At 61.9% G+C, this 57,671-nt stretch carries 48 protein-coding genes and 2 tRNA genes; 18 read left to right on the top strand and 32 right to left on the bottom strand.

The window, feature by feature from the left end; translation table 11 throughout:
* The first annotated feature begins 468 nt into the window (after positions 1–468).
* Positions 469–744, top strand: coding sequence for a ribbon-helix-helix domain-containing protein (locus tag ACRQEC_RS06900; RefSeq protein WP_306471248.1), 276 nt, complete (start codon positions 469–471; stop codon positions 742–744).
* A 55-nt stretch (positions 745–799) separates the two neighbouring features.
* On the opposite strand, the gene ACRQEC_RS06895 is transcribed toward ACRQEC_RS06900, so the two are convergent.
* From ACRQEC_RS06895 to ACRQEC_RS06885, 3 genes are read right to left on the bottom strand one after another with little or no spacing between them, the layout of a single operon-like run.
* Positions 800–2,986 carry an FtsX-like permease family protein gene (locus tag ACRQEC_RS06895; RefSeq protein ID WP_435729861.1) on the bottom strand — a complete coding sequence of 729 codons (2,187 nt, stop codon included), beginning with the start codon at positions 2,984–2,986 and terminating at the stop codon, positions 800–802.
* Positions 2,987–2,994: 8 nt separating this feature from the next.
* Positions 2,995–3,720, bottom strand: coding sequence for an ABC transporter ATP-binding protein (locus ACRQEC_RS06890; RefSeq protein ID WP_306471254.1), 726 nt, complete (start codon positions 3,718–3,720; stop codon positions 2,995–2,997).
* A 26-nt stretch (positions 3,721–3,746) separates the two neighbouring features.
* A complete protein-coding gene (locus ACRQEC_RS06885; protein WP_284890373.1) occupies positions 3,747–4,268 on the bottom strand; it encodes a PadR family transcriptional regulator in 522 nt (173 codons plus the stop codon).
* A gap of 449 nt (positions 4,269–4,717) precedes the next feature.
* Between ACRQEC_RS06885 and ACRQEC_RS06880 the strand changes: the two genes are divergently transcribed.
* The 4 genes from ACRQEC_RS06880 to ACRQEC_RS06865 are packed head-to-tail and all read left to right on the top strand — an operon-like array spanning position 4,718 to position 8,135.
* Positions 4,718–5,869, top strand: coding sequence for a trans-sulfuration enzyme family protein (locus ACRQEC_RS06880; protein ID WP_284890372.1), 1,152 nt, complete (start codon positions 4,718–4,720; stop codon positions 5,867–5,869).
* Positions 5,870–5,927: 58 nt separating this feature from the next.
* Complete coding sequence (locus ACRQEC_RS06875) at positions 5,928–6,707, top strand: transporter substrate-binding domain-containing protein (RefSeq protein ID WP_284890371.1); 780 nt, start codon at positions 5,928–5,930, stop codon at positions 6,705–6,707.
* Positions 6,708–6,727: 20 nt separating this feature from the next.
* A complete protein-coding gene (locus ACRQEC_RS06870) occupies positions 6,728–7,396 on the top strand; it encodes an amino acid ABC transporter permease (protein ID WP_284890370.1) in 669 nt (222 codons plus the stop codon).
* Entirely contained in the window at positions 7,389–8,135 is a 747-nt protein-coding gene (locus tag ACRQEC_RS06865) for an amino acid ABC transporter ATP-binding protein (protein ID WP_284890369.1), read from the top strand. The genes ACRQEC_RS06870 and ACRQEC_RS06865 overlap by 8 nt, the downstream gene beginning before the upstream one ends.
* 94 nt (positions 8,136–8,229) lie before the next feature.
* On the opposite strand, the gene ACRQEC_RS06860 is transcribed toward ACRQEC_RS06865, so the two are convergent.
* Positions 8,230–9,138, bottom strand: a complete 909-nt coding sequence (locus ACRQEC_RS06860) for a GIY-YIG nuclease family protein (protein ID WP_284890367.1) — start codon at positions 9,136–9,138, stop codon at positions 8,230–8,232.
* 140 nt (positions 9,139–9,278) lie between these two features.
* On the bottom strand, positions 9,279–10,625 hold the full coding sequence (locus tag ACRQEC_RS06855; protein ID WP_284890366.1) for a hypothetical protein: 1,347 nt from the start codon (positions 10,623–10,625) through the stop codon (positions 9,279–9,281).
* A 667-nt stretch (positions 10,626–11,292) separates the two neighbouring features.
* On the opposite strand from ACRQEC_RS06855, the gene ACRQEC_RS06850 reads away from it, so the two are divergent.
* Positions 11,293–12,573 carry an ATP-binding protein gene (locus ACRQEC_RS06850; protein WP_284890365.1) on the top strand — a complete coding sequence of 427 codons (1,281 nt, stop codon included), beginning with the start codon at positions 11,293–11,295 and terminating at the stop codon, positions 12,571–12,573.
* 189 nt (positions 12,574–12,762) lie between these two features.
* Here ACRQEC_RS06850 and ACRQEC_RS06845 read toward each other — a convergent pair whose 3' ends face one another.
* From ACRQEC_RS06845 to ACRQEC_RS06825, 5 genes are all read right to left on the bottom strand, one after another.
* Complete coding sequence (locus ACRQEC_RS06845) at positions 12,763–13,644, bottom strand: ABC transporter permease (protein ID WP_284890364.1); 882 nt, start codon at positions 13,642–13,644, stop codon at positions 12,763–12,765.
* A 1-nt stretch (position 13,645) separates the two neighbouring features.
* Entirely contained in the window at positions 13,646–14,542 is an 897-nt protein-coding gene (locus ACRQEC_RS06840; RefSeq protein ID WP_284890363.1) for an ABC transporter ATP-binding protein, read from the bottom strand.
* 66 nt (positions 14,543–14,608) lie between these two features.
* A complete protein-coding gene (locus ACRQEC_RS06835; protein WP_284890362.1) occupies positions 14,609–15,124 on the bottom strand; it encodes a ClbS/DfsB family four-helix bundle protein in 516 nt (171 codons plus the stop codon).
* A gap of 131 nt (positions 15,125–15,255) precedes the next feature.
* Positions 15,256–15,331, bottom strand: a tRNA-Thr gene (locus ACRQEC_RS06830).
* A gap of 518 nt (positions 15,332–15,849) precedes the next feature.
* On the bottom strand, positions 15,850–17,367 hold the full coding sequence (locus ACRQEC_RS06825) for an alpha/beta hydrolase (RefSeq protein ID WP_284890361.1): 1,518 nt from the start codon (positions 17,365–17,367) through the stop codon (positions 15,850–15,852).
* A gap of 196 nt (positions 17,368–17,563) precedes the next feature.
* Here ACRQEC_RS06825 and ACRQEC_RS06820 point away from each other — a divergent pair, with 196 nt between their 5' ends.
* Positions 17,564–18,637, top strand: coding sequence for a 2,3-butanediol dehydrogenase (locus tag ACRQEC_RS06820; protein WP_284890360.1), 1,074 nt, complete (start codon positions 17,564–17,566; stop codon positions 18,635–18,637).
* Positions 18,638–18,686: 49 nt separating this feature from the next.
* Here the strand turns inward: ACRQEC_RS06820 and ACRQEC_RS06815 are convergent, their stop codons facing one another.
* The 4 genes from ACRQEC_RS06815 to ACRQEC_RS06800 all read right to left on the bottom strand — a co-directional run bounded on the left by ACRQEC_RS06815 (position 18,687) and on the right by ACRQEC_RS06800 (position 25,323).
* A complete protein-coding gene (locus tag ACRQEC_RS06815) occupies positions 18,687–20,105 on the bottom strand; it encodes a DNA polymerase III subunit delta' (RefSeq protein ID WP_284890359.1) in 1,419 nt (472 codons plus the stop codon).
* On the bottom strand, positions 20,102–20,794 hold the full coding sequence (tmk, locus tag ACRQEC_RS06810) for a dTMP kinase (RefSeq protein WP_284890358.1): 693 nt from the start codon (positions 20,792–20,794) through the stop codon (positions 20,102–20,104). The genes ACRQEC_RS06815 and tmk overlap by 4 nt, the downstream gene beginning before the upstream one ends.
* Positions 20,795–23,566, bottom strand: a complete 2,772-nt coding sequence (topA, locus tag ACRQEC_RS06805) for a type I DNA topoisomerase (RefSeq protein WP_284890357.1) — start codon at positions 23,564–23,566, stop codon at positions 20,795–20,797.
* Positions 23,567–23,736: 170 nt separating this feature from the next.
* The gene (locus ACRQEC_RS06800; RefSeq protein ID WP_284890356.1) at positions 23,737–25,323 is read right to left on the bottom strand and encodes a methyltransferase; all 1,587 of its coding nucleotides are present in this window, start codon (positions 25,321–25,323) and stop codon (positions 23,737–23,739) included.
* A gap of 210 nt (positions 25,324–25,533) precedes the next feature.
* Between ACRQEC_RS06800 and ACRQEC_RS06795 the strand changes: the two genes are divergently transcribed.
* On the top strand, positions 25,534–27,915 hold the full coding sequence (locus ACRQEC_RS06795) for a DNA 3'-5' helicase SftH (RefSeq protein WP_284890355.1): 2,382 nt from the start codon (positions 25,534–25,536) through the stop codon (positions 27,913–27,915).
* Positions 27,916–28,504: 589 nt separating this feature from the next.
* On the opposite strand, the gene ACRQEC_RS06790 is transcribed toward ACRQEC_RS06795, so the two are convergent.
* The 6 genes from ACRQEC_RS06790 to ACRQEC_RS06765 form a co-directional block, all read right to left on the bottom strand.
* Complete coding sequence (locus ACRQEC_RS06790) at positions 28,505–29,098, bottom strand: TadE family type IV pilus minor pilin (protein WP_284890354.1); 594 nt, start codon at positions 29,096–29,098, stop codon at positions 28,505–28,507.
* Positions 29,099–29,168: 70 nt separating this feature from the next.
* Positions 29,169–29,393, bottom strand: a complete 225-nt coding sequence (locus ACRQEC_RS06785; protein ID WP_284890353.1) for a DUF4244 domain-containing protein — start codon at positions 29,391–29,393, stop codon at positions 29,169–29,171.
* A 254-nt stretch (positions 29,394–29,647) separates the two neighbouring features.
* On the bottom strand, positions 29,648–30,208 hold the full coding sequence (locus ACRQEC_RS06780; RefSeq protein WP_284890352.1) for a type II secretion system F family protein: 561 nt from the start codon (positions 30,206–30,208) through the stop codon (positions 29,648–29,650).
* Positions 30,199–30,891 carry a type II secretion system F family protein gene (locus ACRQEC_RS06775; protein WP_284890351.1) on the bottom strand — a complete coding sequence of 231 codons (693 nt, stop codon included), beginning with the start codon at positions 30,889–30,891 and terminating at the stop codon, positions 30,199–30,201. Before ACRQEC_RS06775 ends, ACRQEC_RS06780 begins: the two co-directional genes overlap by 10 nt.
* A 173-nt stretch (positions 30,892–31,064) precedes the next feature.
* A complete protein-coding gene (locus ACRQEC_RS06770) occupies positions 31,065–32,336 on the bottom strand; it encodes a TadA family conjugal transfer-associated ATPase (RefSeq protein ID WP_284890350.1) in 1,272 nt (423 codons plus the stop codon).
* 11 nt (positions 32,337–32,347) lie between these two features.
* The gene (locus tag ACRQEC_RS06765; RefSeq protein WP_435734864.1) at positions 32,348–33,511 is read right to left on the bottom strand and encodes a CpaE-like family protein; all 1,164 of its coding nucleotides are present in this window, start codon (positions 33,509–33,511) and stop codon (positions 32,348–32,350) included.
* 197 nt (positions 33,512–33,708) lie between these two features.
* On the opposite strand from ACRQEC_RS06765, the gene ACRQEC_RS06760 reads away from it, so the two are divergent.
* The 3 genes from ACRQEC_RS06760 to ACRQEC_RS06750 all read left to right on the top strand — a co-directional run bounded on the left by ACRQEC_RS06760 (position 33,709) and on the right by ACRQEC_RS06750 (position 36,939).
* Entirely contained in the window at positions 33,709–35,145 is a 1,437-nt protein-coding gene (locus ACRQEC_RS06760) for a hypothetical protein (RefSeq protein WP_284890348.1), read from the top strand.
* Between the two features lie 100 nt (positions 35,146–35,245).
* Complete coding sequence (locus ACRQEC_RS06755) at positions 35,246–36,181, top strand: alpha/beta fold hydrolase (protein WP_284890347.1); 936 nt, start codon at positions 35,246–35,248, stop codon at positions 36,179–36,181.
* 80 nt (positions 36,182–36,261) lie between these two features.
* Positions 36,262–36,939, top strand: coding sequence for a Crp/Fnr family transcriptional regulator (locus ACRQEC_RS06750; protein ID WP_026429058.1), 678 nt, complete (start codon positions 36,262–36,264; stop codon positions 36,937–36,939).
* 704 nt (positions 36,940–37,643) lie between these two features.
* Here the strand turns inward: ACRQEC_RS06750 and ACRQEC_RS06745 are convergent.
* From ACRQEC_RS06745 to ACRQEC_RS06735, 3 genes are all read right to left on the bottom strand, one after another.
* Positions 37,644–37,720 (bottom strand) — tRNA-Pro (locus ACRQEC_RS06745).
* 155 nt (positions 37,721–37,875) lie between these two features.
* Complete coding sequence (locus tag ACRQEC_RS06740; protein WP_284890346.1) at positions 37,876–39,042, bottom strand: metallophosphoesterase; 1,167 nt, start codon at positions 39,040–39,042, stop codon at positions 37,876–37,878.
* 137 nt (positions 39,043–39,179) lie between these two features.
* Positions 39,180–41,432, bottom strand: a complete 2,253-nt coding sequence (locus tag ACRQEC_RS06735) for a transglycosylase domain-containing protein (RefSeq protein WP_284890345.1) — start codon at positions 41,430–41,432, stop codon at positions 39,180–39,182.
* A gap of 225 nt (positions 41,433–41,657) precedes the next feature.
* Between ACRQEC_RS06735 and ACRQEC_RS06730 the strand changes: the two genes are divergently transcribed.
* Together ACRQEC_RS06730 and ACRQEC_RS06725 are read left to right on the top strand one after the other, a co-directional pair.
* Positions 41,658–41,969, top strand: coding sequence for a WhiB family transcriptional regulator (locus ACRQEC_RS06730; RefSeq protein ID WP_026429063.1), 312 nt, complete (start codon positions 41,658–41,660; stop codon positions 41,967–41,969).
* A 156-nt stretch (positions 41,970–42,125) separates the two neighbouring features.
* Positions 42,126–42,587 carry a RidA family protein gene (locus ACRQEC_RS06725; protein WP_284890344.1) on the top strand — a complete coding sequence of 154 codons (462 nt, stop codon included), beginning with the start codon at positions 42,126–42,128 and terminating at the stop codon, positions 42,585–42,587.
* Positions 42,588–42,662: 75 nt separating this feature from the next.
* On the opposite strand, the gene aroB is transcribed toward ACRQEC_RS06725, so the two are convergent.
* Positions 42,663–43,901, bottom strand: a complete 1,239-nt coding sequence (aroB, locus tag ACRQEC_RS06720; protein WP_284890343.1) for a 3-dehydroquinate synthase — start codon at positions 43,899–43,901, stop codon at positions 42,663–42,665.
* Between the two features lie 14 nt (positions 43,902–43,915).
* A complete protein-coding gene (locus tag ACRQEC_RS06715) occupies positions 43,916–44,701 on the bottom strand; it encodes a TrmH family RNA methyltransferase (protein ID WP_407707015.1) in 786 nt (261 codons plus the stop codon).
* 176 nt (positions 44,702–44,877) lie between these two features.
* On the opposite strand from ACRQEC_RS06715, the gene ACRQEC_RS06710 reads away from it, so the two are divergent.
* Positions 44,878–45,813, top strand: coding sequence for a hypothetical protein (locus ACRQEC_RS06710; protein ID WP_284890342.1), 936 nt, complete (start codon positions 44,878–44,880; stop codon positions 45,811–45,813).
* Between the two features lie 83 nt (positions 45,814–45,896).
* On the opposite strand, the gene ACRQEC_RS06705 is transcribed toward ACRQEC_RS06710, so the two are convergent.
* Positions 45,897–46,664, bottom strand: coding sequence for an SDR family NAD(P)-dependent oxidoreductase (locus ACRQEC_RS06705; protein WP_284890340.1), 768 nt, complete (start codon positions 46,662–46,664; stop codon positions 45,897–45,899).
* Between the two features lie 42 nt (positions 46,665–46,706).
* Here ACRQEC_RS06705 and ACRQEC_RS06700 point away from each other — a divergent pair, with 42 nt between their 5' ends.
* Positions 46,707–47,537 carry an exodeoxyribonuclease III gene (locus ACRQEC_RS06700; protein WP_284890339.1) on the top strand — a complete coding sequence of 277 codons (831 nt, stop codon included), beginning with the start codon at positions 46,707–46,709 and terminating at the stop codon, positions 47,535–47,537.
* Positions 47,538–47,608: 71 nt separating this feature from the next.
* Here ACRQEC_RS06700 and ACRQEC_RS06695 read toward each other — a convergent pair whose 3' ends face one another.
* Positions 47,609–48,958 (bottom strand): MFS transporter, encoded by a 1,350-nt coding sequence (locus tag ACRQEC_RS06695; RefSeq protein WP_284890338.1) that lies wholly within the window; start codon positions 48,956–48,958, stop codon positions 47,609–47,611.
* A 432-nt stretch (positions 48,959–49,390) separates the two neighbouring features.
* On the opposite strand from ACRQEC_RS06695, the gene ACRQEC_RS06690 reads away from it, so the two are divergent.
* The gene (locus ACRQEC_RS06690) at positions 49,391–49,612 is read left to right on the top strand and encodes a hypothetical protein (protein WP_284890337.1); all 222 of its coding nucleotides are present in this window, start codon (positions 49,391–49,393) and stop codon (positions 49,610–49,612) included.
* A complete protein-coding gene (locus ACRQEC_RS06685; RefSeq protein WP_284890336.1) occupies positions 49,599–50,240 on the top strand; it encodes a hypothetical protein in 642 nt (213 codons plus the stop codon). Before ACRQEC_RS06690 ends, ACRQEC_RS06685 begins: the two co-directional genes overlap by 14 nt.
* A 151-nt stretch (positions 50,241–50,391) precedes the next feature.
* Here ACRQEC_RS06685 and ACRQEC_RS06680 read toward each other — a convergent pair whose 3' ends face one another.
* From ACRQEC_RS06680 to ACRQEC_RS06665, 4 genes are all read right to left on the bottom strand, one after another.
* Positions 50,392–51,165, bottom strand: a complete 774-nt coding sequence (locus tag ACRQEC_RS06680; protein WP_026429073.1) for an HAD-IIA family hydrolase — start codon at positions 51,163–51,165, stop codon at positions 50,392–50,394.
* A gap of 143 nt (positions 51,166–51,308) precedes the next feature.
* On the bottom strand, positions 51,309–52,076 hold the full coding sequence (locus tag ACRQEC_RS06675; RefSeq protein ID WP_284890335.1) for a helix-turn-helix transcriptional regulator: 768 nt from the start codon (positions 52,074–52,076) through the stop codon (positions 51,309–51,311).
* A 122-nt stretch (positions 52,077–52,198) separates the two neighbouring features.
* Positions 52,199–53,545 (bottom strand): D-serine ammonia-lyase, encoded by a 1,347-nt coding sequence (locus tag ACRQEC_RS06670; protein WP_284890334.1) that lies wholly within the window; start codon positions 53,543–53,545, stop codon positions 52,199–52,201.
* Between the two features lie 90 nt (positions 53,546–53,635).
* Complete coding sequence (locus ACRQEC_RS06665; RefSeq protein ID WP_284890333.1) at positions 53,636–55,069, bottom strand: GntT/GntP/DsdX family permease; 1,434 nt, start codon at positions 55,067–55,069, stop codon at positions 53,636–53,638.
* Between the two features lie 146 nt (positions 55,070–55,215).
* On the opposite strand from ACRQEC_RS06665, the gene ACRQEC_RS06660 reads away from it, so the two are divergent.
* Complete coding sequence (locus tag ACRQEC_RS06660; protein ID WP_284890332.1) at positions 55,216–56,145, top strand: serine hydrolase domain-containing protein; 930 nt, start codon at positions 55,216–55,218, stop codon at positions 56,143–56,145.
* Between the two features lie 85 nt (positions 56,146–56,230).
* Here the strand turns inward: ACRQEC_RS06660 and ACRQEC_RS06655 are convergent, their stop codons facing one another.
* The gene (locus ACRQEC_RS06655; protein WP_284890331.1) at positions 56,231–57,310 is read right to left on the bottom strand and encodes a 2,3-butanediol dehydrogenase; all 1,080 of its coding nucleotides are present in this window, start codon (positions 57,308–57,310) and stop codon (positions 56,231–56,233) included.
* Between the last annotated feature and the right edge of the window lie 361 nt (positions 57,311–57,671).

Raw genomic sequence — 57,671 nt, 5'->3', positions numbered from 1 at the left:
CTGTGTCACCTTCGGCATATAGCGTTGCCCCGCGCTGCGGGAGGCCCGCGGTGCGGGAGAACGCCGGCTCTTGACGAACCACGCGCGTTTCCGTGCGAGCCGTGATGCCGGTTGCCGGCTCCATCGTCGCTCGCGCCTTTACCTTAGCGAATGAAAGATGCTTGCGTTGTAGCGCAGCTCGCACCGGGCGCGCCGCCGGATGAGCGCGGGGAAAGTCGGGACTTTCTGCCTGTTACCTGCGGTTTTACGCGCGGAAAACGCGCTGAAAAGCCCTGAAAATTCCTCAGAAAATCGCGGCTCGCGCGCGCGGTGCGGAGCTAAAAGTAAAAGTCAGACAACTTCGCGGGACTGATGTCCCCTTCTTCGCCTCCCGCAAAGTTATTTTTTTCACGACGGCGCTAGCCGGGCAGGGCGTGCTTAGGCGGGTGGAGCGGCGCTTCACGGGGCTCCACTCACGCCGCCGGCGGGATGCCATTTTCGTATTACGATAATTCTATGGATGAAACGATTAAGGGAATGCCAGTTACCGAAGAGCAAATACAGGCATGGGCCGCTGAAGCGGAAACTGGCTACGACGTTGACACTCTTACTAAACGGGGGCGGGGACGCCCCGGGCGAGGCGCTGTTCCCAGCCAGGTGGTTGCCGTCCGTTTCACGCCAGAGGAAATTAGAACCATTGACGCCCGTGCTCGGGAGCTCAATGTGACACGCTCCGAACTGATTCGCGAAGCCGTCTTAGCATGACAATTTCACTCATGCCTCAGCCCGGAAACATGCACCGAAAACAAAACCGGCGGGGCTACTCCTGCGCGTTATTGGCCGGCTCGCTCACCCGGCGCAGCGCGGGCACGAGGGCCAGGACCGCGAGCAGGGAAAGCACCAGCGCGGCCAGCAAAGCCACCAGCAGCACGGGAGAGAAAGAAGCGTCCAGGGAAACAGAACGCATCTCCATGAGCAGCCAGCCCGCCCCGAAACCGGCCGCCGTTGTGATTGTGGCGATGACCGCCAGCGGCAGCACCGACTCCACCACGAGCATGGCGGCCAGCTGGCGCACCTGCATGCCGCTTAGGCGCAGGGTCAGCAAAGAGCGGCGTCGTTCCAATAACCCCGCGTACGTCGAGACCAGCAGCGACACAATCGCCACCGCAAAGGTCAGCGCGATTCCGGCGTAGACCAGGTAGGTCATCGTCTCCACGGTCTTGTCCACCACCACCGCGATGCCGCGCCCACCTGCGAACACATACACGCCGCCCGGCTCAGTGAGCTGCGCATTCATGAGGACCGTGCGCACGGCCTCAATATCGCCCGGCTCGCGCAGGTCCAGCAGCACCGCGCTCGCCTCCCCGGAAATATACGCGTTGTAACTTCCCTGCACGGTTTCGGCTAATTGCGTGGCATCAGGAGCTTCGACGACGGCGCCCGGCGCATCCGCCAAATCCCAGAAATTCACGCCCATCACGCCACCGCCCTGGCACGTGAGTCCCACAGCCCGGGCGGCGGTATCGCAGGGAAGCACCACCCAGGACCGCGCGAGATAGGGCACGGTAAGAGCCTGGGCCCCCGGAATATTCGCGGGAATCGCCCGGGCCGCGGCCTCGGCCTGCTCCGGGCTGAGGTTCGCGAGCACCGCGGTGGTGGCCGGCATCTTCTCCGCCACGGTCGGCACCTGCGCGCCCAGGAAATCCACTTCGGAAACAGTCGTAATAAAGAAGGTACCGGCGAAAAGCGCGAGGATCACCCCGGAAACCGAGCGGGCGATCCGCCCCGAATGCGCCCGCACGTACTTTTGGCCGATAATCATGGGCGCTCGCTGCGCCCAGCGCGCGCTCAGGCCAGCCAGCGCGTAGATCAGCCAGCGCGCCGCCACCACCAGGCCGAGCATCATGATGACCAAGGCCAGCAGGAAGAGATTTTGTTCGGTGCCGGTGGCGTTATCCGGCTCGCTGGTGACATAGAGGTAGCCGAATATCGCGCAGGCCAGCGCGATACCGGCGAAACTGAGCGGAGAGGGGAGGGTGAGAGTGCGGCGTCGTCGTACCACCCCCAGGGGCGTGGCATCGATGCGCCGCAGCCCCCACAGATTCGCTCCCACCACCATCGCAATAATCGCGAGCGCAGCAAGCGCGTAGGCCAGCGGCGTGACCGCGAGAGACTCGGCCCAATAGCGCCCGCGCGCCAGCGGGATCTCCGCGAGAAGCGGCCGCGCCGCCGTGAAAAGCGCCGCACCCAGCACGTAGCCGGCCGCCGCTCCCACCAGGGCCTCAAGAATGAGAATCCCGCGCACCTGCCGCCGGGTAGCCCCCACCAGGCGCAAAGTGGCGTAGCGCTGTTCGCGCTGGGCACTGCCGAGCGCCGCCGAAATGGAAATAAGGAAAAGCACCGGGAAAAGCAGCACCACCAGGCCGATGAGAAGCAGAATGAAATTCGGGTCGCTTCCGCTGGAGCCGGCCGGCTCGAAGGACGCGAGGCTGCGGGCATCCTCCACGTCGCTCAGATCGGTGCCCACCACAGCGAGCAGGTCGTCCGGGCCGTTGGTGAGCTCCTGCGGCAGCGTGCCCCGATCCACGCGCCCGAAGCGGTTGCTCACCGCGGGATTCGCGCTGGTTTCCAGCAGGGTGCGGGCACCGCGGGAGAGCAGATATTCGCCGCGGCCCGGCCAGGTCATGCCGTGCAGTTGCGCCGGATTGCTCACCCCGGCCGCGTCCACATACACGACCTCGACCTGCGCCCCACCGATCACCGCAAGGTCATCGATACCGGGGCGATACATTTTTATGTGCGACGACGCCGCAGCTGCGGGCAGATCCGAAACAAAAGGTGCATCGTGCAGGGTGTCCTCCCAGGATTCGGCGGTGCGATCCAGGGTGGCGTGGGTGAAAGCCGCGAAGGCGAGCAGGAGGACGGTTCCGAAGGCGACCGCGCCGGTAATGAGGGCGAGGCGGCCTTTGGTGCGGCTGAGGGATTGGCGTACCACGATCCAGGCCATATGCATGGTTATGCCTCCAGGATTCCGTCGTGGACGATGATCTCGCGGTCCGCGTAGGCGGCGATTGTTGGTTCGTGGGTGACGAGCACGACGGTCATGGCGTGTTCGCGGGCCAGTTGGACCAGGCCGCTCATGACGTATTCGGAGTTGAGGGAATCGAGGGAGCCGGTGGGTTCGTCGGCGAAAAGGATGCTGGGGTGCGGGCTCAGCGCGCGGGCGATGGCGATGCGCTGGGCTTCCCCGCCGGACATTTCGCCAGGCAGGGCCTTCGCATGGTCCGCCAGGCCGACACGTTCGAGCCAGCGGTACGCGGTGGCATAGGCGGCGCGTTTCTTGGTGCCGCCCAGGAGGAGCGGCACCGCGATATTATCCAGGGCGGTGAGCTCCGGGACGAGTTGGCTGAATTGGAAAACGAAGCCGAAATCCTCGCGGCGCAGCCGAGTGCGGTCGTTATCGGAGAGCGCGGTGAGCTCGCGGGGGTGGGTTTTGGGGTCCGGACCAAAATAGGTGACCGTGCCGCTATCGGGAAGTTCGATGCCGGCCAGCGCGTGGAGCAGGGTCGATTTGCCCGATCCGGAAGGCCCCATAATCGCCAGGACTTCCCCGCGGCGAATATCCACGCTGACGCCGCGCAAGGCCGCGGTTTTACCGTAGCTTTTCGCGAGGTCGCGGGCGGAAAGAATGAGATCGCTCGCGGCTGTCGCGGCTGCGATGCCCGTAGCCGCCGGGCTCATATCCGTGCCGGTCACAGTGGTATTGCTCATAGCTCCTCCTTGAGCTGGTCGAGGCGCGAGGAGGTCAATTGGATCCACCGCAGATCTGCCTCGATATGGAAAATGGCGCTGTCGAGAAGAAGTTTTTCGGCGAGCGGGGCGTTCTGTTTGCGAGCGGTGAGTTCGCGCATGCGTTGCTGGTGGGTGGCCCGCTGCGCTTTGAGGTAGCCGGAGGCATCGCCGGTGACGAGGAGCGAAAGAATCGTTTTGAAATAGAGGTCTTCTTGGAGGGCGAGCGCCGGGACTTCCGGGGTGGCCAGCCATTCACGCAAGGAACGCTCCCCGGTGGTGGTGAGGGCGTAGCGCGTGCGGCTCGGGCCACCCGAACTTTCATGAACATCGACCTGCGCGACTTTGGCATCGCGGGCCAGCCGCGCCAGGGTGGCGTATACCTGGCCGGCCAAAATCGGCTTATCTCCCGCGAAGTAGCGGTCGTAGAGCTTTTTCAACTCGTAGCCGTAATTCGGTTCGCGGGTAAGCAAACCGAGGAAGGCGTACTGAACTTCCATTCCGATACCAACTATTCACTCAGTAACTAGTTCTACTAGTCACCGAGTGTATAGCGGCCAGTGCGGGGTGCGCAAGGAGTGCGGGAGCCATACCGAAAAGTAAGTGCACCGGGCGGGTTGCGGTGATAGCCACACGGGCACGCGGGACGGCAGGCGCGGCATCGTCGTTACTACCGCAGGTCAAGGAGGCAAAAACCGCAAACGATTTTGCCACTCAGTTTGCGTCGCACGGATTTTGCCATTACCCTTTCAACCATGGCTCATAACACCGCTGCATTCGTATCCGCCTCCATGGCTCTGGGTACCTGCATGTGTATGTGCATGCGAATGTGCATGTGCCGCTAAATTCAGTTAGCGCATTTTCCGCCGCATCGCCCGTAGTGGGCACAATTCCCTTATTTTTCGGATAGCAGTATCCGTAGTTTCACGCACCCAAAAATGGATTAACTATGCCTAAAACCCTATCTTTTGCCACCCGAGTTGTTAACGATTACTCCGCATCGCGCCCGGATGACCAGTACCGCGCGGTGATCCCGCCTATTTATTTGGCCTCCACTTTCGAGCAGCCCACCGACGGCTCGGCCGGACCGTACGGGTATCAGCGCAGCTCCAACCCGACCCGCGGCTCCGTCGAATCTGCGGTCGCGTACGTGGAAGGCGCCGAGCACGCCCTGGCTTTTGCCACCGGAATGGCCGCAACCGCAACGGTATTTTCCTCCCTGACCACAGGCGACCGGGTTTTACTTACCTCCTCGGTGTACGGCGGCACATTTCTCTTTGTTGATGAATTTTTCGCCCGCCGCGGGATAACCGCCGAGTTCGTCGACGATTTCAACGAGCTGACCGAGATTCCCGAGGATACCGCGCTGGTATTTCTGGAATCGCCCACGAATCCCACCCTGCGGGTGACCGATATTTCTCATGTTGTGACTTTGGCGAAAAAGGTTAATGCCAAGGTGGTTGTTGATAATACGTTCTCTACCGCCTACCTGCAAAAGCCCCTGGAACTGGGCGCAGACGCCGTGGTGTACTCCGGAACAAAGTATTTCGGCGGGCATTCGGACGTTTTAGCGGGCTTCATTTTAACGAACGACGACGCCTGGTATGCCAGCCTGAAAATAGCCTCCAAGGCGCTGGGTAATCCCCTCTCCCCTTTCGATTCTTATTCGATTCTGCGCGGGTTGAAAACGCTTGTTATCAGGCTCGACCGGCAGCAAGAAAACGCCGCAATCCTGCGGGACTACCTTGAAAATCACCCGGCAGTTTCGCGGGTATTGGCACCCGGCTGGTATTCCGCGAAAGAAAAGGAGATTCACGCCCGTCAGTCGAAGGGCGACGGCGCGCTCTTCGCCTTTGAGCTCGCTGAAGGTATCGACTTCCACACCTTCGCGAAGAATTTGAAGCTTATGCGCTTCGCGGTTTCCCTGGGCTCCGTGGAAACTCTCATCTGCCACCCGGCAAGCATGATCCACGAAAATCTGAGCCCGGGAGAACGCGAAAAGGCGGGCATCTCTGATCGCCTGCTGCGCTTATCCGTTGGCATTGAGGATGCTCACGATCTCAAAGCCGACCTAGAAAATGCCCTGTCCGCTATCAACTAAGGGAACCATCAGGTACCCAAACTATTAATCACCCCAACCATCAATTAAGGGAACCACAATGAAGAAAATATTTAAGGTGCTGGCTGCCGGCCTTGCCGCCGCGACCGTACTGAGCGGTTGCGGAGCCAAGAAAGACGCGCTCGCCCAGGTGGAAGAATCCGGAAAACTCAAAGTGGGTATCGAAGGCACCTTCGTGCCCTACGGCTACCACGACGAGTCGGGCAAGCTGGTGGGCTTTGAGGTGGAGATCGCCAAGCTCATCGCCCAAGATCTGGGCGTTGAACCCGAATTCGTTGAGACGAAATGGGATTCGCTCATTGCCGGGCTCGATACGGGCAAATATGACATCGTCATCAATAACATTAACCCGACCGAAGAACGCCGGCAGAAATACGATTTCACCAACCCTTACGCCATTTCTCGTTCCGAGATTCTGGTGAAGAAGGGTGCCGGTATTACCAAGCTGGAGGATCTGAAAGGCAAGAAGTGCGCCCAGACGCCGTCTTCTGACTACGGCCAGACTGCCGCCGCGGCCGGCGCCGAGATCGTACCCACCCAAGGTTTTTCGGAATCAACCCAGCTGATCATTAACGGCCAGGCAGACTGCACGGTCAACGACGTGGTGACGGTTTCTGACTTCCTGAAGAAGACCACCGCCACCGATCTGGACGGCATCAAAGTTCCCGGCGGCGAACCGGTCCAGATTTCGGTCATGCTGGCCAAGGGCTCCGATCCCCTCAAGGACAAACTCAACGAATCCATTGCCAAGGGCCTCAGTAATGGCTCGTACGCAAAGATTTTCGAAAAGTACATTGGCGAAGATATTTCGCCTAACTAAGCCCACATAAAAGGTACGTCATGAATACGATCACGCTATGGCTCGAGTCTTTTCCGCAACTCTTAGAAGCCACGTTAAAAGTTACGATTCCGCTTTCGCTCATCTCTTTCGCGATTGCGCTCGTCTTGGGCATCATCACCGCCCAGCTGCGGCTATCGAAGAGTCGGATAGCTCGAGCCATAGCGTGGTTCTACGTGTGGATTTTCCGCGGCACCCCGCTCCTCGTGCAGCTATTCATCGTCTTTTTCGGGCTACCGAAGGTTGGCATCACGCTATCGGCCTGGCTCGCCGCGATCATCACTTTTTCCCTCAACACCGGCGCGTATATTTCCGAGGGAATCCGCGGGGCGCAACTCTCCATCCCCTCCGGCCAGTGGGAGGCCGCATCCACCTTGCGGCTCACGCATTGGCAAACACTGCGGCACGTTATTGGCCCGCAGATCTGGCGGATCGCCCTGCCCTCGATCAGTAACGAGTTCGTGAACCTGGTGAAATCAACGTCGCTGGCGTCCGTTATTACTATTTCCGATGTTTTCCAGATCGGCCAGCAGATCACCGCGCGCGTCTATGAACCGCTGGTGCTGTACGTTGAAGTCGCCGCGATTTACCTCGCCATCTGCACCCTGCTGACCTGGCTGCAGGCATACCTGGAAAAGAAGACCTCGAAGTACGTGGTGAAAAATGATTGAGATTAAAGACCTGGCTAAGACTTTTGGCACTGATATCCACGCCTTAGGGGGCGTCACCGCGAGCTTTTCGCCCGGCAAGACCACCGTTATCGTGGGCCCATCCGGTTCAGGTAAATCCACGCTGCTGCGCACGCTTAACCTACTGGAGGTCCCCAATTCCGGGCACATCAAGGTTGAGGATTTCTCGCTTAGCTTCCCCGCCCAGGTGACGCGGGCGGATAAAGAAAGAATTCGTTCGCATTCGGCGATGGTTTTCCAGGGTTTTCACCTGTTCCCGCACCTGACCATCCGTGAGAACGTTGAACTCGCGCCACGGCTGCACGGGAAAGACCAGAAAGCCGCGCGTGCTGACAGCGAGGCATTACTTGAGCGAGTTGGACTGAGCGCGAAAACACATGCGTATCCAGCCGAGCTTTCTGGCGGCCAGGCCCAGCGGGCGGCGATCGCCCGCGCGCTTGCCATGCGCCCGAAGTATCTTTTGTGCGACGAACCAACTTCCGCGCTGGATCCGGAGCTCGCCGCCGAGGTGTCCAAGGTTCTGTCCGAACTGGCCAGCCAGGGGCAAGGCTTGATCGTGGTGAGCCACGATATGAATTTCACCAGGCGCGTGGCCGACCAGGTGGTTTTCTTGGACGCTGGACACATCCAGTACGAGGGTGCCCCGGAAGATTTCTTCACATCGGCGAACGAGCGCATCGTGAAATTCCTATCGGTGTACGACCCGGCAGAAAACCTGTAGGAGTGCGGCGCGGGTTGCGGTGATAGCCAGGCGGGCGCGCGGCCCGGCAGGCGCGGCGTCGTCGTACTAATATCGCGCGCACCCGCGCACGTTCCTAGGCGTTATCCGCTTCCCATTCGCCGAAGGTGCGGCCGTCATCCGCGAGCCATTCGCGCCGGCCGTTCGAGGAGCGCCCCAGGATCACCGCGGCCGCGGTGGAAGGCGAGCCGAAGGCAATATCGCGGGTGAGAACCGCGGCGCCGCCGGAAATTTTTATGGAACCATCGTCGACGAGCTTGTGATGCAACGCGGCGTAGCTGGTGTAGGAACGGAGCGTCGATTCGGAAGCGCCGCGCAGGTGCCATTCGGCGACGACGCGCGAACCTTTGAGAACGAAATACTCGCCATCCACCAGCTGCATCGTGGCATCCACCCCTTTATTGGCCTGACGCAGGTGGAACAGCGCATCGGGCCGCGCGGGCGTTTCGGGAGCGGGAGCAGCGGGAATCGTGGAACGCGAACGCAGCACATTCACACCGAGAATCGGGAGAATGACCTTGACGTTATCCAGGAAAGATTCCGCCGAGGCTTGCTGCCCCTCCGAAAGCTTGCGCAGCCGCGGGACCTGCTTGTTATCGGGCATGGAGCAGCGCTCGGCGGCCTGGGCAATATCCACGAGGCGCGATTCCAGGTAGCCCCAATGCCCCTCGTTGAAGGATTTTTGCATGCTGCCGATAATGACGACCCGGTTCCACTGCGGTTTGCGCTGGTCGTGGGTGCGCAGGCGCTCGCTGAAATTTTCAGTTTTGCCGATGTAGCACCAGGTGTTGTCGATGGCGTCCGGATCCGCGCCGAGGAGGAGATAGACGCCGTTGCCGTGGGCGTCCTCGCGCCGCAGCAGTTCCGATAACTGGTCGCGGCGTGCGGATACGACGACGCCCGTCCAGTCGGCGATGCTTGCCGTCATGATCCCGCCGGGCGTGCCATCCACCAAGAACAGCTCAATCGCTTTGCCGCGTGCCATGCCACCAGTGCCTTTCCGGGGTTCTATCAGGGGTTTACCTAGACGCAGCTGCGTTCCGCGTCTAGGTTCCCCCGATGTGCCGATGCTCCTCTCAGATTCTATGTGAAAGGAGCCGGCGGGGCTGGAGACGGCAGGGTTCGTTATTCACGCAGCCTTCGCAGGCCTACGATGCCCGCGCTTATAAGGGCGCAGGAGAACGCAGCCAAGGGCAAAGTAACTGCGCCGGTATGGGCCAAGCTCGTGCTGGTGCCGCCTGTGTTGCGCGGGTGGTTCGGCGTGGGCGAGGCTGGTGGATCTGTTGGGGTAACAGTCGGGGTTGTAGCCGTTGGCGTATCGGTTGGTGTCGCGGTTACCGGAACGGTCGGCGTAACAGTTGGTGTTGCGCTTGGACGCTCGGTCGGTGTTACCGTCGGCACGGGGCTCTGCGTCGGCGGGGTAGGTGTGACCGTCGGACAGTCTGGCGTAGGAGTTGGCGCAGGCTCTCGCGATGTTGGTTCTACCGTCGGCCGCGGTTCCGGGGTCCCTGTTCCGCTTGGATCAGGCGTTTCCGTCTCATCTGGATCAGGCGTTTCACCACCCGCGGGCGTCAAGCCACCTGGCGACGGCGGCACTTCCGGAGCTGGCAATGTCGGCGTAGGACTCGGTGAGGGAATTAGTAGGGGCGGGGGCGCAGTGCCCACACCCGGCGTTGGGACCGGATCGGGAGTGGGTTCCTCTTCTTCCTCATCCTTGGGTTCGGAAGGCTCAGGTTTGTCAATAGGTTCCGGCGGGCACAATTCATTGGCACTCAGCACCTTCGAGGTGACTACGTCTTCCGTATCCTGAGTTCGCGCAATTAGCGATAATTTAGTTCCCGCAACCAAGTTATCGCTTGGGACGTTGAGGTCGAGGTTCTCAAAGGTCGTCGATTCGCCGAAGTAGCTATCGCCAATCTTAAGCCGATACGTAGGGACGCGGTTTTCTACGGCTGGAGTGGTAACTCCAATATTTTTCCATTCGCCCCAGCGCGTCTCGCGCGCGAGGTACGTTATCGTTACCGGCTTGGCAGCTTGGGCATCGCTCGTTAGGTCAAGTTCACCATCACAATTGAAGTACTGTGGTGTGCCCAGAGTAACTTTGGGATTGCCCTCCTCATCTCTGACGATGAGCGCGGATTGAATTGGATTCGCGGGTTGCCACTTGCAGTTATAGGTATCATTGATGCGTAGCTTCAGAAAGGGGGCCGCGAAACCAGTCAGCTCACTCGTGAGAACGACCTTGACAGGAACCTTGAGCCTGTACTTCCGATTCGTTTCCGTCACGCTAAGTTTGGTTTCGCCCTTATCACAACTCGACGCGATACCGAATTGCGCCGCTTTATCAATGAACCCCGTGCCATTTTCCAGCTGCTCATCAATCCCCACGCCGAGGGCCGCTGGAGTGGACACACTCAACGAGAGGAAGGCGACGGCGACTCCCGCGAGTGATCGGAGCAAGAGATCCTTCATTCATTCACCCCAATTCCAGGACAAATAATGGTTCATTCATATCTCCAGTGTTGTTCCGCGCCTCGCAGTGGGTGGCAGTGTGGAATTCGCACAGTTCCACATATCCAACGAGCAGTGACGACACGGGCGCAACACCTAAATCGTTTTACATGTTAACACGCAAACATACTTAGTTTTGGGACTAAATATAGTGATATAAGGGCGATATATTTCCAATATGTTTATATTTGATTCTTACCCCATCTCTTGACTATTCCGCGCGCCACTATAGCATTGCAGCTAGCTTAGAATGCACTCCCGCCTGGGCAAATGCACCCATTCACCAACACCGCTAGCAAGCCCCGCAATTTGGCTGCCAAATAGTAAAAAGCGGCAAATATTTCGCTGTGACGAATTTACCACCGGCGATGACCGCCCAAGAAAAATGCGGCCCGATGAAACTGAATGAAAGCTGTAGGCATGGTCGAAAGCTTCATTAAGATGCCTGATAGATACCTTGGCATGCGCCGCATGTGGCAGCCTTCGGAGGCCATCTAAGCGGCATAAGTGACGTAAGCGATGATCCAACTTGCACAACAGAACCTGTCCAACCTGCACAATAAAAACGGTCCAACTTGCACAACTGGCGTGTTAACATGTGATACGAGAGTGAAAGGAAGATATCCATATGGGGGATTCTTCAGCCCATCCAGCCTATTTACCTCGGGTAGCCGACAGCCTGCTGGCGCGAAAACTCAAAGTAGCTGGAGCTGTACATATTCAAGGTCCGAAGTGGTGCGGCAAAACCGCCACCGCACAACAAGCAGCAGCGAGCGCTATCTACTTGCAAGACCCTGATCGCTCCGCTGATTATCTTCAACTCGCTTTCTCAAAACCCTCCCTCCTCCTGGAAGGGAAAAGCCCTCGCCTGATTGATGAATGGCAGATGGCTCCGCAGCTCTGGGATGCAGTGCGCTACGCCATTGATAGGGAGCATGGCCGCGGCAGATTTATTTTGACGGGTTCGTCGACGCCGCGCCAATCTGAGATGCCGAGCCACTCAGGCGTTGGCAGATTCGCGCGGATCACTATGCGCACCATGTCCCTGTGGGAAACGCGGGAATCAAGTGGCGCGGTTTCTCTTACCGAGCTTTTTGACGGCCAGCACGATATCGGTGCTTTAGTCAATTTCGATATTGAGCGAATTGCTTTCACAATTTGCCGGGGTGGCTGGCCCGAAGCCGTCACCGAAAAAGACGAGGGCACCGCCCTTGATATGGTGAAAGAGTATATCCAGCTTCTCTTAGATACCGATATTGCACAGATCGACGGAATCAACAGAAATCGCGCCTGGGCGCAGGCAATTTTGCGATCCTACGCCCGTAATATTTCTTCTCAGGCGACACTGGCGACCATCGCGCAGGATATGCAGGGAGAACCACCCGCGCGCAATACCGTTTCTGATTACGTGGACGCTTTGAATAGGGCGTTCGTATTCGAAGATTTACCCGCGTGGAATCCGCGCCTGCGTTCAAAGACGGCAGTTCGCACCAGCCCCACCCGCCATTTCTGCGATCCATCGCTAGCCGCCGTTATGCTCAACGCCACCCCGAAGAGGCTTTTGACCGATTGGGAAACTTTCGGGCTTCTTTTTGAATCGCTATGCGTGCATGATCTGCGGGTTTATGTTGACGCCTTGGGTGGTCAGGTCTACCACTATCGCGATAAAACAGGCTTAGAAGCCGACGCCGTCCTGGTCTTAGATGATGGGCGCTGGGCCTTGGTTGAGGTGAAACTTGGGGAACAATCAATCGACCAGGCAGCCGAGCATCTCAAGAAGCTCGCGCAACGCATCAATACCTCCCACGAGGGTGAACCCGCATTCTTGCTTGTGGTTACCGGAACTCAAGTGGCTTATCGGCGTGACGACGGCGTGCTGGTCGCGCCATTGGCGGCGCTTAAGCCTTAATGGTGTCAAGCGCAAGTTGAAAATGCACGCCTAGCGCAAGGAAAAATGCACACCCAGAGCAACCAAAACTGCACGCCCTCGCCGAACAGGCAATCTCGTCCGGCGCCCGAATGCCCCTACGGTTACCACCACTTAACGCCGGCCGGCCCTATCATCCGTCAAGACCGGCTCGGGAGTGGGATTTGATTGCTAGGCTACGTCCCTCCTGCACAGAAGAAAGATGCCCAGAGAAGCGCAAACCACCAGCCAGCAAATTATGAAAATCACAGCTACTAGACCTGAATGCAGCGTGTTAACCCCGGGCGAAGACAGGATGCTAAGCACTTCAGTTCTGTCCAACGCTGCCGGAAGTGAACCAATATTCCCCGTCAAGGTGAACCCGTGCAACACTTTGAAGAAGCCAGAAGATCCGGACAGCATTCCAATGCCAAGCGTTTCAATGCCGAAGGTCCAGCCGAGGCCAAGCATCACAGCACCCAGGATCGACCTGGTCAAATACCCGAACAAAGACCCCAAGACCGCATACGAGAAGAGCCCGAGAGCCGTGGCACCAAGACCCAACATCGTCCCGCCGAAATCAAAGCCGAACCGCACACCTTGAATAGCAGTGAAAATAGTCGAGTACATAGCCGCCGCAATAAAAGAACACAAGCCCATAACCAAGGAGACGACCGCCATGGTGATCAATCGGCTGATTCCAAGCCACCAACGTTTGGGGATTCTTGCCAAAAGGACACCCAAGGTCCTTGACTCGTAGTCACTGCAGACCAGGATGGCTCCTACGGCCACGCCAACGGGAATGCCGTAAAGAGGGACAGAAGCTGTCACGTATTCACCCAACACCGACAATTCGAGGCCTGCCCGTAGAGCTTCAGCAGCTTCGGGTCCGATTGCGTCGGTCGCAGTGCGGTAGACGATGTACGGAATGAGATAAGCAAAAATCACGATTTGGAGAACCCAGATGAGCACAGCTATCCGAATCGCCGGCCTAAGGGTCGCTGCCTTCACATCTGTGCGAACGATCTGCCACAAATCTGTTGACGAGCTTTTCTGGACACTAACAGTACTCATTTCACTGCTCCTTCTGAGTCATCGACAGATAGGCGGCTTCCAGGGAGTCTCGTCTTTTGACGGCCCCGACCTCGATATCCTCCTTAACTAGGGCCTTGACCAGATCGGATGCATTCACATCCTCCGGCAGATAGGCAAGGAGGCTTGAGCCCTCGACCTTAACCTTGACGCCCATGCCCTCCAATAGCTGTGAAGCTTTAGCCAGGTCCCCCACCTGCAGCTCTAATGGAGCCTTACCGTTGAACTGTTGGCGAAGCTGCTCTGGCGTACCGTTAGCCACAAGTTTGCCCGAGTCCAGGACGGTGACGGTGTCGCAAACTTGCTCAATCTCTCCTAGAAGATGGCTGGAAAGCAAGATTGTGGTTCCGGACTCCCGAAGTGTCCTCATCAAATCTCTGGTTTCCGCAATCGCCTGCGGGTCCAGGCCATTGACCGGCTCATCAAGAATCAGCAACTCAGGCTTGCCTAGAAGAGCAATGGCTATTCCGAGCCGCTGCTTCATGCCGAGAGAGTATCCTGAGGCCTTATCTTCAGCGCGATTGGCCAATCCAACAAGTTCGAGGATACGCTCACATTCAGCACTGTCCACACCGAAATATCCGGCAAATAGAGCCAAATTTTGCCTTCCATCAAGGTGTTTATAGAAGGCGGGCATTTCAATCAGTCCACCCACCTTGTGGGCCATCTGCCCGGCGGGATGGCCGAATACATTAACGATGCCGGATGTGGGTCGAATCAGATTAAATAGGCACTTCATCAACGTAGTTTTACCGGCCCCATTCCTACCCACCAGCCCGTGGATAGCACCCTTTTCTACGGTGAAATCGAGGCCATCAAGCGCCACCGTTCCTGTCCGGTAGGTTTTACTCAGGCCATGACAGTCCACAACTTTTTCCATTGGCTCTCCTATAGCTTTGAACCAGTTTGTCTTCAGGAGCGGCACCGAAATCACTGTGCCTATCGGCTAGCAGGCAGCCAGTTTCTTCCACTTGCGAATCTTGGTTCGGAAGGTGGTAAACGGGGCGACCGTGTTGATATGCACCCACTTCCACACCGGCCACGCCGACGGCGTGGAAGACGCCCACGCCCGCTGACCCGGCTCGAACAATTCCGCTTCAGTTAGGCCACCAACCATCTTGACCACTTCTCCGAGCAAGGTCCCGAACTGGTCAATCAACTCTTCAGCAGGTTCTTGTTCCCAGCGCTGGTAAAACGACTCATTCAAGCCACCCAGCTGATTCCACTTAAAACCGGGCGCCGGAGTCACGACTTCTTTGCCTGCTTGCTCATCCCGTTCCCAGCCGAGCAATAGTTCCATCCAGCCCAGCTGGTAGGCGATCATCTGCCGGGGCGTGCGGTCAACGCCATCAACCAGCCGATCCCAGCCCTCATCGGGCACGTCTGCGAACTCGCCGAGAAATAGACTGCCGCGTTTAGCAATCTCTACCTGCAGCTCAGTGCCAGATTCATATGATCTCACCGCACACCTCCTTGTGAAGCAGCGTTAATTTCACGCTCCGCTAGAACATTAAAGCATGAACCTGTACCTGATTACGAGAAATACGACACCCGCTAACGCAAACGCGGACTTATTAAATCTGACGTGAAAATTGGAGCCACCTGTGGGAATCGAACCCACGACCTTCTCATTACGAGTGAGACGCTCTGCCGACTGAGCTAAGGTGGCACGCTACCCGCGGCTAGCCGCGTATGCGGCCAGTTCACAAGGCAACAGATGCATACTACCCGGCCGGTGCGCGGGCACGCAAACCCCGGCGCCGTGAGCTAGCGAACGTTGAGAGCGGGGCAGGGCGACCGGGCGGCAGGCGCGGCGTCGTCGTAAAAAGAAAGGAAAGAAAAGTGTTGCTCCCCGGGGCGAGAGTCACATGAACTCGCCTCGGGGAGCAACATGGGGATTACAACATCCCCAGATGAGCACACCGACCACCACAACCGGCGGCTCAGGTCTATAAAGTTTTTTGACAATCAGCCCTGCTTGAAAGCCCATTCAAGAATGGCCGCGTCAGCACATACAAGCATAACGCCCCGGCGCTAAGGGAGCAAAGAATTGCGTTCCCTATTTATGTGTACAACTTCACTACGGGACCGTAACTTCGTGAAATTTGCAGCAATTCCATGCTGGCCTGGGACGATAGGCCGATATTAAGCGCACCCCGGCCGTTCGCCCAGGCCTGTCCACCGCAGCTAGCGCGCCGGGCAATTGAGGTTCTCCGGAACAGCTCCGGTGAGGTAAAACTGGCGAATCGGATCATCGATGCACCGGCCCGCGGTCCCGAAAGCGGTGTGCCCGTCGCCTTCCCAGGTGACCAGCACGCCGGATTCCAAATCCTCGGCGAGGGACTTCGCCCAGGCCTGCGGGGTGGCCGGGTCGTACTTGGTGCCGATCACGATAATGGGCGCCGCGCCGGCCGCGCGGAAAGGCCCCGGATTCTCCTTCGCCTGGGTGGGCCACACCTGGCACAGATCCGAACCCGCGTAAGCATCCCCGAGCAGCGGGCCGCCCTTGGTTGCCCGCGAGGCTTCCTCCAGTTCCGCATCTGTGGCGGGCCGGTAATCCGCGCAATTAATAGCCCAATTCGCTTCCGTGGAATTATCCAGGAAATGCCCGTCGCTCGGATCACGACTCTGCCCGGTCAGGGCGATGAGCTGGAGAACCGTTCCCTTATTTTGCTTATCGACCTCCGAGATCCCCTCCATGAGCACCGGCCACAGCATCTTGCTGTAGAACGGAATAGTGAAAGCCGATAGCGCCTGCGCGCCGGTAAGCGGCATGCTCGGATTCCCGGTGGGGATGGGAGTGGCGGTGGCGGCGTCGATAATACCGCGCATATGCGCGATGCCCTCATCCACGCTCCCCTTCAAGGGGCAGCGCGAACCCTGTTCCTGCTGACACCATTCCACGAAACGGCGCGCGGATTCTTCGAAACCACGCGTTTGATCGGTGGCGAGGCGGGCCGTACCCAGGGTGGTGTCGACGGCGCCGTCGAGCACCATACGGCCCACCTGAGCAGGGAAAAGATCCGCGTACTGCGCACCCAGGAACGTGCCGTACGAATAGCCCAGGTAGTTGAGCGAGCGATCCCCGACCAGGTGGCGCAGCACATCGAGATCCCGCGCCGCCGAACGGGTATCCACGTACTTGAGATACTCGCCGTTTTTCTCCTTGCAGCGTTCGGCCACCCGCTGCGCATCCGCAGCCTCCTTCGCGCCCGCCTCCGGATCAGAATCCGGGTAGGTGGTATCCACGAGCTGCTGCAACTCCGCATCCGTGAAACAAGTTATCGGGGTGGATTCGCCCACGCCGCGCGGGTCAAAACCGATGACATTATATTTTTCGACAACATCCTTGCCCAGAGAAATCGAGGCCGTGGGGAGCAACTCAAGACCCGAACCACCCGGGCCACCAGGATTAATAAAAATAGAGCCGACGGCGCTACCGCTCGCCTCTTGTTTGCGCATCGATAATTCGATGGTCGCCCCTTCCGGGTCCTCATAATTCATGGGAACCTGGACGCGAGCGCATTGATCTTTGCCGCAAGAAGTCCATTCCACCCGCTGCTCATAGAACCGGGCGAGCTGCGCCGGATATTCGGGCAACCCGCCGGTGGAGGTATCGCCGGTGCCGCCACGCACCAGGGCATTATTGGCACACCCGGAGACTAAAAGCAGCACGGCGCCGAGAGCAGCAAGAGTTCTTTTCACGTGTCTAGCGTACGGGAGCAAGCTGGTAATAGGCAGGAGGCCGCCACAATTTCGCTAGCCGTGCAATTACTACATTTTCGCGTCTCGGGCATTGCGCGGGCACTCACCCTCTGACAGACTAAATGTGACGCTCACTACATGTGCTGAGAACATTGCGTCCACGCCCCAACCTGCGTGCCCACGTAAAGGAGGAAGAATGAAGGCTATTCGCTACTACGGCAAGGAAGACGTCCGGCTTGAGGATATTCCTGAACCTGAACTCCGGCCGGGAACCGTGAAGATTTCCCTGGCGTACAACGGTATTTGCGGCTCTGATCTGCACCTATATTTCCACGGAGTCATGCCACCGGCTCCCTCGGCCGAAGAACCCCACCCCATTTCCGGAGAAACTCTTCCGGTGGTTTTCGGCCACGAATTTTCCGGAACTGTAGATGAAGTTGGCGAAGGCGTCACCAAGGTCAAGGCCGGTGACCGCGTTGCCGTGGAACCCTTTATGGTGTGCGGGGAATGCCCGGCCTGTAAGAAGGGCATGTACAACCTCTGCGAAAAGATGGGATTCATTGGAATCTCCGGGCGCGGGGGTGGCCTGGCCGAAAAGATCGTGGTGGAGGAACGCTGGGTTCATAACGTTGGCGATATTCCGCTCGATCAAGCCGCTCTTATCGAGCCGCTCTCCGTTGGCCATCACGCGGTCGCGCATGCCGGCGCGGCTTTCGGCAAGGCTGAAGGCAAGGTCGCCGTGGTGGGCGGGGCCGGTCCGATTGGGCTGCTCACCACCGCGGTCCTCAAGGCTTACGGCGTGAAGACCATCGTGTCCGAACCTTCCGAAATTCGCCGTAACAAGCTCGAGGAAGTGGGGGTTGCCGATCTGATCGTCAATCCCGCGGAAGAGGATCTGCTAGAGAAAGTGAAGGAATTTACCGACGGCGTGCTCGCGGACTTCGCTTTCGATTGCGCCGGAATTTCCGCGGTGGCCGATCAGCTTCTCAGCGTACTCACCACCGGCGGGCACCTCGAAGTTGTGGCGCTCCACGTCCATCCCTTCGAGCTGGATCTCATGGGCGCCATTATGATGCCCGAACGCTCCATCAGCGCGTGCATTGGCTACTGCAATGATCACGAACCGTCCATCAAGCTGGTGCAGGAAGGCAAGGTCAATCTGGAGCCGCTCATCACCTCGAAGATCACCGCGGATCGCATTGTCGAGGATGGCTACAAGCGCCTGCAGGGCAACCCGGGCGAAGTGAAGATCCTTGTTTCGATGAAGTAGCTCGATGGTGTAAGGAGTTAGCGAGCTAACGAGCGGACGCTAGCGCGAACTAGCGAGCGGACGCAGGCGCGGGAGCCGGCGAAGCGAGGTCGATAAACATCGCTTCGAGGGCGAGCTGCGGAGCAACATTCGCGGCCAGCCGGCGCCGCGCCTGCGCCACCGCGTCCATGCGCGCCACCGAGAGCTCCGGGGTGGAAGCCGCCGCGGCCGCGATAATCTGTGTTTCAAAATCGGCGTTAATAAGGTCGACGCCGGCATCGACCTGCACCGCTAGCACGTCACGATAGAGTGCCAGCACATCAAGCATGGCCCGATCCAGGTAGTCACGGTCCTCCCGCACCGCCCGCTTTTTTCGCTGTTCCTCAAAAGCGCGGATCTGGGCACGCTGCGAAGCCGAACCGCTCTCCCGCTCCCCCAGCCCAATACTGGCCCGGAATTCCGCGAGCTCAGTATCGGTTTCTGGATCAGCTGCCGCTTTCGCGCCCTTTTTCGCTCCGGTGCCGGAGCGCGCGGATGTCGATGCCGTATTTTTCGACGCCGCACCGGAACCCGCACCTGCGGAGGACCCGCCCGAGCCCGTGCTTTTCGCCGCCGCACCGGCGCTCGCCGGGTAGTGATCGAGGAGATGTTGGGCGGCGAGCACCGCATCGGCGGTTCCGCTCACATCAAGAGTTTCCCGCAGCAGGGCTGCGCGTTCCGCCGCGACCTGCGGATCACGAAGTAAGGCGCGCGCCCGGCCAATATGGCATTGGGCAATACGGGCAGTCGCGCGGGCCGTGCGCTCATCCACGTCGAATTCGCCGGCCAGGAGCTGGGCAACCGCCTCCACGCTCGGAACCTGGAGAGCCACGTGACGGCACCGAGACCGAATCGTGGGGAGCATATCCTCCGGCGAAGCGGTAATCAGAATCCACACGGTATCGCGCGGGGGTTCCTCAATTGCTTTGAGGAGAACATTCGTGGTGCGTTCCAGCATGCGGTCCGCGTCTTCGATAATGATGATGCGGCGCCGACCCACCGAGGGGAACGTATAGGAAGATGCCACCAGCGAACGGGTTTCTTCCACCGAGATCGTGACCGAGCGCGGATCCATCCGAATCACATCGGGATGGGTGCCGCCCAGCGTGGTGGTGCAGGCATGGCAGTGTCCACAGCCGGGCACAGCTCCGGTGCATTGCACGGCAGCCGCGAAAGCGAGCGCGGCAACCGAACGTCCCGAACCGGGCGGCCCGGTGACCAACCATGCTTGGGCCATTGCCGCGCTGCTAATATCCGTCGTCGTACTAGAATCTGGCGCCGTTTCGACGGGCGCTGCGGCGTTTGAATCGGTGGCGCCCCCCGCGTTCATATCGGACGCAACCACAGACGGGCCGGGCAGCTCCGGGTCGCCGATACGCGAGGCCCAGGCGGCCCGCTGCAAAAGCTCGGCAACCGGCTGCTGGCCAATAAGCGCGTCGAAAACACTCATGATGCTTCTCCCGCACCCGGCTCGGATGCACTGCGATCCGCCTGGCCTTCCACGCTTTCCACGCCTGCCAGATTTTCCATGCCTGCCAGCAGAGTGTCCACCCGCGCACTAATCTGGGCGGCCAGCTCGGCAACAGTCTCGCGTGCGTTGAGCACCAGGTAGCGCTGCGGATTATCCGCCGCGAGCGCGAGGAAATTCTCGCGCACCGCCCGGTGGAACTCCCGGCCTTCCGCCTCGATGCGGTCGTAGTGGCCGTCATCCGCGCGCGCTAAGCCTTCGGTTTCCGGGATGTCGAGGAGCACGGTGAGGTCCGGCCAGAGTTCTTCGGTGGCCCACTCGGATATCGCGCGGATTCCCGCGCCGAGCTCACGCGCCCCGCCCTGGTAGGCCAGGGACGAATCAATATAGCGATCCGATAGCACGACTGCCCCGGCCTCCAGGCCCGGGCGAATAACGGAAGCGACGTGCTGGGCGCGGTCCGCGGCGTAAAGAAGCGCCTCGGCGCGCGGGCTGACCGCTCCCCCGTGCAAAAGCAGCTCCCGAATCTGGGTGCCGAGCGTGGTCCCCCCGGGCTCCCGGGTTTGCACAACCGTGTACCCGCGCTCGGAAAGCGCCGCGGCGAGCAGCTGCAACTGGGTTGTTTTCCCAGCTCCATCCCCACCTTCAAAGGTAATGAACACCCCGCGCATTTATGCCTTCTCGGTGGTCGATTCGGTAGCGGACTTTTTCGCTGCTGGCTTCTTCGCGGTGGTCTTATTCGCCGCCGGCTTCTTGGCCGTCGAAGTTTTCGCGGTGGTCTTTTTCGCCGTCGTTTTCTTCGCGCTTGAGCTTGCGGACGCGGTTTTCTTCGCTGTGGTACGCCGTTTCACCGGGCCTTTCGCGCGCCGATCCGCGAGCAGTTCGTAAGCGCGCTCGGGGGTAATATCCTCCACGGTATCGCCCTTGCGCAGCGACGCATTCGTTTTCCCGTCGGTGACGTACGGCCCGAAACGGCCCTCTTTGAGTACCACCGGCGCTTCGGTCACCGGGTCGGTTCCCAGCTCCTTGAGCGGGGGCTTGGCAGCGGCCTGCCCGCGGCGCCGCTTGGGCTGGGCCAGCAAGGCCTGTGCCTCCTCCAAGGTGATTGTGAAAATCTGCTCCTCGGTTTCCAGCGAGCGCGTATCTTTCCCGTGGGTGATATACGGGCCGTAACGCCCGTTCGTCGCGGTGATATCCACCCCGTCCTCACCCTGCCCGATCACGCGGGGCAGATGCAGCAAACGCAGCGCATCCTCCAGCGTGACAGTTTCCGGTTGCATGGATTTGAGTAGCGAGGCCGTGCGCGGCTTCGGTGCTTTTTTGGACACTTTCCCGGTGGGAGTGAGCGCGACTTCACCCTCGCGAATAATTTCGGTCACGTACGGCCCGAAACGCCCGGATTTCACGACGACGCGCCGCCCGGTTTCGGGGTCTTCGCCCAGCTCACGCCCATCGGAGGATGCCTTCTCCAGGATGTCGCGGGCGGCCTCCACCGTCATTTCATCGGGGGCCATCCCGGCCGGCACCGAAGCGCGTTTATCCGAGCCCTCTACTTCAAGGTACGGACCGTATTTGCCGTTGCGCAGGGTGATTCCCTCCCCGATCGGGGTGGAATTAATCGCGCGTGCATCAATATCCCCGAGGGATTCCACCCGGCCTTCCAGGCCCGGCTTATCGCCATCTCCCCGCCAGAATTTCGACAGGTAGGTGACCCGGTCCCCGCTGCCCTCCGCGATACGGTCGAGGTCGGTTTCCATCTGGGCGGTGAAATCGTAATCCACCAGGTCGGGGAGGTTTTCTTCCAGGAGGCGTACCACGGAGAACGCCGTCCAGGTAGGAACGAGTGCCTGGCCGCGGTGCTCCACGTATCCGCGGTCGGTAATGGTGGAAATCGTGGAAGCGTAGGTCGAGGGGCGCCCGATACCCAGTTCTTCCATTTTCTTCACCAGCGATGCTTCGGTGTAGCGCGGCGGGGGAAGAGTTTCGTGGCCGGTGGCCTGCGGGGCGCTGACCGGCAGCGCTTCTCCTTCTTTCACGTCCGGGAGCCGGGCGGCATCGGTAGCTTCGTAGCGATTGGCATCCCGGCCTTCTTCGTACGCGGCCAGGAACCCGGGGAAGGTAATCACCGTTCCGGATGCGGAGAAGGTGGCGGTTTGGGCACCGGCCGCGCCGCTCACCGGCACATCAATTTTTAGCGAAACCGTTTGCCCGCGCGCATCTTCCATCTGGGAAGCAACCGTGCGCTTCCAAATGAGTTCGTAGAGGCGGAAATCCGCGCCGGACAGTTCCCCGGCCACCATCTGCGGGGTGCGGAAATGATCACCGGCCGGGCGGATAGCTTCGTGAGCTTCCTGCGCGCCTTTCGCTTTCTTACCGTAGAAACGCGGCTTTTCCGGCAGGCTGGCCTGCCCGTACAATTCCTTGATTTGGCTGCGGGCCGCGCTGATGGCCTGCGCGGATAGGTTCGTGGAATCGGTACGCATATAGGTGATATAGCCCGATTCGTACAGCGACTGGGCGATCCGCATTGTTTGCCGCGAGGAGAGGCGGAGTTTACGCCCGGCTTCCTGCTGCAAGGTTGAGGTGGTGAAGGGTGCGGCAGGGCGACGGCGATACGGCTTTTCTTCCCGGGTGCGTACTGTGCCCCTCGCGCCTTCGAGTGTTTCCGCCAGCTCACCGGCCAGCTCGGCGTTCAGAGCACGTACGCCTTCTTTAGTGGCCTTGGCGGAGAGGGCGCCGTCGTCGCCAAAATCTTTACCGGAAGCAATCCTCGCGCCGTCAAGAGAATGGAGGGCTGCTTCGAATTGTTCGGACGCGCCGAAAGTAGCGGTCACGTCCCAATACGAGGCGGAAACGAAAGCCATGCGTTCGCGTTCACGTTGCACAACCAGGCGCGTGGTGGCGGATTGAACACGGCCGGCGGAGAGTCCCGCGGCGACCTTGCGCCATAGCAAGGGCGAGACTTCGTAGCCAACCAGGCGGTCGAGGATACGGCGTGATTCCTGGGCGTCCACCAGCTGGGTATCGAGGGCGCGGGGTGTTTCTAGGGCGCGGGAGATCGCCTCGGGAGTGATTTCGTGGAAGACCATCCGCGACGTGGGAACTTTCGGCTTGAGCACCTCGTAAAGATGCCAGGCGATTGCTTCCCCCTCGCGGTCCTCATCGGTTGCCAGGAAGAGTTCGTCGGCGTTCTTCAAAGCTTTTTTCAGCTCGGCAACAGTTTTGTTCTTGCCGGAAGAAATAACGTAGTAGGGCGCGAAATCACCGTCCACATCAACAGCAAAGCGCCCGTAGGGGCCCTTCTTCATACTGTCGGGGAGCTCCGAGGGCTGGGGCAGGTCTCGAATGTGCCCCACGGACGCCAGCACCTCGAAATCTTCGCCTAGGTACCTGCCGATCGTGCGCGCCTTGGCGGGAGACTCCACGATAACCAGCTTCGTCACAACTGCATCCCTCACTACTCACGGCGTGACAAGGTCACGCCTCCAACACATATTTTGTGCCCTGTTGTCACACGGTAGCACGCCCGCGCCGAAAACCGGCGCTCGTGACGGGTACTCCTTACAGGTACTCGTGACGGGTGGCTCGTTACGGGCGCTCTATTGTTTATCGCCTAGCTCCCGGTTCCTGTTCCCATTCCTGTTCCCATTCCTGTTCCTTCGGTCAAGAGCCCGGTGGCGATGAGCTCGCGCACCGTCTCGAGCAGGCGGGCCTGAACCGCACTGCTATCTTCTCCGTAAATCTGCGCAATCGCCTGGCAGAGGGCTCCCACGCTTAACTCGCCATCGCAGGCACCCACGAAAGCCGCGACTTGGGAATCGGCCGGGAGGGTCTGCTGGAATCCGCCTGTGTGCGCGAGAACAATGCGCAGCGGATCGGCCGCCCCCGGGTCATAAAAACGATGCTCGATTACTTCGGTGCGGGTGAGGTGGCGCTGCGCTACATCCTCATCGGGGGCGGCCACCAGGTGCCGGTTATTCCACACCCGCTGAATATGCTGGCGGATATCACCCTGGGGGCGGCCCGGTATTTCCTCGGTGCGGATCATGGGTTCGCGAGCGGCAGCCGGGCGGGAGAGAATCCCGTATCCCAGGCTGATGGCGCGTATCCCGCGCGCGGCAAAATCATCGAGCCAGGTACGGTAGGCATCCTCGTATCCGGCATCGCGCGGGCGCAGGCCGCCATCGCGGAGCCACATTTCCACGTAGTGGGCTGGGTCTACTTCATCACGCGCAATAAACCAGGCATCGAGGCCCGCCACCCGGGCCCACACCTGCGGGTGGGTATCCCAGGAGCAGCCGTCTTCCACTTCCCAATTCCCCAAAATATAGGCGGTGCCGGAATCCGTGAGGTGGTTGGGGAGCGCGGAGATGAGTTCGGAGAGGAGAGTATCCCCGCCGAAACCACCGTCGCGGTACTCGAAATCGACTTTTTGCCGGACGCTTGCGGGGGTGATAACGAAGGGCGGATTGGACACGATGGTGTCGAAACGCCCTTCCACCGGATCGAAAAGGGAGCCTTGGAGCAGCTCCACTCGCACGGCCGCGAGCGCGATATTGAGGGAGGCGAATTGCAAAGCTCGCGCTGAAATATCGGTGGCGACCACCTCGCAGCCGTGCAGAGCGGCGCTAATGGCATGGATCCCGCAGCCGGTTCCCACATCCAGAACTCGTCCCCCGGTGTAGGTGACGATATTCGCGAGGGTGCGGGTGGCCCCACCCACCGGCATAACGTGGTGGGCTCCGGGTACCCGGCCGGCCAGTTCCCCGAAATCGGAGGCGATTAGCACCTCGGTGCGGGTGATCCGGCGGGTGCCCTTGCGGGTAATGTCGAGCGGAACGGGGACCACTTGGAAGCGGGCCCGGTATCCCGCGTTGCCGATAACGAGCAGCGCGTCGCGCGTGACCCGGTCACCGAAAGTAGCGGGAAAAGCGCCTTCCAGTTCCTCGGCGCTCAACGTGTCTCCGAGAATAAGGAGACGAACCTGGCAGGCTAGGATTTCCGCTTCGGTATGCGGGGCGGTGGCCTGGTGGCGCACTTTTTCGCATGCGAGAAGCGCGGGGATGCGCTGCTCGCGGCGCATGGCGGCGGTGGCTTCCGGGCCGAGCAGGGTGGATATATGTGCGGTGGTATAACCTGTGAGATCTTGACGTAGCGTGGTGGCGAGGCGCTCGGAGGCGCCCGGGACAAAGAGCTCCATGCCATAACAGTAAACTGCCCGGCCGTGTTGAGGAAAGCCCCGGGTGAAGAAGCGGGAGCTGGATGTGGGGCTGGCGCGCTGGTCTTTAGTTTTCGGCGCTATGGCCTTCGGTGCTTTGGACTGCAACGCTTGAGACCGCATTGCTTTGACCCGCAAAGCTTCGTCCTTGAGCTCTTTGGCCTTCAGCACTCCATCGGGCACACTACACATATGCGCCTCCTTTCCGTTCTTGAAGAATCCACCACCGCGGGACAGTTGGTAGCGCTGCGCAAACAAGACGCCCGCCCCGCGCGGGTGGCCGGGTGGCCCGCGTGGGTCAGCCCGCAGGTCAAGGACGCCTGCGCTAGCCACGGCGTCCCGCACCTGTGGGAGCACCAAGTCCGCGCCGCGAACCTCATTCACGCGGGTACCCACACGGTGGTGGCCACCGGGACCGGTTCGGGTAAATCTTTGGCGGCGTGGGTGCCCGCGCTCACCGAGATGCTGAGCCCGCGCAGCTCGGGTAGTTTGGCGCGGGTGAGCGCCCCGCCAACCGTGCTGTATCTTTCCCCGACTAAAGCTTTGGCGGCGGACCAATACACTTCGCTGCGAGCCTTGGCTCGGGATGCGGACTCCCGTATCACGGTGGCTACCGCGGACGGGGATGCTGACCCGGAGGAGAAAACTTTCGCGCGCGACCACGCCGATATTGTGTTGACCAACCCTGATTTCGTGCATCACGCGATGCTGCCCCAGAAAGACCGGTGGCAGCGGATCTGGCGCGGGCTGCGGATGATCGTCGTCGACGAATTTCATTCGTATAAGGGCCTGTTCGGGGCGCATGTGGGCCATGTGGTGCGCCGGATTTTGCGTATCGCGGCGCTGTACGGCGCCCACCCCACCGTTGTTTTCCTGTCGGCAACCGCCGGCGCGCCGCAGGAAACCGCCACCAGATTTATCGGAACAGCTTTCGGGCCCGTCGAAGCGGTCACGGATGATGCCTCGCCGCGCGGCGAACGTACCGTTGCCTTGTGGCAGTGTTCTCCTGTCGACGACGACGCGACCGGCCACGTTCCTCCCGGGGAAGAACCGGGAGCCGCGGAGGATACCGCGCGCCGCTCGGCCATGGTGGAGGCGGCTGATCTGACCGCTCGTTTCGTGGCCGAAGGCGCGCGCGTCCTCACCTTTGTGCGTTCGCGGGCCGGAACCGAACGGGTTGCCGAGCTGACCCAGGCGTTTTTGCGCGAGGATCACAATCCGCTGGCCGAGGCGGTAGCGGCTTATCGCGGCGGGTATCTTCCCGAGGAACGCCGCGATCTGGAGCAGCGGCTGCGCTCGGGGGATCTGCGCGCCGTGGCAACAACGAATGCCCTGGAATTGGGGATTGATATTTCCGGGCTGGACGCGGTTATTCTCACCGGATGGCCGGGCACCACCGCCTCTTTTAACCAGCAGGCGGGACGTGCCGGGCGGGCGGGTAGTTCCGGTTTGGCCGTTTTTATTGGGACCTCGAATCCGCTGGATCAGTATCTTCTGGCCCATCCGGATACGATCCTGAGCGCGGGTGCGGAAGCGAGCGTTTTCGATCCGCTCAATCCGAATGTTCTGACCGGGCAGCTGTGTGCGGCCGCGGCCGAACATCCTCTCACCGCGGCAGATGCCGCAGTTTTCGGGCTCCCTGACACCTCGCTTTTCGACGAGTTGAGCGAGCAGGGGCTCTTGCGCCGCCGCCCCGGCGGGTGGTTCTGGGGATATGCGGGGATTAGCGCCCACGAGCTGGTGAACCTGCACGGTGAAGCAAGCACCGTGTCCATTGTTGATGAGGAAGACGGGACAATCTTGGGGACGGTAGATGCCGCGCGGGCGGATACCACCGTGTACCCGGGGGCTATCTACGTGCATCAGGGTGTTCCTTTCGATGTACTGACGTGTGATGGCGAGGAGGCGCTCGTGCGGCATCGGCTGAAAGATGATCTGCGGACTTTTGCCTCGGAAGAGACAACCGTGAAGATCCTCCGTACGCGCGCCAGTACCGCAACCCGATTCGGGACCTGGGCCTGGGGCGATGTGGAGGTATTCAACCGGGTTATCGGATACCACCTGCGCCGGGCCCGCGATGGCATGTACCTCGGGTTTCACCCCATTACTCCGCGGGAGCGCAGCATGGAGACGTGCGGGACCTGGTGGACGATGTCATCGCAGGATTTGGAGGCGCTCGGCATCCCTGCCGCGGATGTTCCCGGAGCCCTGCATGCCGCCGAGCATGCCGCCATCGGGATGCTTCCCCTCTTCGCGATCTGCGACCGGTGGGATGTGGGAGGGCTGTCTACCGCATACCACCTGGATACCGGGGCGGCTACCGTGATTGTCCACGATGCTGCTGCCGGTGGTTCGGGCTGTGCCGAACGGGGGTATCGGGCCGGCCGGGAGTGGATCCGTGCCACCCGCGATGCCGTGGCCGGCTGCCCGTGCCAGAGCGGGTGCCCGCGCTGTGTCCAGTCCCCGAAGTGCGGTAATAACAATGACCCGCTGTGGAAAGAGGGTGCGGTGCTGGTGCTCAGCGCTTTGAGCTGCGCGCTTGATGAGTTGGAGTCCGCGCCGCCGGAACCGTGACCCCGATCAACGGGCCCGGCCCGCGAGGTCACCCGGACTGTTACCGGCACCGCGCGAGCGCGGGTACGTACCCGAATCGAAAATATTTCTTCAACTTCGCTGCATTCTTCGACGACGGCGCCGCTGCGCTGCGCGCTGCGTTCGCTCTTGGTGCAGGCTTCGGCTAGCGACCAACCCTGGTTGATCACCCGCTCCGCGGTTTGCACGGCGATGACATCAGCCGTGGCACGGGCCTCCATTCGCGCGATCACCACGGTGACCGCGGTGAGCACCGCCCCGGTCAGGACAAGCACCAGGCCAATCACCCCAATCGCAAGCACCGTTCCCGCTCCCCGCTCGCAGGCTTGAAGTGGATCCCGGGGCCGGACGGGGCGCGGCTTCCAGTGCCGAGCACGAGTCGAATCCTGGTGCCGGGTCCGGAGTGAATCCCGGGGCTGGGCGCGGCTTTCCCTCCGGCACAGCAGATAGAGCCGGTGCCATTCGCGCCAGCTATCCCGCCAGGAGATACGCTGCTGCCCTGGTGCAGCCCGCTGCCAGAGCACAGTCCCCTGCCCAAGCGCGGGCGCGCCTCGGCTCCTCGCTGAGGCCCTCATGTTCCGAGCACTCCGGGTTCTAGATCTACCGAGGTACTGGCTTCCATGGTGATACCTAGGGCCCGCAGCGGGCCGGTTGCCTGGGCTCGCACCACCACGTTCACGTGGTCTTCCGCGCGTTGCAGGTGCAGCTTGGCCCGGGGTGGGAGTTCGCGGGCGCGCAAGGCCTCCTCGCTTTCCCCGCGTGCGGCAAGAACCGCAATATCGTGGGACGCGCCGCGTAAGGAGATGTATTGGGCGCCGGCGCTCAGCGCCCCGAGCGCGAGCAGCACGATAATGAGCACGCTGACAATCCCGAGGGCCACTTCCACGGTGACCATGCCCGCTTCCCGGTTCTCCACTCCGTAAGGCCGACGCAAAATACGGGAAAGTTTGCGCGAGCGGATCTCCCGGCGGCGGCAGGCACAGGGAATTGCGATATGCCCGCGGGCCTCAATTACCTCGTGGCATTGTGCGCAGAGGCGCCGGCGTTCCCGGGACCTGCGGGCCGGCTGGGCGAGTGGGCCGGCGAGCAGGGCTCCCTCGCCCGCCGTGCCCCGCGGCAGCGGAGGGACATCCTGGCATTGCTCAGGGGATTGTTTGGGTATCATGACGGATCTTTCTCTTTCTAGGGAGCCGCGAGCACCCCACCGGCACCGGTGGGGCACCCGGGACTGTGGTTTAGGCGATATTGAGTCCGCGCCGGAAAATCCCGGCGATGAGTTCACGCATCCAGTCCTGCTGGGAGAGCCAGTAGAGGATTCCGGCAATAGCGCAGGCACCGAGGGTTCCGACGGCGTATTCGGTGGTGGTCATCCCCGCTTCCGGGTGGCATTGGCCCCCGAGGAAAGTGCCGCCCGGGTGGGCGGGAAGAGCGGATCGAACGGGGCTGAGTGCTGTGGTCATGATGCTTCCTTTCTTATCTGTAACAAACTGTGTTGTGGTTATTGGTGGGTGGTGCCGGACCTCGCTACCCGCCGCCCAGGGTCTGGGTTGCGAGCTGCTCGGAACGTGCTCGGTCCGGCTCGGTCAGTCTCCCGCGCCGCGCACCCTCACGCATCCGGCCCCTCGGTATCTGTGGATAACCATCCCGTTCCGCTTTCCTGGGGATAAAAGTGGATAACGCAGAGTGCGGCGGGATGCGCCAGAACGGCCCGGATTTAGTGGAAAAGACCGGTGGCGGCGCCAGCTACCGTCGGAACAATTCCCACGAGGATAAATGCCGGTAGGAAGCACACCCCTAAAGGCACAACGAGGCTATTGCCGAGCTCGGCCGCCGCCCGGCGTGCTTCTCTGGAACGACGACGCCGGTAGCTGCGGGCAGCTGTGCCAAGCAGGGTTAGCGGGGCTACCCCGTTTTCCCAGGCTGGCTGGAGGGCTTCGCGCAGCAGGTGGGCGCGTGGATGTATTCCCTCCCATGCTTCGGCCCAAGGCGCGCCCAGCAGGAGGAGCTGCGCCGTCGTACCTATATCGAGGTGGGCATGTTCTTCGGCGACGGCGAAAGATACCGCTTCCAGTGCGGCGGGCAGGGAAGCCCCGGAGGAGAGCGCCACCCGGGCGAGGTCGGCGAGGAACGCCGGGTCGGAGGGAGGTAGGCGTCGCTCTGCTCGATGCGCTGCGCCCAGCGGATAAGGGCCCGACTGCCGGCGTGTACTTCGCCCGGTGGCGGGCCTCCATGCCCAGGCGAGCAGAAGAACCAGGAGGCACAGGGCTAGCCCCATTGTTCAGCTTTCCGTACGAGGCGGCGCATCCAGAGGATCCCGGCCACTTCGCAGATGAGCGCGAGGGCGAGGCAGCACCGCCCGATGAGGGTTCCGAATAGGAATGTCACGGGATTACCTCCGAAAAATGAGCCGAGGAGCATGCCGAATAGCGGCATGGCGGCCAGCATTTTCACGGCCGAACGCGGTCCGGCTAGGGCGATGCGGCGCTCGCCGAGCGCATCGCTGGATTCGGAGAGCGCTGCCGCGCAGCTCTCGAGGATGCGGGCGGCCGAGGCGCCGGTGTGGTGGGTCAGGCGGCATACCGCGATGAGTGCGGGGATACCGAGGAGGCCTCGGGCGCGGCGCGGATTGCGGGGGGCCCGCTCCCATAGTTCTCGCAGGAGTACGGGGACTCCCACGTCGTCGATCTGGCCAGCGGGGTCGCCGCGGGGATCGCGCTCGGGTCCGTTCCTAGGATCACTCACGCCGACGACGGCGCCTCCGCCCGCGCGCTCGACTGCCGCGATTTCTCTATGCGGCTGGAAACGGGAGAGGGCGGCGAGCCAGGCGCGGCGGTGATCGGCGCCGGAATCAATGCGGGCCGCTACTTCCACCGCGAGCAGACCGGCGTCGAAACTAGGCGGGGAAGCGCGCGTTTTTCTGCGGAGCACCCCGCGGCCGAGTGGTGTGCTGCCCGGCAAGCGCATTGAGCGGCGTGGCGTACCGTGGGCATGACTCCGTGGCCGGCTTGCATGAGCTCGGCGCCCGGGCGGACCCGCATGTGCTTGACCCCGCGACCGGCCCGCATGGGTTCGGTTCCCCGACCGGCCCGCATACGCGTATACGCTCAGCAGGATTCCGAAAATAACCAGAATTACCATGTTCCCTCCAGCCCTAAACGCGGGCCCAGGGTGGCCCACCCGGGGCCGGCACGGATGGTGCCGTCAGCGCCGATAGTCAAAGCATCCGGAGCCTCAAGATCGCCGTGGTGGCTGCGGAGGGTCGCCACGTGGGTAATGCGCCGGGTTGGCCCGTGGCGCTCAATGGAAATAATGGCGTCGAGGGCCGCGACCGCTTGGGCGGCAACCACCGCTGCGGACATTCCGGCCAACGCACCGAGGGCCACGAGCCGGGCGGGAACATCGCGTGCCGAATTGGCGTGAATAGTGGCCCATCCTCCTTCATGCCCGGTATTAAGTGCGGTGAGGACCTCGCGCACTTCTTCACCGCGGCATTCCCCCACCACAATCCGATCCGGGCGCATCCGCAAAGCGGCCCGCACCAATTGGGTCATGGTGATTTCGCCGTGGCCTTCCACATTGGGGCGCCGGATTTGCAGGTGCAGCACATGCGGGTGCGCGGGGCGTAATTCCGCGGCTTCCTCGATAATGATGAGCCGTTCGGTGGCTGGCACACAGCTGAGCAGGGAGGCCAATAATGTGGTTTTCCCCGAGCCGGTAGCGCCCGCCACCATAACGTTGGCGCGTCGCTCCACCAGGGCTGTCAATACCGGGGTGAGGGCAGCAGGAAACGTGCCGGCAGCCTCGAGTTCGGCGAGCGTGAAGGTGCGGGCCCGTTGGGTACGCAGTGAGATAGCGGCGCCTTCTGCGGCCAGTGGGGCGAGGACCGCGTGCAGGCGCGTTCCATTGGAGAAGGTGCCGTCGGCGATAGGAGCGGCGTCGTCCAAACGTTGGCCGGCGCTGGCAGCTAAACGCACCGCGAGTGCGCGCACCTCCCCCGCGTCGGACAGCAGGGCGCTCAAGGGTTCGTCGCGTTCCAGTCCGGTTCCGCGATCCAGCCATACCCCGGTGCCGCCGTTGATTAAAATATCGGTGACTGTGGGGTCTTCAATCACGCGCCGCAGGTGCGGGCCCCAGCCGCGGGCCACCGCGTTAATATCGCGGGCCGCTCCCAGCACATGTTTGATTTCTATCGCGTGGGGTGCCACCGCGGAGAGCACCTTGGGCACGCTGATGCCGCGGGCTAATTCCCGGCGGGTACGGGCCAGATCACCGCGAGCACCGCCCACACCCCCGTGGTTGCGGATCTCATCCGCGCGGGCACCGGCCAGCTTTCCGCGGGCACCGGCTAACTCCGAGCGGGCCGAAACCACACCTAGTTCGCGTAGTTCGCGCAGGCTACCCATCTTTTCACCCCTTATCCGCCTACCAGTACCGCATCGAGATGTGCGGCGAGCTGCGTGATATCACGCGCCGCAACAGAGCGGCGCTGTTCACCTACCGCAACTCCGTGGGAGAGGTCTTCATCCATTCCGCGCAGACACCGCACCGGAAGCACCTCCTGACCAATATCCAGACCGAAGGCCTGCGCCTCCACTTTGTGGGAGCATCGCGCCGCGATGACCACGGGCGTGTTCTCCCCCAGGTCCCGCAGAATTCTAGGTATGGCTTGGGCATCGCGGTCGGTTACCCCGGTCACGAGGACCACCGCATCGCACCAGGCCCGCCAGCTGGCCGGCCCGGTGCCCGGCAGCAAGGAGCTGCGCGGGAGATCCACATAGGTGGTGTCGTTCGCTTGGGAGAGCGCGTCAATGGCGTGCGGCACCGCCTCGCCGTTCGGTGGCGCTCCGCCGCGAACGTCCGCGCTCAGCAGGCTCAGCTGCCCGCGCGAGGGCAGGGCCGCCCGAAGCCGCTGCGGGATCAGCGTGCCTTCGGCTTGGGCAATATCAGCCCAGCGCACCCCGCGTTTGTCCCGGAATCCCATGAGGATTTCGAGCCCGGCCGAAAGCGGATCCGCATCCACCACGGCGGTACGCGTGATACTCAGCGAGGCGAGCCAGGCCGTGATCATCGATACCCCGAGTCCGCCGCGCACCCCGGCAAGCCCGATAATGCGCCCGCGCCGAGTTTGCCCGGCCGCCAGCACAAGTTCGAGGAGATCTTCGGCTTGGCGCGGGAGTTCCAGCACCACCGATCCGCGCGGAAAATAGCTGGCCAGCACCGGGTGGAAGCGCGCGCGGACCGTGGGCAGGGCCGTCGGGAGTTCCTCCAATTCGAGCACGGCCGGCGGGGCAGCTACCTCCGGTGAGCCGCGCGCCACCTGTATTCCGGCCAGTTCCGTGACCGCCTCCACCTCCCGCAAAACCTCCTCATGCTCGCAGACGAGGGAGACGAGCTCACGCGGGACCGCGGAGATAAGGGGCGCGAGCGAAGCACCGCCCGAAGCAGCGGCACCGGACGACTTTCCGGCAGCGGCACCGGACGACTTTCCGGCAGCGGCACCGGACGACTTTCCGGCAGCGGCACCGGAGATAGCACCAGCAGCCGAAACACCAGGAGATAAAACACGAGAAGAAGTCATACCCCGAGCTTGCCGTGCCCAGCACACCTCCGCAGCCTGGTTGTGCGCCGCTGTGGATAACCCCCTACACGAACGGTTCTGTGGATACGCACGCCCGGCTCACGTCACACCGCCCGCTTTATGGCACACCGCCGAAATTCTCCACATCCGCGTGATTTCTGGCATATCTTTGAGAAAGAACTATCAAGGGAGGACCCATGTCTACGCCAAATGACCCGTACACTACCGCGTCGCGCCGGCCACTGGATGATGACGATATTCTCGAGCCCATTGCCGAGGACCATCTCGCAGATCAAGAAACCGCCTACCTCCCCACCACTCAACCTCCTGCTCCCGCCCCCGTTTTTTCGAACGACGACGCCGCTCCGTTCCCGCCAGCTCACCCCGCTGCGGAAGCCACCAGCGAGCCCTCCTCTTTGAATGATTCCGCGCCCGTGAGCGCCGCTATGAAGGAACCCGAAGGCGAAACCGCGGGCCAACCCGAAACCGCGAGCCAGCCCGAGGGCGCCACCACCGAAACAGAGCAGGCCGCCTCGGCTCAGCTCACTCCGGAAGAAGCCGAGGCCGCGCAGGCAACCAGCGAAGAGCCCACCGAAGCGACACTTCCTGCTGAAGCCACCCCCGCCGAACCCACCACGCCAGCAGCACTCGCACCGGAGGGATCAACCCCGGAGCCAGCCGCGCCGCGGCGTCGTTCCGTATCTGAATCACTGGCAGCCGGAGCTTTCGATGATGGCTACCAGGCGGAAAGCGCCGCCCCGGACCGCGAATACGCGAACCTCGCGCAGGCAGCCGGGGTGACCGCAACCGTTCCCGCAGCGTCCGCCGGCTCGGAAACCGGTGCCACCGCGAACCCCGCGACCGCCGATCCCTACGCCCCCGCAGGCTCAGCTCCGTACGCCACCGCAAACACGGACCCGTACGCCTCCGGGGAAGCGACCGCAACCGCGCTCTACCCGCCGGCCGGTGAGTTCGGCGAACCCGGCGCAGAACCGGCAGCCTCCACCGCCGCCCACGCCGTGGGCTTCGATGCCCCGGTCTTCCCGGCCGTGCGCGAGGAAAGCTTGGAAGACCAGCGCACCTGGGCGGATATCGCCGAAGTGGAGCCGATTCCAGATGCCCCCAAGGGCCGGGTGTGGACCCATATCTGGGTCGCGGCGGTGACGCTGCTGCTGCTCCCGCTGACCTGGTATCTCATCTCGGACGCGGTGGCGCGCCTGCACCTGGCTCGTCCCATCGCCCTGGAAACCGCCCCGGTTAATGTGGCGGCGCTCATCGAAATGGTCGGCGGCATCGCGCTGCTCGTGGTTATTGCGCTGCTCGCGCAGCTGTCCTCCCTAGGCGCGCTGCTGTGGGGATCAATCTTGGCTGTTGCCGGTCTCGCGGGGCTTGTGCTTCCCGGTTATGCGCTGCGCGGGGTGCACTGGCTTGATTCGCTTATCGGAGGATTCAAGCCGATCACGGATAATATCGTGCACCACTTCGCCTACGACCTTGCGTTCGGTGGGTTTATGCTACTGGGCGCGGTGCTGGTGGCCATCGGAGTCGCGGCGCACTGGGCGCGCTCTCGCGGTTCGCGGCGCGCCCGCGCTTTCACGGTGCGCGAATACCGCCTCTCCGAAGACGAAGCGTAAAAAGCCGGGGCGACGAAAAGTCCGCGCAAAAACCCGCGCGCAGAAAACCCGCGCTTAGAGAACCCAAAGCCTACCCAGCCCGAGCGTAACAAGGTACCGTATGAGCTCACTTCCCGCCGATAATTCCTGCGTATGGATCCCCGGTCCGTGGGAACATCGCCTCGTGACGGCCAACGGTGCGCAATTCCACCTGGCCTATGCCGGGAGCCACTCGACCCGCACGCCACTGGTGCTATTCGTGCACAGCTACCCGGAGTACTGGTACGCCTGGCGCCACCAAATCGAGCCGGTGGCGCAGGCCGGGTACGAAGTTGCGGCCGTGGATCTGCGGGGCGTGGGCGGCAGCGATAAAACGCCGTCGGTGCAATCGGGGCCCGAACTGGCCCAGGACCTTATTTCGCTCACCGAATCCCTGGGGGCGAGCTCCGCGGTGATTGTGGCGGCCGGCTCCAATGCGGCGCTCGGGTGGGCGGCGGCGGCCATGGCCCCCGATATTATTACCGGGCTCGTGACGGTAGCCAGCCCGCATCCGCTCGGGCTACGGCATTTCGGACGCGGTATTCGCCCGCGCGGCCTGCTCGGTTTACTCACCTCGCGGCTGGGGAATCGTTCCCCGCGCGCGCTCGGGGACGCCCGGAATATGCGCCGGCTGCTCCTGGAATGGTCTGCCCCGCACAGCCACGGCGCCGCGGACGAAGCCGAACAGTACGCCGCTGCCATGCGCCTCCCGGAAGCGGCGGCGAGCGCCGTCGAACAACTGCGCTGGACCGCAACATGGAGGCGCCGCCCCTCCGGAAAAGCCTGGCGCGATATCCTCTCCACTCCCGTGGATGTGCCGGTGTGGGCGGTGCGCGGCCTGGCCGATCGCATGATTAATGAGCGGGCCTGGGCTGATGATCGTTCTTTCGCTACCGGCTCCTACCGGCTCATTGCCGTGCCGGGCGCCGGGCATTTCATCCCGGAAGAATCTCCGCGCGAATTCACTAATATCGTGCTGGATTTCCTTTCTCAACTCGAGCGCTCGGCCCGGGTATGAGACATTTTCCGTGAATAATGGCAAAATGTGACATGAGACTACTTCAGGAATATTCTGAGTACATCGGAGGAAGGCTAGAGATGGATACCAGCGTTTTACGAACCGTGCCCCTTTTCAAGGACATGGATGAGGAAAGTCTCGCCGCTCTCGGCGCGATGATGAGCGATACGTCCCTCAAGCGGGGCGAATCGCTTTTCCACGAAGGCGACCAGGGTGATCGCCTTTACATCGTCACCGACGGCAAGGTGAAGCTCAGTCACACGTCCGACGACGGGCGCGAAAATCTGCTCGCCGTTCTCGGACCCGGGGAAATCATCGGCGAACTTTCGCTCTTTGACCTGGGGGCTCGCTCCTCCACCGTCACTGCCATTGCGCCGACGCATCTACTTTCCCTCGCGCATCGCGATATGAAGAATTTCATCGAGGAGCACCCCGCGCTGGCCATGTCGATGCTCCGTGAAATGGCACGTCGCCTGCGCAATACCAATGAGAATCTTGCTGACCTGGTGTTCTCGGACGTTCCCGGCCGCGTGGCGAAGGCGCTGCTCGACCTGGCCAATCGTTTCGGCGAGCGCACCCCCGAAGGCGTGTACGTGGCGCACGACCTCACGCAGGAAGAGCTCGCGCACCTCGTGGGCGCTTCGCGTGAAACGGTCAATAAGTCTCTGGCTGATTTTGTTTCCCGCGGGTGGATTCGGCTCGAAGGTCGCGCCGTGCTGCTCCTGGAGATTGGTCGCTTGCAGCGCCGCGCCCACTAGTCTCCACGTTTCATACTTAGATTTAACGCGAACGCGGGTGGCTGGGCCCTGTCCAGGGTTCCGGCCGCCCGCGTTCGCGTGCCTTCCGGGCCCGTTTCCTTACGGTTTGGTACGACGGCGCAGCCCTTCTAGTACGACGGCACAGTTGGGCCGACACCGCAGCCGCGTTTCCGTGCCGTTCCGATCATTGCGGCGCAGCCCTTCTAGTACGACGGCGCAGCTATCGGCCATCGCGAACCTCAGCAGTCACACCAGCACCTGGCGAGCGGGCATGTGTTGGCAGAACTGTACTTCGCATGTACAACATCCGCAGTACACCTCAGAAAACCACCCCGTGCCCGCCAACCGGAAAAGCTGAGCGCCGAAGGAATGCCACAGGATGCAAATTGGGAACCATCGGGGTCGCGTAGTGCAAGCCCAGTGCAGAAATCCAGCCAAAATGGTGCGTGGATTTGCACCCTGTTGCAGGCCCACTGTTGAGCCTTCACACGCAACCAAAACCCGCTTCTTTACGGGGCGGCGGGAGTGTTGCCCTACCCGACGCACGGGACGCCTCCCAGCCGACCATCCCGAGGTCACTCTTCCAGGTAAGCCCGGATGATCGCTCTCGTAACGGGGGTTTCTCCGGACCGCTTCGCGGCGAGCATCACCAAGATATGAGAAAATCCCGCGTCACAGGCGAACCTATGACGCGGGATATCACATGGTCGGGGTAGCGGGATTTGAACCCACGGCCTCTTCGTCCCGAACGAAGCGCGCTACCAAGCTGCGCCATACCCCGTGCTTTGGCAACTCAATAATAATAGCCCTCCGCAGCGGAAAAAGCTAAATCCGATCTAGTGATCTGGCGTACAACCAGGCCAGTACGCTATGTGACTCACAGGTAGCGCGGCATCTTCCCTGTAGCTCAACCCAGCGGCTATCCGATCAGCACGTTCACTCCGCGCCACCGCGCACCCGCAGCAGAATCGCTTCGGGCGGCCGGAGGAACCTGACCGGCGTATACGGCGACGTCCCCAGGCCAGCAGACACATTCACCGCCATGCCACCGCGGAGCACGCGCACGCCGTCGCCGCGCAGGGGCAGGCGCTCCTCGGCCCGGTCGCCTCCCGCAGCCCGGTCACCTCCCGCAGCGCGACCCACACCCGCGTGACCCGCGTGACCCGCGCCCCGCCCAACACCAGCACCAGCGTCATCTCCACACGGCCAATCGAAAAGCCCGGAATCGTAGCGCAGCGGGAGGTCACAATTCGTGGTCAAAGCTCCGAATCCAGGCACCGCCAACTGCCCTCCGTGGGTGTGGCCGGCTAGCGTCAGAGCTGCGCCGTCGTTCATTAAGGCGTTGAGAGCGGCGCAATACGGTGCGTGCACGACGCCGAGACGCAGATACCCACGCCCAGCGTTCGTGCGCCGCTCACGTTCCGCGCCCGCACTTTCATCCGAGGCCGCGGCGCCTTCCGCGGTATCGGTAGCCTCGCTGGGCCGCGGCATCCGGGCTCGGCCGATATGCGGGTCGTCCATGCCGACTGCGTCGATATCCCAGGCCGCCGCGAGCAGCCGCGCCCGCCGATTATTGAGATTGACCCAGCCGAAAGCTTCCAGCCCGGCGGTCATCTCCTCCCAGGGCAAATCCGGTTCGTCTTTCTCCGCGAGCGGCGGGAAGAGCCCCGGCGCCACGTAGCGCAAGGGATTCTTGAGAACCGGCGCGAAATAATCATTCGAGCCGTATACAAAAAGTCCCGGAATACCAGCGAGCGGCGCCAGCGCCTCAAGAAGGGGGCCGACGGCGCCCGCTTCGGACAGATGGTCGCCCGTCAGAACTACGAGATCCGGGCGGCAGCGCTCGGCCAGGTCGCTCAAGAATTGCTGCTTGGCCCGGTGGCGGCGCAGCAGGTGCATATCCGAGAGGTGGAGAATGCGCAGCTCACCTGCCGTGCTCGCAAGCTGCGGCAGCACCAGCACCCGCTCGCGCAGAGTGTAGCGATGTGCTTCGTGCAGCGCCCAGCCCAGGCACCCGGCACCCGCGGCCGCGCCCGCTGCCACGCCAGCGCCCAGAGCCTTGAGCGCGGTGCGTCGGATTCGATGCTGATCAGCTTCGCTCACGGTATCCACCTTCTGTCTCGCGCGGTGTGCGGTTTCTGGAATGCCACCGGCTCGCGTAACTCGGCCCGCCTAGCACGCACGGCCAGGGTTTCGCGCCGCGAAGCCCACGCCGTGACACCCGGGCTACGCAGCGCCGGCTACTCTTCCACAACCTCGACTTCTTCGTATTCTTCGTTGCTCTCACCCTCGTGAACGGCCTCGGGCGGAACCGCGCCCTGCTCCCCCGGCGCGGGTTGCGCGGGCGCCGGCGCGGGCGTGGGAGATGGCGAAGGCGTGGCCGGCTCCCGCGTGGCGGGTGCCGGGCGCCGCATCGGGGTGGTGGGCTGCGGGAAGGGCACGGCCGGCTGACCGGCCAAAGCAGCGTTCATATAATCGGAGAACATCAGCGCGGGGTACAAGCCACCGTAGACTTCCGACTCCCTCTTCCCCTTGATAACTGCGTCAAACATCGAAATATTGCCACTTATATGCCCCTGCCAGGTCACAGTGGCAAGCTGCGGGGTGTAGCCCATAAACCACGCGTGCCAGTCGTTTTGTGCAGTTCCGGTTTTCCCGGCCGCCGGGCGCCCACGAAGCACAGCATTCTCACCGGTTGCCCCGGGTTCTACCACGTGCTGAAGCACCGCATTCGTTTTGCGGGCAGTTTCCTTGGAAATGGCCTGCTGGCACTGGGGTTTGCGTTCGGAAATAACCGTGCCGTCATGCTCCTCGATGGAGGTATAGGACATCGGATCGCAACGAATACCGTCATTGGCGAGGGTAGCGCCGGCCGTCGCCATGGAAAGCGGGGTGACGTTATTCGTACCCAGGATCATCGGGGGAACAATATCGAAAGGCTCGTTGTCCCCACGTTCCACGCCCATGGCCTGGGCTTTATTCGCGATCTGGCACAGGTCCAACTTCTGGGCCATATGCGCGAAGGTGCCGTTGGTGGACATGCGAGTACCTTCTAGCACCGTGCGCGGGCGGTTGGACTGCCCCAGGTTCCCCACCGGCCAGGGTTCACCTGCTAGATTCTTACACGAAGCCTGGAATGAGCTCTGCGGCAGCAATCCCTCACTACTATCCACCACGTCATAGGCACTACGCCCGGAATCCAGCCATTCCACCAGGGTAAATATCTTGAACGTTGATCCGGACTGGAAACCGGCACCGCCACCCATATCCTGCGGGGCCGTCACATTCACCTGCGTCATGCGGGTATCCGTGTCATTCGGAACCCCGAAGCGGGTATTTTGCACCATCGAAACAATATGCCCACTCCCCGGCTCCACCGACACCAGTGCGGCATCAATTCCGGAGGCATCATCCACGGGCTGGTGATAGACCACCGAGTCATAAGCCTGCTGCTGGCGCGCCGAATCCAGGGTGGTGCGGATGACTTTGCCGCCGCGGTAGAGCTGGCGGGTGCGCTCGGCGCGGGTGGCACCCAGCGCCTTGTCATTGAGCAAATCCTTGACCACGTACTCGCAGAAGTAGGCGCTAATACCCGCCGAACCGCAGCCGGCCGATTGCTCGGAAACGTGCATATACGACTCAATCGGGGTGGCCTGAGCTTCCTTCATTTCCGCTTCGGTAATAAAACCGGAACGGTACATCTCGCCCAGCACCACATTGCGGCGCTCGGTATTCGCTTCCGGATGGCGTACCGGATCCCACTGGGCCGGATTCTGGGTGATCCCGGCCATCGTGGCCGCTTCCACCACCGTCAAATCCTTCGCGGACTTGGAGAAGTAGCGCTGCGCGGCAGTTTCCACGCCGTATTGCGAGGGGCCGAATTGCGCAAGATTGAGATAGCCGGTGAGAATTTCATCTTTCGTCATCGTTTTTTCGACGGCGATGGCGTAACGAGCTTCGTTGATTTTACGCGCGATGGTCTGTTCAGTAGCCCGCTTGATTTTCTCATTATCATCAGCGATACGCCCCTCTTCCAGGAGCGCATTTTTCACGTACTGCTGGGTGATGGACGAACCGCCCGACAGCCCGCCCGAGGTGAGATTGGAGACCAACGCGCTGACAGTGCCCTGCACGTCAATGCCGTGATGCTCGTAAAAACGCCGATCCTCAATTGCTACGACGGCGTTTTTCATATGCTGCGAGATCTGATCGGAGCGCACGTTGATCCGGTTTTCAATATAGAACCGGGCCAGCACCGATCCGTCTTTGGCCAGCAGGACCGTCTGCTCCGAAGGTTCAGTGAAGCCTAAGTCCTCCGGCACGTCGTCGAAAATACCGGTCACCGCATTGGCCGTGGTCCCCATCGTCATAACGAAAGGCAGCGCAATCCCGGCCATGAGGGCGCCCCCGCCGCACAGAGCCAGGATCAGCGCCAGCACGAACGTTCCGATTTGGCGTCCGGTCGCTTGTTTTTTCGGGCTAGAACTCGACATACCCCTAAGAATACTGACCCGGCGCGGCGAAAGAAACGAGACATACGCTTCCCCGGGGTTCCCCGCGCTTCCCCGGACTTACTCAGGCTTACTCGGGCTTACCCACGCTCCACCCCTCCACAAGGCGGACCAAAGTAGCGCACGTCATAAAACGCTAATACTATGATCGTAAAACAGTAAAGAACTGCACCGTCGCATACCACCACGCCGGAGTGAGGGGGATAGATGACCACAACACTAGCCCTGTATCCGCACTGGGCAGATGCCGCCGCCTGTACCGATATCGATCCCGATTCGCTTTTCGTGCGCGGCGCGGCCCAGCGCCAGGCCCGCTCGATTTGTTTTCGCTGCCCGGTGCGCCTGCACTGCCTGGCTGATTCGCTGGACGCGGAAATGATGTTCGGGGTGTGGGGCGGGATGACGGAACGTGAACGCCGCGCCCTGCTGCGCCACCACCCGGAAGAACGCAATTGGAGGCGTCGCATTTTTGAGGGGCGCGACCCCCTGGCTCACTCCCTGCGCGAGGGAAACGGCTAAGCACGCCCACCGGGAATTTAGCCCGCAGGGAGCTGGCTGCGCCGTCGTTCCACCAGAGACGCCGCAACTTCGCGCAGCCGTAACCTTCGCGCTAACCTATGACCAGGCGCGGTATTCCGCGCGCTCACACTCAACGATTCCGCGAGAGGCCTACGCATGGACACTATCAGCACCCGTTTGACCAGCCTGGGTATCACCCTTCCTCCGGTTGCCGCGCCGGTGGCAGCCTATATTCCCGCCAAGCGGCACGGGGATACGGTGCGAACCTCCGGGCAGCTGCCTTTTGTGGACGGGCAGCTGCCGGCTACCGGGAAGCTCGGCGCGGAGATCACCGCGGAGGACGGCTATTCTTACGCGCGTATCGCCGGGATTAACGCCCTCGCGGCGGCCGCGGAGGTTGCGGGCGGCGTCGATAATATCCGCGGCATCTCGCACGTCACCGTTTTCGTGGCCTCCGCCCCGAGTTTCACCGCGCAACCCCAGGTCGCGAACGGTGCCAGCGAACTTTTCGGGGCGATTTTTGGCGGCGACGGCGCACATACGCGCTCAGCTGTCGGCGTGAGCGTGCTCCCGCTGGACGCCCCTGTCGAGGTCGAAATCGAAGTACTGCTGCGCTAAACCGTGCCCCGTGGTTCGCGCGCGGTGGCCTGGCACGGCGAAAGTGCGCGGGCGGTGCCGGGCCGGAAACGCGAACTAGAAAGCGAGCTCCTGGCGCGGCTGGGCCTCCAGGAATTCGCGCACCTGAGCGGTGGGGATCTCCCGCGCGTAACTGCCGCCCGCGAAGGTCTCCATCGCGCCGATGCCGCGCTGGAAAACAAAACGAATGGCCCCGCCCAACGATTTTTTATCGTGGCCCATGGCGCGCATAATATCCGCCACACTCACCCCGGCGGGTAGCTCGGTGGGCAGCCCGATGGCGCGCAGCAGGGTATCCACCCGCTGGGCTTCCTCCGCGGTGAGGTAGCCGTAGCGCAGCCCGAGCCGGCACTGGAGATTCAGCCCAATCGCCACGCATTCCCCGTGCGGGAGGGCGTAATCCAGCGCGGCTTCCAGGGCGCGCCCAATGGTGTGGCCAAGGTTGAGGGCCATGCGGCGGTTGCCTTCGTGCACATCGGATTGCACCACCTCCACCTTGATTTCCGCATTGCGGCGGGCGATATAACCGCTGAGTTCGGTATCGCCCACCATCTCCCGCACGCCCCGACCGCGCTGCACGAAGTGTTCTTCCAGAATCTCGAAGAATTCGCGGTCGGCCAGGCAGGCGTGCTTGACAGTTTCGCCCATGCCATCGCGCAGTTGTGAGTCGGTGAGCGTTGCCCAGCGCGCCACGTCAATGAGGACGGCACGCGGCTGGTGGAATGCCCCGATGAGGTTGGTGGCAGCCGGGGTATCCACCGCGGTTTTGCCCCCGATGGCGGCATCCGCCGCGCCCACGAGCGTCGTCGTCATGGTGATATATGGGACCCCGCGGGTGAAGGTAGCGGCCACGAAACCGGCCAGGTCGGAGACCACCCCGCCGCCCAGGGCCACCACCACGGTGTCGCGGTTGAAGCCGGCGGCGAGCATGGCATCTTCCAACTGTTCTTTGGTGGCGCGGGTTTTGTGTTCTTCCCCGGCCGGGAAAACGAAGAGCTGCGGGGCGCGGGATTGTGCGGTCTGAAATTGCGCGGCGTCGTTCGCGCTCGCGCCGTTCGCTCCGGTACCGCTCACACCGGCGCCGTTCGCTCCGCGATAAGCGCGGCTGAGCACGTCCATCACCTGCGCACCAATAAGCTCATTGACGGTGCTATCGGTAATAACCGCCACCCGGGAACGGCCCAGCCCGGCCGCCTCCAGCACGCCGGGCAGCTCGCCGGCCAGATCGGTGCCGATAAGCAGCGGGTAGGACTCGTCAACGGTGCGAGTCAATTCAACATTGAGGCGGGTAACCACGTGATCCTCCTGGGCTAGTGATTGGCGTGGTGGGCAACCCACCAGTGCATGGCGATGGCCGCGGCCGCGGCAACGTTGAGGGAACGGGTGGAGCCATCCTGGGTGATTTCCACCGCGCCCTCGCAACGCTCGAGCAAATCGGGGGAAATTCCGGCGGATTCCTGCCCGAATACCAGCAGGCAATTCTCCGGAAGTTCGGACTTCTCCAGGGGCACCGCACCCTCCTGGTTATCGATGGCGATGAGCTGATACTTATGCTCGCGCGCCCATTCCTCCAGGTCAGCCGGGGTGGGGTGGTAGTACATCGTGAGGTATCGGTCGGTGACGAGGGCCCCGCGCTTATTCCACTTGTGCCGCCCCACAATATGCACGCCGCCGAAATTAAACGCATTGGCGCTGCGCACAATCGACCCGATATTGAGGTCGTGCTGGAGATTTTCAATGGCGATATGGGCGCTGACCGCCCGGCTCGCCATATCCGCCTTGATCGCTTCCACGCTCCAATAACGATATGCGTCGACGACGTTACGGTGGTCACCTTCCGCTAAAAGCTGCGGGTCCAGGCGGGGGTCGTCCGGCCAGGGCAGCGGGTGCGGCCCCACCCCGACCGTGCGTTTTTCACCGTAGGGTGAGCCGCCCGGCTCCGGAATGCGGTGCGCGGGCAGCTCAGCGGCCTCGTCCGTGAGCGCGGCGGTATCGCCAGCGCCTGCGGCAGGCGCGGCATCCACGGCAGGCGCAGCCTCGCCCGCGGGCGCGCTGAGGTCATCACGAAAATCAGAAGACTGGGAAGAATCTGTCACTCCCCCAGTCTAGCGGCGCTCCCGCCCCGACCATGGGGAAGCGCCACATTTACCCGCTGGCCACCGGGGCACGTGTTTCGTTGGCGCCGTCGGCCTTGTACAGTGGTATACGCAAGCGCAATAAACGATTCGCCACCCCGAGCCCGGGTGCGGGAAACCCAAGAAGTGGAGCAGCGATGACGAAGATGTGGAAACCTCTCGCGGTGGTGGCCGCCGGTGCCCTGATCCTGAGCGGGTGCGCGAATAATGCGCTGGTCTCCTCGGAAGGCGAGCACGGTCCGTCGATCAGCGAGGGGCACGGCCGGGGCGGATCGGGCGGCGCGCCTATTTTTGACGAAAGCATTTCGAAGACCGGGCAGTTCACGCCGGTATCCGATAACGCTCAGGCCCGTGAGATTATTAAACGCGCCATTGCCAAGCAGGATGAGATTATTGCGAAAAGCTCGCAGGATTTCTTCGGCACCGCCATCGGGATGGATATGTCCATGGAGATTTCCGCGGACGTGCCAGGTGAGGGCCCCGGGGTCGCCACCATCGATATTGATATCGATGTAGATCCGAGCACCCGCCTCATGGCCATGCAGATGGATATTGACGCCTCCGGAATTCCCGGGGCGGAAGCGGAAGGCATGCCCAGCAAACTCTCCACCGCGCTGTGGATCGGGGAGGGTTCGAAGCCGGATACCGTTACGGTGTATACGAATATGGCCGGTTTCTGGAGCAAAACCGAGGAAAGCCTGGCCGATATTGTGGATTCCGAGGATGCCCCCACCTCGCCCGGCTCCTACCGCGGGGAAGATATTTTCCCGAATATTGAGAAGACCCAGGTTTTTGAGGACGCGGAGAACTACCTCATCGTCGGCCCGCTTTCCGAGACGATGGCGCAGGAAATGCAGGGAGCCTCGCCCGGTTTGGACCTGAGCGATTCCGCTAATCTCCAAGTGCGTATCGATAAGCAAAGCTACGAGGTGCGAGGAATGGCCATCGTGGCCCCGGCCTACTTCCAGGGCCTGCCCACGGAAACGCGGGTGCGTTGGGATTACCGCCAGGCCAAGCCGCTCCAGCTGCCCGATGAGGCACGTAAGGCCCCCGCGGAAAACAGTAGTTTCTAAGCTTGGCAGTAGTTTCTAAGCTCGAGCGCGCCCGGCAGCTTCCCCGAAGCGGCCGGGCCGCTTGCTACTTCCGCACGTCTGTTTTAGCTGCGCCCAGACAGCCCCGGCCCCGCGAATGTGCGCACCAGGGCGCGCGGGGCGAAACGTAGCGCCGCGGCGGCCGCCTTGTAGAGCGCGGTGGGCGTGACGAGCACCCGCCCGCGCCGGCATGCCTCCAACGCGGCATTCACCACGGCTTCCGGCTGCGCAAAAAGCAGATCGGCCCACTGGCTGGCGTCCACCGCGGCCCGCTCGTGGAATTCGGTGCGGATAAGCCCCGGGGTCACGCAGGTGACCGAGACCCCATGCGGCGCCAGTTCCGCGGCCAGCCCTTCGGAAAATGTGCGCACCCAAGCTTTATGCGCGGAATAGGTGCCCTGCGCGGTGCCGGCCGTCATCGAGGACACGTTAATAATTCCCCCGTAGCCGCGCCGCGAAAACTCCCGTGCCGCCGCGTGGCACGTGATAAGAACCGCGCGGACCATCACGTCAAGCGCTTCTTCTTCCCGCTCCAGTTCCCCGGTGGAAAACTCCTGCCCCAGCCCAAAGCCCGCATTATTAACGAGCAAACCGATGGGCCGCGAGTGCTGCGCTACCCGGCGCGCAACCACCCGGGCGTCGTCGTGCCGCGAAAGATCGGCCGCGAGCACCTCCACCTGCACCCCGGCGACCTGCCGCAGATCACGCGCGATCGCCTCCAAACGGGCCCGATTGCGCGCCACGAGCACGAGGTCATTTCCTTCGGCCGCGAGCTGCCACGCAAATTCCAGGCCGAGCCCGGCGCTGGCACCGGTAATAAGAGCACTTCCCATAACCGCTATGGTAACGTGCCCGCGGCTCTCTACACTGGTGCTATGCGTATTGCCACCTGGAATATTAATTCTGTGCGCGCCCGCGCCGAACGCGCCCGCGCCGTCCTGGAACGCTGGGACCTGGACGCCCTGCTCCTCCAAGAAACGAAATGCACGCCCGCGCAGTTCCCGCGCGAAATTTTCGAAGAAGCCGGATACGAGGTCGCCTGCGCCGGCCTCAACCAGTGGAACGGGGTCGCGATTCTTTCCCGCGTGGGAATCGAGAACGTGCAGGTGGGCTTCCCCGGTCAGCCCGGTTTTTCTAAGGTCGACGACGACGGCGCGCTGCTCAACGCGCCCACAGTGGAGGCGCGTGCCCTGGGAGCACGCCTGGGTTCGGGGCCGGCCGCGGTCAATGTGTGGAGTCTGTATATTCCCAACGGGCGGGCCTACGGGGATCCGCATTTCCACTACAAGCTGGAATTTCTCGGTGCCTTGCGGGCGGCGGTGAGCGCGCGCTTGGGCGAGGAGCCGGAGTATCCGCTGCTGCTGGCGGGGGATTGGAATGTGGCCCCGCGGGATACGGACGTGTGGGATATTGATTATTTCCGGAATAACGTAGGCATGTATGTCACCGCGGAGGAACGCGGGGCGCTGGCCAGCTTGCTGGAGGCGGGGCTCGCGGATATTACCCGGGTGGCCGAGGGCGCGGATTACACGTTCTGGGATTATCAGCGTCTGCGGTTCCCGAAGAATCACGGGATGCGTATTGATTTCGGTTTTGCTTCCCCGGCGCTGGCCGCCCGGCATACCCGCTCCATCATTGACCGGGACGAGCGGAAGGGCAAAGGTGCTTCCGATCACGTCCCGGTCATTATGGAGTTTGCGGGCTAGGCGGAGGGATTGTGGCGGGCACGGCGCCCCGTGCGGCTTAGGCAGCGGGGCTGTGGCGCGTGCCCACCACGCTAGGCCGCGCGGGTGATCTGGGCGCGGCGCCGGCGGGTACGCAGATACAAAATCCGCGCGCAGCCCAGCCCCGTGGCCGAGGCAATGATGGCGTAGAGGAAGGCGCGGGTGTAATCGCCGTCGTACATAGCACCGATTTGAGCGCCGAGCCGCGGGGCGAAAATAGCGGCCACCGAAAAACCGGTGAAGGCGAGCGCGTAGTTAATGCCTTGCCAACGCGGCCCGAAGCGGTCCATGACGCAGGCGGGCATGATCGCGATGGTGCCACCGTAGCTCAGGCCGAGCGCGAGGAGGCCACCGGCTAGGAAGATGCCGCCGGTGAGGGTGCCGTTCGTTGCACCGATTGCGCTTGCTCCGCCGAGGAGGCCGCGCCCGCCCGCGATGAGGAGGAGTAGACCGAAAGCGTCGCAGCAGAAGGTGACTTCGAGGGTGCGGGCGTGGCCGAGGTGGTCGGCGAGCCAGCCGAAGCAGAAGCGCCCCGCGGTGCCCGCGCAGGCGTAGAGGGAGACGAAAAGCGCGGCGCTGGCCGCGGAGAAGTGGAACATTTTCGCCGCGATGGGCGCTGCGTTGGAAACGATCATGAGGCCGGAGAAAGCCCCGGCGATGAAAATGGCGAAAATGAGCCAGAAGTCGGGCGTGGCGAGCATCTGGCGGGTAGTGAGGGACGGACGGGCGTTGCGCGCGGGTGCGGGTGCCGGTTCGGCGGCGGGTACGGGTGCCGGTTCGGTGGCGGCTCGCGCGGAGTCTGCGGCCGGTTCTTTAGCGGTGACAGCAGCAGGTGCGACCACGCCTTCCACCGGGGCGGCGCGGTAATTAAAGGCCACGATGAACGCGATCACCGCGTAGAAGCCGGAGAAAACCAGCAGGGTGGTGCGTAGATTGCTGGAGTCGAGGAGTCGCTGGGCCAGGGGCGCCATGACGATGCCGGAGGCTCCGTTCACGCAGGAGATAATGCCGGAGATGAGCCCGCGCCGGCCCGGGAAGAAACGCAGGGTATTGGACAGCGCGGAGGTGAGGACCAGGCCCATGCCGATGCCGCCGATGAAGCCGTAGCCGAGCACGAACTGGAGCGGGGAGCTCGCGCAGGCTGCGCTGGCCCAGCCGATGGCCGCGCACAGTGCGCCGATGGTTGCCGTCCAGACCGCGCGGCCGCGGTCAATGAAGTACCCGCCCAAGAGCATTGGCAGCGGGGCGAGGGCATTGGTGAGAGTATAGGCGCCCATCGCCGCGCTCAGCCCGTAGAGCTGGGTGGCCGGGAGCTGGAAAATTGAGAAAACGTATGAACACCCGGTGATAAAGGTGAGCAGGCAGGCACAGACGAGCACCCGCCAAGGATGAACCTGACGCATGATTTCTCCGTCGTTACACGAAACCGCCCGTCGCGGCGCGGCCGGCGGGTAACGCGGCGGGGCGGGCCTGTGCAGTCTGGCGGCGGCGCGAAGCCGCACACCGGGCACGGGTATGAAGCCACATACCGGGCACGGACACGAAACCGTGCACCGGACACAGGCACCCCAGCCGCGTTACCTACGGTAGCGTAACTTAGGGGTGGGGTGCCTACCGTGCTATCTCATTATTCGGCCATTGGGGCCCGTGCACGAGGTTGCGCTTGAGAGTCAGTGACGGGTGTATAGAACGGGTTCGAATTTATCCACAGAATCGCGAAACGCCGCCCTTATCCACAGGGCGGTACATGGCTCTTTGCTACGCCTTGACGCCATGCAAGAATGGCGGAGCCGGACGGGAAACCGCCCGGAACTCGCAACCAAAGGAGGGAGACCATGAGTATTGACAGCGCAAGCAGAGTAACGCCAAATCTTACCTTTAACTCGCTTGAAGATGTTCTCAATCGCAAGGAAGAAATCTTGCGGGAGGTCAGAATGACCCGCGAAGAATTTGACCTACGCGCCGATAACTACCAGCTCGGCCCAGACGAGGCTGAAGCTTATTTCGAAATGGAAGGCTTAGATTATTTCGAGGAGTATTACCGTGGTGAACGTTAAGCTTGATAAGCGAACCGATGAATTTGCGGCCCACCTGCAGCGGATCGGGGAGCTGATCGATCCCGCATTTTCTCTATCGAAGCAGGTGGCCACGAAGGGAGATCTTCCTGTAGTAAGACTGGTTGGCGATATTCACGTTAATAGTTTCCTTATTGTCCGTTTCGACTACATTGTTTTCGTTGATCAGGAAACCGGTTTACTCACTGTCGATAATTCGATGTTCTCGGTACTCCCGGGGGCAAAAAACAGCGAGCCCTTGGTGCACTGGGATCATATGCGCTCCCCGCACTCAAATATTCCCAGCGCACACATCCATATACACGCCCACTGTGATGAATGGGCATCAGCCACACTCCCGGACGATGAACATTCTCCCCAGTCGCACGAGTGCCCTGAGAACGAGCCCTGCGCTCCCCGGATTGCTGATATCTGCCTCCCAGCAGGTCGGGGCTGGTTCCAGATCTGCCTAGAACAAGTTCTCCTCTTCGTTATTGACGAGATCGGGGCGGCATGCACACCTGAGGTACGCGAAGCACTCGATCACGGCATCGAAAAATGGGAGGAGGTCCAGCTGGAAGCCATGGTGCGTGCTAACCCCGCCCTCGCACTCGAAGCCCTCGAAGCGTGAGACGTGAGCGACGGTTGTCAAGCGCAAGCTCAATCTGCACGACTAGCGCAACCGAGAAGAATCGGACGGATAAGGTGCGGAAACCGGCTACCCGCAAGGCAACGGCACCCAGAAGACCTCATTCGGTCATCGTTACCCACACAAGAAGCAGCTAGAGCAACTCCGCCACTTCCGCGATGGAGGGATGCACGTAATCCGGACGGTAGGGGAAGTTAACGATTTCCTCTTGCGCGGTAGAGCCGGAAAGCACCAGGTGGGTTTGCAGCCCGGCTTCCATACCCGCGAGGATATCGGTATCCATTCGGTCCCCCACCAGCGCGGTTTCTTCGGAATGCGCGTCGATGAGATTGAGTCCCTTGCGCAGCATAACCGGATTCGGCTTACCCACGTAATAGGGCTGGCGGCCGGTGGCTGCGGTAATCATCGCGGCTACCGCCCCGGTTGCCGGAATCGGACCCAGATCGGACGGGCCCGTCACATCCGGGTTGGTGGCAATGAACCGGGCCCCCTTGTTGATGAGGCGGATCGCGGTGGTGAGGGCTTCGATGGAATAGGTGCGGGTTTCCCCGAGAACCACCACTTCCGGATTGACATTCGTCATGACGAAACCGACGTTGTACATCGAGGTAGTGAGCCCGGCTTCACCCACCACGTAGGCGCGCTTATTCTCTACCTGGTCCGCGAGGAAATTCGCGGTGGCAGCTGCCGAAGTCCAAATATGATCTTCCGGAACGATCAGCCCGGCCGCTTCCAAGCGGGCGGAAAGATCACGCCGGGTAAAAATCGAATTATTGGTAAGAACGAGATAGGGGTACTCTTTTTCGTTGAGTTTATTGAGGAAATCCGCGGCACCCGGAAGCGCTTTTTCTTCGTGGATGAGCACACCATCCATATCGGTGAGCCAGTTCTTAATCACTCGTGTCATACCGCCATGATATCGAGTTTCACAGCTCTCGAAACGTGCCGAGGGCCCAGGCGGCTCGCTCTGGCTAGTCCGGCCCGCTTGCACAGGCAGCTCATGCCCGCATACTCGGCCCGCTCATACCAGCCCCGCGGCGCACCGCCTGCTTAGGCCCGCGCCTGGCGCAGGTACCGGTACACCGTCGGCTCGGAAAGATTCATCGCGAGCGCCAGGTCGGTTACCGCCCCGCGCAGCTGGAAGAATCCGTCCTCGTCCAGCGAACGCACCACTTCCAGGCGCTCGGCCTGGGTGAGGTGATCCACCGAGACGTGGTAACGCGAGAGCACCGACTCCATGGCAGCCGTTTTCATATCGGCAACCGAAGAAGCCAAAATTTCCGGCTTTTCCGCCGGCGCCTCCTTGCGTCGTTCGGGATTGGGGAAATACAGGGAGGCGATTTTTTTGACTGTTTCGTCCAATTGCCGCAGCACGGTTTGGTCAGAATTAAGACAGAGCATCCCAATGATGCGGCCCCGTCGTCGTATAAAGAAGGTAGAGGAACGCAAGGTGCGCGCGCGGCCGGGCGTAATCGCCTCGTAGCCGGTGAGGTAATCGGCTGTGGTTCCTTCGCCGGCGCGCAGCACCCGCAACATGAGGTCGGTGGCCGGGGAACCTACGGTGCGCTGAGTGACATGCGAATTCGCGATGGCGATAACCGAATGGTCCAGGTCGCTCACGTCGTGGAGTACCACCTCGGTGCTCTCCCCCAGCGCCACCCCGAGGAATTCCACCAGCGGCTTGAAGGAAGCCACGTACTCGCTATCCTCTTGGGATATTGCTTCACGAGACGTCACTTCCCGGGAGTCCACTTCCTGGGACCCGACTTCTTGGGTCATTACTTCTCGTGGCACCTCATCGCGTTCCGCTGCCTCCATGGCACAGGCTCCTTCCTACCTACGGCCCCATTGCTGTATCTTCTGACAAAATATCTTAAATGACGGGCATAGTGCGGGGGTGCGCACCGCTACGAGTGGCACCCCCGACTAACCGCCCTGCTTTACAGGGTCTCTTCGCCCTTGGCGATGTAGGAATCCATCTCCTTTTCGGGAACCATATTGCCGCCGGTGATCCACGTGAGGTGGGTGGCACCCGCGAGCTTCTCCGGGGTCAGGCCCGCCCGCTTCAGGTACTCACTGGCGGCGAGCACGTGGAAGGGCCCTTCGAAGGAAGTGGAAGAGGAAGGCTCAATGCGCACATCCTCGGTCTGGGCCAGGAGCGCCACGTTTTCGTACATGGTCTGGTCCTCAACGGTGTAGTAGCCGTCGATGAGGTACTGCATGCGCGAACCCACGAAAGCGGAAGGACGCCCGCAGGCCAGACCGTCCGCGGCGGTGAGGTTATCGATGCCGAAATCTTGCACCGCTATCTCGTCGTGCTTGCCGGTCATCACCCCGAGGAACATGGAGGGCGAATGGGTCGGCTCGGCAAAGATGCAGTGCACGTTATCCCCGAACACGGTCTTGAGACCGAAGGCCACGCCGCCCGGGCCGCCGCCCACGCCGCAAGGCAGGTAGGCGATCAGCGGATGATCGGCATCCACCGTGACATCGAGGGACTGGAACTGGCCCTGCAGGCGGCGCGCGGCCACCGCGTAGCCGAGGAAGAGCGAAGGCGAATTCTCGTCGTCCACGAAGTAGGCAGTGGGATCCGATTCGGCTTCCTTGCGGCCCTGAGCCACCGCCACCGAGTAATCCGATTCGTATTCCACCACGTTCACGCCGTGGGAGCGGAGCTTATCCTTCTTCCACTGGCGCGCATCCGCGGACATATGCACCGAGGCCTGGAAACCTAGCTGGGCGGACATAATGCCGATGGACAGCCCCAGGTTCCCGGTAGAGCCCACCGCCACCTTGTACTGGGAGAAGAACTTGCGGGCTTCTTCAGTATCGAGCTTGCGGTAGTCATCCTCGAGGGTGATGAGGCCGGCTTCCAGCGCGAGTTCTTCGGCGTGCTTGAGCACTTCGTAAACACCGCCGCGGGCCTTGATCGATCCGGAAATCGGCAGGTGAGAATCGAGTTTCGCCCACAGCTGGCCCGGGATCTGCACGCCCTTACGTTCGGCGAGCTTGGCCTGCATGGTCGGAACCGCGACCAGCGGGGATTCCAGGATGCCAGCCGTGGGGCGGGCGGCCGGGAAAACTTGGCTAAGGTAGGGAGCCCAGCGCTTGAGCCGAGCTGCGGCGTCGTCCACATCGGCCACGGTCAGGCCGACCTTTGCCAGGCCCTCCGCGGCGGGAAGCACCTCCGGATTGAACCAATCCGCGACCTTGAGGCCCACGAGGTCCTGAATAAGCGGGTAGTCCTCCACCCACTGTTCGAGCGTTTTTCCAGCGATAGTTGTCATGACTGAGTCCTTTCTCAGATGTATTGGTGGATAAGTGTGCGGCGGCGGCTAATCGTGTAGCCGCGGATACGTGTGCAGCGAATCCTGCGCCTAAATCACCAGGTGAAGCAGCATGGTCATGCACAGCGCCACCACCGAGGCGATGGTGGTGCCCACGGTGAGGGTCTTGAGCGCATCCCCCACCGAAATACCCATATATTCCTTGTACAGCCAGAAGAGAGAATCGGTCACGTGCGTCAGGCCGATAGCGCCGGCGCCCACCGCAATCGCCATAAGCGCGGGGCTGAGATCCGGGGACGCCTGGAGCATCGGCAGCACGATCCCGGCCGCGGAAATCATGGCGACCGTGGCGCTCCCCACCGCGAAGTGCAGCACAATGGCAATAAGCCACGCGAGGATCAGCGGGCTGACGGGCAAGCTTCCCATGGCACCCGCGATGGCCTTGTCCATCCCGGAGGCCATAAGCACCGCGTTGAAGGCACCGCCCGCGCCGATAATGAGGAGCACCCCGCCGATGGGGCTGAAGGAGGAATCCGTCACCGAGGACAGGTCCGAAAGCGACTTGCCCCGCGAAATCCCCAGCGAGAAGTACGCGAAAATCACCGAAATGAGAAGCGCCAGAATCGGGTTACCCACGAGGTCCACGAATTGGCGCAGGCCGTTTTCTTCGGGCAGGGTCTGATCCGCAACGGTGCGGCACACCATAATAATGAGCGGCAGCAGAATCGTGAGCAGGGTAATGCCGAAACCGGGCAGGGAACGATCCGCGTCGTCGTTCTTGAGAACATTTTCGCCCGCGGCGGGCGCGTCACCAGAGGTTCCCTTTGATTCGGGGCCGGCTTTTCCTTCGGCGACGACGCCGCCTACCTGGCCGGCGCCCGCGGTGACATGTGCACGTTCAAGCTGGCGCAGCCCAATTCCAGTGTAGAGCGGGCCGCCAATGAGGGCGGCCGGGATCCCTACGATGAGGCCGAGCATGATCACCATGCCGATATCCGCACCGAGGGTACCGGCAATAGCGGTAGCGGCCGGGTGTGGGGGCAGGATACAGTGGACCACCATAAGGGAGATGGCCAGCGGCACTCCCACTCGGATCTTCGAGCAGCCCACTTCCTTGGCCACCACGAAAACGAGGGGCACCAGGAGCACGAAGCCAACTTCCACGAAGACCGGGATACCGGCGATCAAGCCGAGGAATGACATAACAATCGGGGCGCGTTTCTCGCCGAAAACTCGAAGCATGCCCTTGGCGAGGCGTTCGGCCCCGCCGGATACCTCCAGCATTTTTCCGAGAATTGCACCGAAGCCAATAATAAGAACGAGGAATCCGAGCGTTCCACCAACGCCCTTTTCGAGTACATCGCCCACTTCCGCGGGCTTCACGCCCGTGACCAGTGCGACGGTAATCGCCGCGATGGTCAAGGCGATCGAGCCGTGTAATTTCAAGCCGACGATGAGCACAACAACGAGCACAATCGCCGCTATGAGGACTGCGATCAGCCCTCCGGTTCCTAGGGTCATCATAACCTCCCGTGTAGCGCCACATCAGTGTGGCCTGTTCCCAGCCTACACACACGAAGATACTTTTGTCATCATGATAAGTTTATTATCACGCTGTGGCGCAACTTGCACGGACCTGCAGATTGCTGCGGAGATGGCAGACTTGAGCCATGCCCGTGGATAACAACACCGTTAGCAGCGCCGTTAGTAACATCGTTAGCAGCGCCGATAATCGCCCGGATAGCCGCCCCGATGGCCAGCTTGATAGCCACCCCGATAACGGCCCTGGTAACCGCCCCAATAACCGCCTCGCTTCTGATTCTTTTAGCTTCCCGCATGCACTCGGTGTTATTGACGGCGCCGGGCGCACCACTTTTTCCTATGGGAACACCCGGGAGATCTACCCGTATATGTCGGTCACGAAGCTGCTGGTGGCCTGGGCGACTCTCATTGCAGTGGAGCGCGGTCTGGCTGATTTTGATGATCCGGCCGGGCCTCCCGGTTCCACGGTGGTTCACCTCCTCGCGCATGCCTCCGGGTTGCCGGAGGAGGAAGGTCCGGTGCGGGCCGGGATGGAAGAGAAACGCATTTATTCGAATTACGGTTTTGAGGTGCTCGGTGATTATCTGGAGAAACGCACCGGGATCTCGATCCAGAATTGGGTGCGGCGGGCGGTGATTGAGCCGCTGCGCCTGAGTTCGGTGGCGGTGGAGGCGAGCCCGGCGTATTCGGCGGTGGGGAATCTGCGCGATCTGGCGCGGTTCGCCGGGGAGCTGCTGCGCCCGCGCCTCATTTCCCCCGAACTGGCACGCTATGCCACTACCGTGCATTTCGATGGCCTACCCGGCCTGCTGCCCGGCTACGGCTGGCAACGTAATAACACCTGGGGTTTGGGGATGGAGATTCGCGGGCAGAAGGATCCACATTGGACAGGCCCCTCATTTTCGCCCCGCACCTTCGGTCACTTCGGGCAATCGGGATCGTTCCTGTGGGTGGATCCGGAACTCGGCAAGGCCGGGGTTTTCCTGGGCGCACAGGCTTTCGGGCGGGAGCACCGGAAGTTCTGGCCGGCGCTCACCGAGGAAATGCGCGGCCTTTAGAAGGCCACACCTACGCAACAGCGCCCGCGGCGGGTTTCCCTACCACGGGCGCTGTCGCACAACTCACTCGCGTGGAGTGACCGCTTTAGTCTTCGCCTTCGCCGTTCGGGGAGACGAGGATCTTGACCGCGGTTTCATTGCGGTTGATGAGGGTGTCGAAGCCCTTGTCAACGAGGTCTTCCAGGTTGATCTTGCCCGTGATGAACGGAGCAAGATCGATCTTGCCCGAGGCAACCAGCTCAATCGTGTCCGGATGGGTGTTGACGTAGCCGATAACGCCGCGCACATCGAGTTCCTTCATGACCACGGAGTGCATATCAATATTCGGCTGGTGGCCCCAGATCGACATATTGACGAGCACGCCGCGCGGCCCGAGCGCCGCGATGAGCTGGTTGAGTACCACGTCCACCGAGGTGCATTCGAAGGCAACATTGGCGCCCACGCCGCCGGTGAGCTTCTTCGTTTCTTCCACGATATCGACTTCGCGCGGATCCCAGGCGTAATCGACCACGCCAGCATCAACGGCACGCTGGCGGCGCAGTTCGGAGAGTTCCGACACCGCGACCTTGAGGCCCTTGGCTTTGAGCACCGCGCAACAGAGCACGCCGATGGGACCGGCCCCGCCCACGAGGGCAAAATCGCCTTCCTTGACATCGCCGCGGTCCACGCCGTGAACGGCCACGGAGAGCGGCTCGATGAGTGCGGCCTGGTCAAGCGGAATGTTGTTGGGGATCTTGTGGACCCAGCGCCGCTTGACGACGATATTTTCGGCCAGGCCGCCACCGCGGCCGCCCAGGCCGATGAAGTTCATATCGGGGGACAGGTGGTACGTGGTCGATTCGGGACCGGTGTCCACACTGTCGCGGATAATATACGGTTCGACGACGACGTGGTCGCCGGCCGCGAGGTCCGTCACGCCTTCGCCAACTTCGGCAACAACGCCGGACATTTCATGCCCGAGGGTGACCGGCACTTCCTCACCGGAAATCGGATGCGGGTGGCCTTCCGCGGGGCAGAAAATGGGACCGTCGAGGTATTCGTGAAGATCGGTACCACAGATACCGCACCAAGCAACCTTCACCCGCACAGTGCCGGGTTCAAGCGGCTGCTCCTCGATATCTTCGATGCGAATATCGTGGTTACCGTAGTAACGCGCTACTTTCATATCTCCTCCATTGGGTAGACCGTGCGCGATTGCGCGCTTTTTATTTTAGTCGACGACGACGCAACTTTGAGGTGCGGACCACTTTTTACGCTGCACGCTGGATTGGAGATATGCCCTTGTTTTTGGAGCTGAAACGCCGCCTATAGGCGCCCGAAGGCGCGTCTACCCTGGAGGGAACTCTCCGCTGCCTTCATTCACCCATTTGCCTTGTTGGTGCTTACGGGTTAAATGGGTGTGTGGGGTGCCAGCCCCAACAGGACTAACACCCCACACAATACAAAAGCATGGCGGCAGTGACCTACTCTCCCACACCCCACCGAGTGCAGTACCATCAGCGCAAACAACCTTAGCTACCGGGTTC

Source organism: Actinotignum saccati (genome assembly GCF_051265055.1).
Lineage (GTDB): Bacteria > Actinomycetota > Actinomycetes > Actinomycetales > Actinomycetaceae > Actinotignum.
This window is presented reverse-complemented; position numbering and strand designations above follow the sequence as displayed.

What these genes read in the sequence shown, in the direction of transcription:
- ACRQEC_RS06900 (WP_306471248.1), top strand. Translation starts at nt 469, where the DNA reads ATGCCATTTTCGTATTACGATAATTCTATGGATGAAACGATTAAGGGA.
- ACRQEC_RS06895 (WP_435729861.1), bottom strand. Translation starts at nt 2,986, where the DNA reads ATGGCCTGGATCGTGGTACGCCAATCCCTCAGCCGCACCAAAGGCCGC.
- ACRQEC_RS06890 (WP_306471254.1), bottom strand. Translation starts at nt 3,720, where the DNA reads ATGAGCCCGGCGGCTACGGGCATCGCAGCCGCGACAGCCGCGAGCGAT.
- ACRQEC_RS06885 (WP_284890373.1), bottom strand. Translation starts at nt 4,268, where the DNA reads ATGGAAGTTCAGTACGCCTTCCTCGGTTTGCTTACCCGCGAACCGAAT.
- ACRQEC_RS06880 (WP_284890372.1), top strand. Translation starts at nt 4,718, where the DNA reads ATGCCTAAAACCCTATCTTTTGCCACCCGAGTTGTTAACGATTACTCC.
- ACRQEC_RS06875 (WP_284890371.1), top strand. Translation starts at nt 5,928, where the DNA reads ATGAAGAAAATATTTAAGGTGCTGGCTGCCGGCCTTGCCGCCGCGACC.
- ACRQEC_RS06870 (WP_284890370.1), top strand. Translation starts at nt 6,728, where the DNA reads ATGAATACGATCACGCTATGGCTCGAGTCTTTTCCGCAACTCTTAGAA.
- ACRQEC_RS06865 (WP_284890369.1), top strand. Translation starts at nt 7,389, where the DNA reads ATGATTGAGATTAAAGACCTGGCTAAGACTTTTGGCACTGATATCCAC.
- ACRQEC_RS06860 (WP_284890367.1), bottom strand. Translation starts at nt 9,138, where the DNA reads ATGGCACGCGGCAAAGCGATTGAGCTGTTCTTGGTGGATGGCACGCCC.
- ACRQEC_RS06855 (WP_284890366.1), bottom strand. Translation starts at nt 10,625, where the DNA reads ATGAAGGATCTCTTGCTCCGATCACTCGCGGGAGTCGCCGTCGCCTTC.
- ACRQEC_RS06850 (WP_284890365.1), top strand. Translation starts at nt 11,293, where the DNA reads ATGGGGGATTCTTCAGCCCATCCAGCCTATTTACCTCGGGTAGCCGAC.
- ACRQEC_RS06845 (WP_284890364.1), bottom strand. Translation starts at nt 13,644, where the DNA reads ATGAGTACTGTTAGTGTCCAGAAAAGCTCGTCAACAGATTTGTGGCAG.
- ACRQEC_RS06840 (WP_284890363.1), bottom strand. Translation starts at nt 14,542, where the DNA reads ATGGAAAAAGTTGTGGACTGTCATGGCCTGAGTAAAACCTACCGGACA.
- ACRQEC_RS06820 (WP_284890360.1), top strand. Translation starts at nt 17,564, where the DNA reads ATGAAGGCTATTCGCTACTACGGCAAGGAAGACGTCCGGCTTGAGGAT.
- ACRQEC_RS06815 (WP_284890359.1), bottom strand. Translation starts at nt 20,105, where the DNA reads ATGAGTGTTTTCGACGCGCTTATTGGCCAGCAGCCGGTTGCCGAGCTT.
- tmk (WP_284890358.1), bottom strand. Translation starts at nt 20,794, where the DNA reads ATGCGCGGGGTGTTCATTACCTTTGAAGGTGGGGATGGAGCTGGGAAA.
- ACRQEC_RS06800 (WP_284890356.1), bottom strand. Translation starts at nt 25,323, where the DNA reads ATGGAGCTCTTTGTCCCGGGCGCCTCCGAGCGCCTCGCCACCACGCTA.
- ACRQEC_RS06795 (WP_284890355.1), top strand. Translation starts at nt 25,534, where the DNA reads ATGCGCCTCCTTTCCGTTCTTGAAGAATCCACCACCGCGGGACAGTTG.
- ACRQEC_RS06790 (WP_284890354.1), bottom strand. Translation starts at nt 29,098, where the DNA reads ATGATACCCAAACAATCCCCTGAGCAATGCCAGGATGTCCCTCCGCTG.
- ACRQEC_RS06785 (WP_284890353.1), bottom strand. Translation starts at nt 29,393, where the DNA reads ATGACCACAGCACTCAGCCCCGTTCGATCCGCTCTTCCCGCCCACCCG.
- ACRQEC_RS06780 (WP_284890352.1), bottom strand. Translation starts at nt 30,208, where the DNA reads ATGGGGCTAGCCCTGTGCCTCCTGGTTCTTCTGCTCGCCTGGGCATGG.
- ACRQEC_RS06770 (WP_284890350.1), bottom strand. Translation starts at nt 32,336, where the DNA reads ATGGGTAGCCTGCGCGAACTACGCGAACTAGGTGTGGTTTCGGCCCGC.
- ACRQEC_RS06765 (WP_435734864.1), bottom strand. Translation starts at nt 33,511, where the DNA reads ATGACTTCTTCTCGTGTTTTATCTCCTGGTGTTTCGGCTGCTGGTGCT.
- ACRQEC_RS06760 (WP_284890348.1), top strand. Translation starts at nt 33,709, where the DNA reads ATGTCTACGCCAAATGACCCGTACACTACCGCGTCGCGCCGGCCACTG.
- ACRQEC_RS06755 (WP_284890347.1), top strand. Translation starts at nt 35,246, where the DNA reads ATGAGCTCACTTCCCGCCGATAATTCCTGCGTATGGATCCCCGGTCCG.
- ACRQEC_RS06750 (WP_026429058.1), top strand. Translation starts at nt 36,262, where the DNA reads ATGGATACCAGCGTTTTACGAACCGTGCCCCTTTTCAAGGACATGGAT.
- ACRQEC_RS06735 (WP_284890345.1), bottom strand. Translation starts at nt 41,432, where the DNA reads ATGTCGAGTTCTAGCCCGAAAAAACAAGCGACCGGACGCCAAATCGGA.
- ACRQEC_RS06730 (WP_026429063.1), top strand. Translation starts at nt 41,658, where the DNA reads ATGACCACAACACTAGCCCTGTATCCGCACTGGGCAGATGCCGCCGCC.
- ACRQEC_RS06725 (WP_284890344.1), top strand. Translation starts at nt 42,126, where the DNA reads ATGGACACTATCAGCACCCGTTTGACCAGCCTGGGTATCACCCTTCCT.
- ACRQEC_RS06710 (WP_284890342.1), top strand. Translation starts at nt 44,878, where the DNA reads ATGACGAAGATGTGGAAACCTCTCGCGGTGGTGGCCGCCGGTGCCCTG.
- ACRQEC_RS06705 (WP_284890340.1), bottom strand. Translation starts at nt 46,664, where the DNA reads ATGGGAAGTGCTCTTATTACCGGTGCCAGCGCCGGGCTCGGCCTGGAA.
- ACRQEC_RS06700 (WP_284890339.1), top strand. Translation starts at nt 46,707, where the DNA reads ATGCGTATTGCCACCTGGAATATTAATTCTGTGCGCGCCCGCGCCGAA.
- ACRQEC_RS06695 (WP_284890338.1), bottom strand. Translation starts at nt 48,958, where the DNA reads ATGCGTCAGGTTCATCCTTGGCGGGTGCTCGTCTGTGCCTGCCTGCTC.
- ACRQEC_RS06690 (WP_284890337.1), top strand. Translation starts at nt 49,391, where the DNA reads ATGAGTATTGACAGCGCAAGCAGAGTAACGCCAAATCTTACCTTTAAC.
- ACRQEC_RS06680 (WP_026429073.1), bottom strand. Translation starts at nt 51,165, where the DNA reads ATGACACGAGTGATTAAGAACTGGCTCACCGATATGGATGGTGTGCTC.
- ACRQEC_RS06675 (WP_284890335.1), bottom strand. Translation starts at nt 52,076, where the DNA reads ATGGAGGCAGCGGAACGCGATGAGGTGCCACGAGAAGTAATGACCCAA.
- ACRQEC_RS06670 (WP_284890334.1), bottom strand. Translation starts at nt 53,545, where the DNA reads ATGACAACTATCGCTGGAAAAACGCTCGAACAGTGGGTGGAGGACTAC.
- ACRQEC_RS06665 (WP_284890333.1), bottom strand. Translation starts at nt 55,069, where the DNA reads ATGATGACCCTAGGAACCGGAGGGCTGATCGCAGTCCTCATAGCGGCG.
- ACRQEC_RS06660 (WP_284890332.1), top strand. Translation starts at nt 55,216, where the DNA reads ATGCCCGTGGATAACAACACCGTTAGCAGCGCCGTTAGTAACATCGTT.
- ACRQEC_RS06655 (WP_284890331.1), bottom strand. Translation starts at nt 57,310, where the DNA reads ATGAAAGTAGCGCGTTACTACGGTAACCACGATATTCGCATCGAAGAT.